Origin of the sequence: Cellulophaga sp. RHA_52 (genome assembly GCF_007827205.1) — a bacterium.
GTDB lineage: Bacteria > Bacteroidota > Bacteroidia > Flavobacteriales > Flavobacteriaceae > Cellulophaga > Cellulophaga lytica.
On sequence record NZ_VIRZ01000001.1, the window covers coordinates 3,470,172 to 3,527,842 of the forward strand.

Sequence of the window (57,671 nt, forward strand, 5' to 3'; positions counted from 1 at the left end):
TCTCTTTTTAGGTTGATTTCTGCTTGCTCTAAACTAATAAAAGACGATGCTACTTTTGCTGTAACTTGTTCCCCATCTTTTGTTGAAAAACTAATAGCTGCACCAACGTGATACCCTTCTGCAGTTTTACTTTCTGATGTATGCTCTATACCTTCTTTTTCCTTTTTCCAAGTTAAAACCTCATCAAAATCTTTATCAAAAACTAAAACAAAATAATTGTGAAAATTACCCGGTACGCCACCACTATTATTTCTACAATACCCAATAATTTTGCGCTCTTCTGGTATTATTTTTACCATAGAACCTTTAAAAAAACCATCTACAAGAATATGAGATTTTTTAGACTCAGGAAACGTAAACCTAAATTGGGCGCCTCTTTCTGTTGGTGTAATTTCTGTAGTTACATCATAGTCTGCCAAGTAAGCACTGTAGTAATGTGGTTTACTAATTTCTGCTTTGTGTGAATACCAAGAAGCTCTCTCGTCCTCATTAATTTTTAATTTTCCTATTTCTGGAAATAATGAAAATGCTGCATAATCATTAATCCACGGACTTGGTTGGTGGGTTTGTTTAAAACCTCTAAGTTTTAAAGCATCGTAGGTATATCCCCAGCCGTCTCCCATTTTACCAGTTTGGGGCGTCCAAAAGTTCATTCCCCACGGTGTAGCTATTGCAGGGTAAGTATTACCGTTAGACAATGCAAACTCTGAGTCTGAACCTACCAATGGGTTTACATAATCTACATAAGAAACTCCCGTGTTAGATTGTGCTACTACTGCAGTTGTTACAAGTACAATTAGGGGAAAAAGTATTTTTATTAATTTCATTTTTTGAGATTGTTTACACTATTTTTTATGGATAATATTTTACTAATTTAAGGTTATTTGTGCCGTATTTTAACTAAAAAAAGAGGAGGAATAATTTTCCTCCCCTTAAAAAACTAAATAATTACACTAAAAAACTATTTATCCCACCATACTCTTGTGGTAAGTACATCTGGACCTTGAGATGCAATTGCCGCAGCATAGTTGTCTGGGTTATTACTTTGCTCGCTTGTAGAGTATGTTAACCTTCTTGGTATTGTACCTCCTGTTTCATTACCAGGATAATTTGTTGGTGTTAGGTTAGGGAAACCTGTTCTCCTCCAATTAGCAAAAGCTTCATACTCATTTAAAAAAGTTGCAGCCCAATATTGGGTGTTAATTTGCTCTAATGCATTTGCTGCATCAAACGGGTTTGCTGTTAAATAAGCATCTATATCTGCATCATCTATAATAGCGGCATCACCATAAATTGCTAACATTTTCATTGCTGCTCTTACTCCTGCATTGTAGTGTGCTTCTGCATTACCACCTGCTAACCCCCAACGCTCTGCTGCTTCTGCAAGCATAAACTCTACCTCAGCATAAGTCTGAAAAAACATTGGCGCACCTTCACCAGTAATAATACTTCTGTTAGGTTCTGCATATAAATCTGTATCTTTTTCTCCTGTAGACTCCTCTAATAACTGGCTATCTAATCCGTTTGGCAAACCTTTTAAATCTGCAACATTAGTACTACCATCACTTTTACGAGCTGCTAAAATTGGCAGTCTAGGATCTCCCTGTAAAAAGTCTATAAACGTTTTACTCATTCTAGGGTTGCTATCTGCTGTAAAAACTTCTCCGTTACCGTTTTTATTTATTCCCTCTGGGCCAGCAGTATGTTGTATGTATGCAATATCCTCATTAGATTCCATTACGCCACCTGCTATTGCTTTAGTTGCCCAAGCCTCAGCCGCAGCAGGATCTACTTTTATTAAGCGTAGACCTAACCTTAGCATCATAGAATTTCCAAATTTTTTCCATTGAGATTGATCTCCTTGAAACATTAAATCTGCATCTCCAAAACCAGAAACTCCGGTACCTAATACTGCAACAGACTCTTCTAACTCTTTTAGCATATCTGCATAAATATCACTCTGCTTGTCATATTTAGGAGTTAGGTTTCCTGTTAGTACCGCTTTACCAGCTTCAGAGTAAGGAACATCACCATACAAATCTGTTAATCTGTGGTAAATAAAAACTCTCATTATTCTAGTAATAGCTTTCATTTCTTCTGGCTGTTCTTCTTCATCTAATTGAACAAGCATATCCTCTACGGTTTTTATAGCATTACCGTAAATACGATCTATCATAGAAGATGCATAGCCTTTGTTCCATGTATATTTATCTCCAGACCAATAGCCTGCTGTTGTAGATAAATGCTGCATCATTGTAGAAGAGTATATTAAATTTGCTCTCCAGTTCTCATAACGTTCACCTGATGTGTATAGTTGAGCAGCACTAAGCTTAGTGGTAGCCGGCACCTGATTTGGTGCTGTTGGGTTAACGTTTAGCTCTTCAAAACCTTTATCACAGGCTCCAAGAACTAATACAAATGATAATATAAATAATATTTTTCTCATGTTCTTAAAATTTTACATTTAGACTAAAACCATAGTTTCTAGTTGATGGTACACCAAAATATTCTAAACCTTGTGAGTTACCTGAGTTGTATGTACTTTCTGGATCTACATTATCTATACTTCTTGAAATGTAGAATAAGTTTCTTGCTATTACTGATACATTTACACTACTTATAAATGTTTTTTCTAGCATTTTTTCTGGTAATGAATACCCTAAACTAAACTCTCTAAACTTTATGTAATCAGAATCTTCTACAAATTCCTCTGCAATACGACTAATTCTTCCATAGTATGTTTGTAAATCTTCTGGTGCAACAGTAGTTGTAAATTCTTGACCAGTGTCACCGTCTATACCAGTAACTACTAATCCGTTTTCTCTGCCTTTTAAAGTTTCTTTGTGTAAACCTGTACTGTAACCTAAAGCATTAGTACCAGACAATAATTGTCCGCCAAATTTACCGTCAATTAAAAAGCCTAAGCTAAAATCTTTATATCTAAAGGTATTACTCCAACCTAAAGTTAATGGTGGTACACCTTCTCCTAATATTTTACGCTCTCCTTCTTGTGCAATTGGCACACCTTCTGAGTTTATATCATAAATAATGTTACCAGCATCATCTCTATTATAAGATACACCTACTATAGAACCATAAGGCTCACCTACAACGTGTGTAATTCTTGCGTTTTGTGTTCTTGGCTCATCTAAGCTAATTGGTGTACCCTCATCATTAGTAGCAGTAACTTCACTTTTATTATAAGACCCGTTAAAGCTTGTGTTCCAGCTAAAATTATCTGTTTGTATTGGTGTACCAGAAATTAAAAACTCTATACCTTTATTTTCTAACTTACCAATGTTAGCCGTTGCACTTTCATAACCAGAAAATACAGATGTAGATATATTTACAATATCCTTAGAAGTTTCATTTTGGTAATAAGCAATATCAAAAGAAAGTCTGTTTCCAAAAAGTCTAAGATCTAAACCAATTTCTGTTTCGTCTTTTTCCCAAGGAACTAAATTTGGGTTAGGAACAGAGTTTCCGTTAATTCTACCTAAAGTTTGCCCTTGGTGACCTTGTCCAAAAATTTGGTATGTTGGTGCTAATTGATAAGCAATGTCTCCACCACCAGCTACACCAGAATAACCTCCTCTAATTTTTAAAAAGTCTATAAAGTTAGGTAGTTCTAATAAATCTGATAAAATAACACTTGTATTTACAGAGAAGTAAAACTCGTCATTAGGTGTAGTTTTGCCTGGGTAAGATAATGTAGAAAACCAATCGTTTCTTCCTGTAAAAGTTAAGTAAGCCCATTTATCATATGAAAATCCTAAAGATCCATAAATACCAGAAATTTTTCTTTCTTGAAATTCTCTACTTCTACTTTGGTCTCTAAGGTTAGATATATCTTCAAAACCAGGAACAACAAAATTGTCTCCTCCTAAAATTAAAGTTTCTGACTTAACGTGGTTTGTATTTGCACCAACCAACCCATCAACAGCAAACTTATCTGTTATACTTTTTTCTATACCTAGCATTACATCAGCATCTATTTGTGTATATCTACCTTCAGTCTCGTTCATACCTCCTAAAAGTTTGTATGCTGTTCCCCAAGGCTCTATAGATGTAGATTTTCTTGTGTAATGATCCACACCAACACGTGTAGATGCATACAACCAATCTAAAATATCATAACGTAAAGATGTAGATGCTATAATTCTGTTTTTTAAATCTTCATTACTAAAATTGTATGCAGAAAAATAAGGGTTTTGCGAGTAAATGTTTGCAGAGTATCCTCTTTCTGACCCATCTGGGTTTGCACCCGGATTCATATCACGTACATCTACGTTTGGAGACAATAATGCAACAGTATAGTTTGCATTTCCAGGAGCATCAGACAATCTTGGTCTGTTGTTCACATTTTCTACAATATATTTTACATTAACCTGACTTGTTAACTTGTCTGCTAATACAGCACTTGTATTTAAAGAAAATGATTTTCTGTTAATACCTGAGTTAGGCACAATATCTTCATTATCTAAGTCAGATACAGAAAGCCTGTAACTCATTTTTTCAGAACCACTTGTAATTGCTATTGTGTTTATAAACGTAGTACCTGTTCTGTAAAAGTGATCTCTGTTATCGCCTACATAAGAATAAGGTCTTTCTTGCCCATCCCATTGTACAACGCTAGAACCATCTAATTTTGGACCCCAAGAAGACAATCCTAAATCAAAAGCTTCAGACTGGTTAGCAGGTACTCTACCCCTTGTACCTTGTCCATATGATGTTTGAAAATCTGTTAAAGAAGTATCTACCTCATCAAAAGTAACAGAGCTACTAATTTCTACACCCAATCCTTTTTTCTGGGTACCTTTTTTTGTTGTAATAATAATTACACCATTACCTGCTCTAGAACCATAAAGAGCTGCAGCTGCACCACCTTTTAGTACACTTACAGATGCTATATCGTCTGGATTTATACTAGAGATACCGTCACCTCCGTCACTACCACCATACAAATCTGCAGATCCACTATTTTCATTACCAATAGGAATACCATCTACAACATACAAAGGTTGGTTGTTACCTGTTAATGTACTGTTACCACGAATAATAACTCTACTAGAACCAGCAGCACCGGTTGAGTTTTGGGTAATATTTACACCTGCAACCTTACCTTGTAATGAGTTAATTGCACTAACTTGTTTTACATTAGATAGCTCGTCTCCTCCAACTTCTGTTAAAGAATACCCTAATGCCTTTGCTTCTTTTTTAATACCTAAAGCTGTTACAACTACTTCGCCTAATTGCTCTGCATCTTCAACCAAAGAAACGTTAAGTGTAGTTTTCCCTGCTACTGCAACACTTTTTGCAGTATAACCTATAGAAGTAAACTCTAATATTGAAGAGTTACTTGCTACAGTTATTGTGTATTTACCATCAAAATCTGTAGATGTACCATTAGATGTTCCTTTTTCTAAAACATTAACCCCTAGTAAAGGTACTCCTGCTTCATCTGTAACCGTACCAGTCACAGTTTTGTTTTGCGCTACCATACCACTAGTAAGGAGAAATAGCACAAACAACAATAAGTAATGTGTTTGTTTTTGCATACTTAAATGAGTTTTAATTGTTAAGTTAGTTATTAGTTAATTTAACTTTAAATTTTACGTATTAATGTTAAAAGCAGAAATTAATTCGACTAACAACTTTGTGGAAAAGCTAAGCGACAATATAAGGAGGTGTTAAAAATACAGAGGCTTAATTATTAATTCCTCAGTTTTATCTTAAACAAATGCGCATTTAAAAATAACTACAGCAAAAACCTACAAACACTACAGAATAAGACACTTACAAATAAGAAAACTTGTTAAACAATAGCTATTACTCTAGTCTTACTTCTAAAACAGTGCCATTAAGTAAGTTTTTATGAGACATAAAATACCCTTTAAGGTCTTTATTATCTAAACGGATACTGTTAATTTTTCCATTAACATTTCCTGTTCGTTTAATTGTTAACGTTTTGTTTTTGTAGTATGTAGTATTTAAATGAATTGTGACTGATGAAAACCTGGGTGTAGTTATGGTATAAACTGGTGTAGCCGGACTAACAGGATATATACCCATCATTGCATATACCACCCAAGCAGACATTGTACCTGTATCATCATTACCTGGTAAGCCAGATGGTGTATTTGTAAAATATGTATTTATTAATTGCTGCACACGCTTTTGAGTTTTCCATTCATCTCCTTTGCTGTAGTTATATAAAAAAGGGTAAGCAATATCTGGCTCATTAGCCATATCAAACTGGTTATTATCAAAAATATAATCTAGGTGAGATACAAATTGTTTTTTACCGCCCATTAGCTTCATTAAGCCTTTAATATCGTGGGGAACCATAAAGGCATATTGCCAAGCATTACCTTCTATATAACCCACATTTTTTTCAAAATTTGCACCTTTATACGGATCAAAAGGTGTGTACCAACTACCATCACTATTTTTAGGTCTTAGTAGTTTTAACTTACTATCAAATAATTTTTTATAGGATAAAGATTGATTATAAAACTTTTTATAGTCTGCCTTTTTACCCAATTCTTTTGCTAGTTGAGAAATGGCAAAATCTGCTATATTATATTCTTCAGTTGTAGAAACAGGACCTTCAGCTCCTCCGTTTACACTTAAATATCCATTTTTCCAATACTCATTATTACCTGGTCGTAACGGATTATTGTCTAATTCTGTAGCTCCTTTTACCATTGCTGCATAAGCCTCCTCTACATTAAAATCTCTAATACCGCGCAAATATGTATCTGCTATTACAACTGGCGCAGGATCACCTACCATTGTAAAAGTTTCTGTAGAATTTAACTCCCATTTGGGCAACCAACCATTTTCTTTGTACATAGATAACATACTATTTACCATATTAGATTGTTGCTCTGGGTACAATGTACTCATTAAAGGATGGTAATTTCTGTAGGTATCCCAAAGCGAAAAAACGGTGTATCTAGTGCCTTTGGTATTTCCTATTTTACCTGTTGCAATCTCAGGATAATCTCCATTATAATCATTTAAAGTATTTGGATGTATTTGTGTGTGGTATAAAGCTGTATAAAATATTGTTTTATCATCTGCAGAACCTCCTTTTACCTCTACAGTAGACAAAGTCTTGTTCCATGCCGCTTTTGTGGTGGCATATACATCATCAAAATTTTTATTAGCTGTTTCTTTTTCTAAATTTTCCCTAGCATTTTCTATACTTACGTAAGACACACCAATTTTTACCTCAACAGTGGTTTTCTTTTTAAAATTGTAACGCATATAAGCACCAATACTATCACCTACAACTTCTCTTGTAAAGCCTTTCATTAGTCTAGTTTTACCATTGTACCCCATCCATTGTGCTTCTACTCCATTATATTTGTATGGTTTTTTCCAAGCTCCAAACTCATCTGCTGGACTAGAAAATTTAGCAACAAAATATACTGGATAAGCCTGTTCTGGACTATTGTAACAGAAAGAGCCAACTGTGCGTATTCCTTCAATTTCTGTATTAGATACCACTTTTACCGTTGCGCCTTGCTCATTAGTTAAGCCAAGTCCTAAATTTAAAAGTATGTTAGATTCTCCTGCTGGAAATGTATACCTAGACACTCCTACTCTTGTTGTTGCAGTTAGTTCTGTTTTTATATTGTATTTAGATAAGTTAACTGAGTAATAGCCTGCTTTAGAAACCTCATCTGTGTAAGTGGTTCCGTATTGCATATGGTTTGTTTTTAAATCTCCTGTAGTTGGCATAGTTAAAATAACTCCCAAATCTGGACAACCAACTCCACTTAAGTTTACGTGCGTAAATCCTGTTAAAAAATTGTATTGTTTAACATAAGGGTTAGACAGCCAACCAGCATCTTTTTGTACTGTTACATTAAAAGGAGATACACTTGCCATACCTCTTGGCGCAATTGCTCCAGGATTTGTTGCTCCAAAATTAGAGGTTCCTATAAATGGATTTACGTAGTCTACAGGTTGTTGACCAAAGGCAAAACTTACTACAACTAAAACAATACTTAAAATTTTAAATTTTATACTCATAATTCTATTCTACAATAATTTCATCTACAAACAACCAGGCACCACCGCCATTAGGCGGACTTTTTAAATTAGTTACCACCACCTTTATGTACCTGGCTTTAGTTGGTTTAAAATTGATTTTAAAATCTTTTAATTCTGATGCATTGCTTACTTTAAATGGTCTAGTAACCTCTGCAACTTTGGTAAACTTTTTTCTATGTTCTGATGTAAAGACTTCTATTTTTAAAGGAAAATAAATTCCTGAACTTTGATTTTCTAGTGTACCAACTGTTACTGCAGAAAACGCTGTTTCTACATCAAAATCTATTACCACATCCATATTATTACCCAACCAACCTTGCCACTGTCCGTCGTGAAAATTTTTAGATCCTCTTAATACATTTACCAAACCAAGCTGTTGCTCTCCTTGGTAATTTTTATGATACTTAGTGTTATAAACCACATATTTACCAACCGCATTATGGTAATTAAACTCTTTAGTTAAGGTTGGCCCTACTTGTTTATTATTTTTAAACATTGCAGCCTTTAACGTAGCTGTTTTATTTAGTTGAATTGGATTTTGATATTGTGAAGATGACTGTGAAAGCAAAGAACCATCTACGGAGTATCTAATATCTGAATCTGGAAATTCATTTTTTAATAAGATTGATAATTCACCTTTTTCTATATCAACTTTAGTATCTGTAGTTACCTGATAAGCACTTTTAGCATAGTTAACACCCATAACATCATAACGCTTAAACAGCTCTTTTACTCTACCTGAAAAATTAGCCCAGTTTTTATGTGTCGTTGGTGTCCACAGAGCCTCAGACATAGCAGCCAGTCTAGGAAATATCATATACTCAGACTGTTGTTCTGTTGGTATATACTCTGCCCACAAATTTGCTTGTCCGCCTAACACGTGTTTTTCCTGCTCTGGAGTCATTTTATCTACCACTGGGTTAAACTCATATACTTTGCTAAGCGGAGTATAACCACCAAATGCTAAAGGTTCTTGATCTTGATTTCCTTGGTAATGATCAAAATAACAATGCGTACCAGGTGTCATTACAACATTATGCCCCTCTGCAGATGCCTCTAGACCGCCCTTTACACCACGCCAACTCATAACGGTTGCTCCTGGAGCCAAACCGCCCTCTAAAATTTCATCCCAACCAATTAAAACCCTATTTTTAGAACTTATAAAACGTTCTATTCTTTTAATAAAATAGCTCTGCAATTCATCTACATTTGCTAAGTCTTCTGTTTGTAATCTAGAGGTACAATGTGTACAAGTTTTCCAATTGGTTTTTGTAGCTTCATCTCCGCCAATGTGTATATATTTAGACGGAAACAACTCCATAACCTCTGTTAATACATCTTCTAAAAAAGTAAATGTTTCTTCCTTACCAGCACAGTAAATATCTGTAATTGGCCAAACACCACCAGACGGAACCATAATTTGCTCTCCTAAACAAGAAAACTCTGGGTATGCAGCTATTGCACTACTAACGTGTGCTGGCATCTCTATTTCTGGCACTACAGTTATACCTCTTTCTTTTGCATAGGCTACTACTTCTTTTATTTGCTCTTGCGTATAAAAACCTCCGTAAGTAGCTTTTGTTCCTAAAGGTGCATTTGGTCTAGCGTTCCATCCTTTATCCTCTTGGTTTACCCTATAACCACCAACAGACGTTAGTTTTGGATATTTTTTAATTTCTATTCTCCATCCTTGATCATCTACCAAATGCCAATGAAATGTATTCATTTTTAGCATTGCCATACGGTCTAACGTTTTTTTTATATAATCTACCTCAAAAAAATGTCTAGACACATCTAACATTAGTCCGCGCCATTTAAAACGAGGATTATCTTTAATTTCTATTGCTGGAACTACCCACTCTTTTTGCACAAAGCTTGCACTCTCTATACTAGCAGGAAGTAACTGTTTTATAGTTTCTAATCCATATACAAAACCAGAATACGTTTTTGCAGATACGGTTATATGATTAGAATTAATTACTAAATTATAGCCTTCATAAGGTAATGAATCTACAATTTTAAACTGTAAAAAATTAGAAGAAGGAGCACTAGCTACCACAGCTAATTTTACACCTGAGACTTGTTTAAACTTTTGAGAAAAAGACGCTAATAATTTTTGTTCATTTTTTGTGCTTGCAACCAATTTTGTATTTCCATTAAAACTAAAACTACCTTTATGTAACTCTGTAAATACAGGCTTAGGAATAATATTAATTTCTTCTTCTGTAATTTTTTTTTCTTTTTTAGTTGTACAACCAAACATTAATAACAGTAGAAAAATGGTTATGTGGTAGTTAAGTTTTTTCAAAATGAAATACGTTTAATTAAATTTCTTACTTAGTTTTTTTATTACCGCATATTGCTCATCTGTAAGTGCATTACCATCAAAGATAGAGACTCCTTTTGCTCCATTATCTTTTGCTAATAGAATTGCTTTTTCTAAATCTGAAACAGACATATTTGGCACATAAATACCAGTATGCAGCTCTGTATTAGAATTTTTAAGGTCTTTTACACCTTGTCCTGTTGCATAACCAATCCAATCTATTTCTTCATTGTAAAAGTTATGATAAATCATTGGTAGTACTTTATCTACATTCCATTTATCCCAACGTTGGCGAACCATATGGTCTGCCATTTCTGGGTAAGGAAATACTGCTGCGGTTAATATTTTATTGTTATTATGCGCTATGGTATAAGCTTCATCTACAATAGCTTTTACTTTATTTAACCTAAATTGTTTCCACTCCATATCTATAGCTGGATTTTTAGACTCCTTAGGGTTTTTATGGTGCTCCTTTTCAAACTCTGCTACGCATACGTCACAGTAACAAAAATCAAACTCAGGTAACTCTACTTCTTGTTCTAAATTGTATTTTGGTAGTAACCCAATTGGTAAAAAAATATCTGAATAACGAATATAATCTAAATGTACACTTGCTACATCTTCAACCTTTGCCAAACCTTCTACCAAACTTAATATATGTGCTTTAGACTCTTTTCTTGTTGGGCACAACCATTTGTAATACCCTACATATGGTGGCTCATCAAAACAAGACTTACCATTTCTACTAACCGCGTACCACTCTGGGTGTTGTTCTGCAATAGCATCTCCTGGCCTGTTTACAGTAAACATCCAAGCGTGTACATTTAACCCTTCTTTTTTTGCAAAAGGAACTATTCTTTTTAACAACTCTGGATCTGTACCTGTATTAATTAGCACATCTGTAATTCCGTTTGCGCTATATTTAGCAAATTCTTCTTGGTAAGCAGTATCTCCTTTTTCCTCGCTTGCAGATGTCCAAGTCCAAAATGTAAAACTATCTGTTACAGTATCTTGCTTTTCTACTACATTCTTATCTTGTTTTTTCTCTTCACAAGAAAAAAATAAAGAGCAAAGTAAAAGAACACTCATTACCCTTAAAAATACCTTATTCTGCTTCATTACTATTAAATTTACCATCTTCTTTAATTACTAATATTTTGTTTGTAAAAGGACTTTTTACCCAGATGTTAAATCCGGTTTTATGCTTCTCTAATTTTGGACTCACTAAAGTTCCTAATATAGATTTGTCTTGTATCTCTTTTTCATTATTATTTTCTACATAATTTAAAAACACTTTATACAAATACCATTTTATATGCTCATCCTTTGGAATGCTCCAATTTATATTTTCCTTAGTTTTATCAGAAAAATAAACATACCCCCATGTGTTAGGTTTATGCATATTAATTACGCCTTGTGGAGACCAAACCCAATTATACTCTGGTAAAGCTTTGCCATTAGCATCTTTCTTTTTAACATACTTACCATCTATTAAACTATGTTGCCATTGTACTCTAGAAAAATTTATACGCCAAAAATTATTCACTGGTATTTCTGCTATTTTAGAGGGTTCAAAAAGTGATTTCCAAGGAATAGCAATTTCTGTAGACCAGCTTTTATCTGTATCATTAGCGTTGTTTAAAGTTCCGTTAATATGCACGGCAGTTTTTAATCCGTTTATATCCCAATTATTAATGGCAGCACCACCTTGACTATAGGTTTTTGTTAACAACAAATCCCATACTGTATTTAGTGCGTTTATCTCTAACTCCATATAATTATGGGTAGTACCAGGCGGATCTATAAAAATTTCAAAGTCATTATTATGAAAAATAACTGCATCCCTTTTTGTAATATCGCCCCATACATGAGGCTCATCTAACAAAGCAAAGAAATACAAATAAGTATCATCCCAAAGCATTTTTACTCTAGTTTTATACGTTGCTTTTTTATCACCTTCAATATCTATAAATTCGGTTGTCCATTTAGCATTTTCCCAAGACTCCTCATTAGCTAAACCATCTATTTCTAAACTATTTAATGCCTTGTGTGCTATATATTTTTTAGGTGTATTTTGCGCTAATAATGACGCGCAACATAAATACGTTAGGAAAAGAAAAATAGCTATAATTCTCTTAATTTTTATAGAAGGTTCTATATTCATACTCTTTATTATTAGTAACTTTTTTTTAACGTTAATATAATTTAGTTGCTAATTAAATTATTTTTTATAATTTTCAGACGTTCTATTTTGCCTGTTTGGTAAAATGCTATATCTAGTTTTTAAACTGCATAGCAACACTTTATAAATATTCCTTTTTTTATTTGTAATAGAAATAATTTTAGACCAATAACGATAGCTAAATGCTAAACGCTTTAATAGTACCGACAAAAAAACAGCCAAACTTAACCAATGAGTATAAACACAGATGTAGATTCTTTTTTAAACAAGAATTCTTCTAAAAGCTTTGAAATAAACTACAAACACCATATAATTTTTTGGGTTATATACTTTATTTTTAACAGCTTAAGGTATAGTAACATTCACCAAGATTTTATGCTCTCATTGCGTATGAATCTTATAGGTTTTCCTATACATATGGCTATTGCCTATTTTAATGTGTATTACTTAATGCCCAAATTTGTTTTTAAGAAAAAATACATTAGTTACACGTTTTTAGTTATTGCAACACTATTTTTAATGTTATTGGTTAAATACTCTTTAACCTATTATTTTATAGGTCCAAATGTATGGCCAGAGGGACCAGAGGAACTAAAAGGCCTAACACTTAATTACGCCACTACAATGATGGTTGGTGAGCTATATGTTTCCTCTTTTGTAGCAGCCATAAAACTTACTATAGATTGGCTTAAAGAACACAGCAAGCTACACGAATTAGAAAAAAGACAACTTAGTACAGAATTGCGTTTTTTACGTTCACAGGTTTCTCCGCATTTCTTTTTTAATACACTAAACAATATATATTCATTAACTTTAGAAAAGTCTGATAAAGCTCCTGAGGTTATATTAAAACTATCTGAACTAATGCGCTACTTGTTGTACGCTACCAAAAAAAACAAACAAGACCTAAAAAGTGAGCTAGACTGTATACAAAACTATTTAGACCTAGAACGTTTACGTTTTGATGAGTCTTTAAATATAAACATTAGTATTTCTGGTGATTTAGAAGGCAAACGTATTTCTCCTATGTTATTAATTCCTGTAATAGAAAATTGTTTTAAGCACGGAGCCAGTAAAAACATAGGAGATATGGTAATAGATATAGATGTAAAGGTTAGTGAAGATTTACTTCATTTTAAGGTATCTAATACCATACCCGAACAAAGTGCAGACAGTTTTATACCTATTAGAAGTGGTGGTATTGGACTAAGCAATTTAAAAAAACGCTTAGAGCTAGGGTATAAAAAAGAAGATTACCACCTCTCTATTTATGAAAAGGATAATATGTTTAATGTAATTCTAAAACTTAAAGTATGATTAAATTAAGAACCATAATTGTTGATGATGAACCGTTGGCTATAAATGTTTTAAAAAATTATGTTTCACAAATACAAGAATTAGAGTTAGTAGAAACATTCTCTAATGCAGTTGCTGCAACTACTTTTGTTCAAAATAACGAAATTGATATTATTTTTTTAGATATTAATATGCCCATATTAGATGGGTTAGATTTTCTAAAAAGTTTGCAATCTATGCCAATGGTAGTAATGACAACCGCACATGAAGAGTATGCACTTACTAGTTATGAACTACAAGCTATAGATTATTTGGTTAAACCTATACCGTTTCCTAGGTTTTTACAAGCAGTACAGCGTATTATAAAATTAAAACAAGGTAACACTACAAAAACCACAACTACCAATACAGTTGCAGAAAACCCTAGTATTTTTATTAAGGTAGATAAAAAGAAGTTGCAAAAAATAGTGTTAGATGACATTATGGTAATTGAAAGTTTAAAGGATTATATACGCATAAAAACAAAATCAGATAAATACATTATACACAGAACTTTAAGCAGTTTTACAGACGAATTACCTAGTGATAAATTTATAAGAATACATAGGTCTTATACCATATCTATCTCTAAAGTAGACACTATAGAAGGTAATAGTTTAGAAATTGGCGGCATACGCTACACAATTGGGCGTAGTTACATTAATGATGTAAAAGAAACACTTTTAGGACGCGCATAAATTTCAATTTTTAAGAAAAAGCTGTTAGGTTTTCATTTTGTATTTATTAAGCTATTGTTACAAGTTACTGGTCGATTTTTATTGCTAATAATTTAAAGAATAACAATATTTAAGAACAATAAACTAGCTGATTCTTAAAAATTATGATATTATCTAATTGGTTTTTATATCAAAAAAATAATGTAGCAAAAATAGCTCTTGCCGCATTTATTACTATTGGTGCCACTAGTTGCAAAACAGAAAACAAATATTCTGAGGTTGCTATAGCAGAAAATGGCACTGCAGCAATACCTGATGTAATAGACTTTACATTTCACGTAAAACCTATTATATCTGATAGATGTTTTATTTGCCACGGGCCAGATAAAAATGCTGTAGAAGGTAATTTTTCTATGGTTTCACCAGAGGAGGCTTATAAAGCTTTGGGAGAAAACTTAGACCATTATGCTATTGTGCCAGGAGACACAGAAAAAAGTGGAATGCTAGACCGTATTTACTCTAAAGACCCAGGGAGTATAATGCCACCTCCAGAATCTAATTTGACACTTACCGAGTATGAAAAAACTATTTTAAAAAAATGGGTAGAACAAGGTGCAGAATATAAAGATCATTGGGCTTTTACACCTCCTAAAAATAAAAATGTACCTAAAACTAAAGATACTTGGGGAAATAATGAAATAGATAACTTTATTTACCAAAAATTAGAAGAAAACAACTTACAACCTTCTGAGCAAGCCCCAAAAGAAAAATTATTACGTAGGGTTTATTTTGACTTAACTGGCTTGCCACCATCTACAAAAGACATTAATAATTTTTTACAAGATACTTCTGCAAATGCGTATGAAAAAGTGGTAGATAAGCTGCTAGCATCACAAGATTATGCAGAAAATATGGCAGCAGAATGGATGGATATTGCCCGTTATGCAGATACACACGGCTACCAAGATGATTTTGAGCGTATTATGTGGCCTTGGAGAGATTGGGTTATTAATGCTTTTAACAAAAATATGCCATACAATAAATTTGTTACAGACCAACTAGCAGGAGATTTAATTCCGGATGCATCTCTAGAGCAAGTTTTAGCAACAGGTTTTAATCGTAACCATAAAATTACTTATGAGGGCGGAGTAATCCCAGAAGAATACAGAGTAGAATATGTAGAAGACCGTATTACAACTTTTGGTACTGCTTTTTTAGGGTTAACATTAGAGTGTGCCCGTTGTCATGACCATAAATATGATCCTATTAGTCAAAAAGCACATTTCTCATTCTTTAGCTTTTTTAATAATATAGATGAAGACGGATTGGTAAACGGTGGTTCTGGAGTAATTCCTAAACCATACATTACAATTACAGAGAAAGAAAAAAATGAAGTTTTAGATTTTGTACAATTACAAAAATCAGACATAAAAGAAGTTCCTGTAATGGTTATGCAAGAGATGAAAACTCCTAGACAGGCATATATTCTTAACAGAGGCTTGTATGATCAGCACGGAGAAAAAGTATATCCGGATACTCCAGAGACTATTTTAGCTTACCCAGAAGGGTTTGAAAGAAATAGACTTGGATTAGCAAAATGGCTATTTCATAAAGATAATCCTTTAACTGCCAGAGTTGCTGTTAACCGTTTTTGGCAACGTATGTTTGGCACTGGCATTGTGGCTAGTTCTTATGATTTTGGTAACCAAGGAGCATTACCCACACACCCAGAATTGTTAGATTATTTGGCCTTACAATTTAGAGATAGCGGTTGGGACACTAAAAAAATGCTAAAACTTATGGCGCTTTCTAAAACCTACCAGCAAAGTACTGTAATTAGTAAAGAAGCTTTAGAGAAAGATCCAGAAAACAAATTGTTAGCACGCGGACCAAGAATACGTTTGTCAGCAGAAATGATAAGAGACCAAGCCCTTTTTGTAAGCGGACTATTAAATAAAGAAATTGGTGGCCCAAGCGTTAAACCATACCAGCCAGAAGGTATTTGGGAAGAAACCACAGGTGGTGGCGGCGGTAGTACATCTTCTTACGTTTTAAGCGAAGGAAAAGATTTGTACCGTAAAAGTTTGTATACATTTTGGAAACGTACAGTACCTCCACCAAGTATGATAACTTTTGATGCTGCCTCTAGAGATTTATGTTCCGTAAAAAGACAAGAAACCAACACTCCGTTGCAAGCATTGGTGTTATTAAATGACCCACAACTTATTGAGGCTGCACGTGTGTTAGCTGCTAATGCAATTAAAAAAGAGACAAGTATCGAAAAACAAATTTCATACATTTTTCAATCTTCTACATCTAGACTACCAGATGAAACAGAGGTTACAGAACTTACCAACCATTATAATGATATGTTAAACAGAGTAAAAAGTAACGAAATTAATACAGATGAGTATTTAGCTATTGGCTCTTATAAAGTTGATGCTTCTATTACTGCAGATAATTTAGCTGCTTTGTCTTTAACAGCGCATACCATTTTAAATTTAGATGAAACTATAACCAAAGGATAGTTATGAGCGAGAAAAAAATACTAGAAGAAAGATCGTTAATCCTAAACCGTAGAAACTTTTTAGGCAAAGCAGCTTTAGGAGTTGGTGGCACCGCTTTAGCATCATTAATGGGTTGCAGCTTTTTTAATAAAAGTGAAGCTGGAATATTAACACCAGCAAATTCAATAAGCGGGTCCAAAGGCGCTTTAAGTAGTTTGCATCATCCTGCAAAAATAAAAAGAGTTATTTATTTGTTTCAAAGTGGTGGTCCGTCTCAATTAGAGTTGTTTGATTATAAACCACTTTTAAATTTACGCCGAGGTGAAGATTTACCAGAATCTATTAGAAACGGGCAACGTTTAACTGGTATGACATCTGGGCAAGATAAGTTTCCGTTGGTTGGCTCCCAATTTGATTTTAAACAGTACGGTAAAAATGGAACTTGGATTAGTGATTTACTGCCTTACACCGCTAAAATGGTAGATGATTTGTGTTTTATAAAATCTATGCATACTGAAGCAATTAATCATGACCCAGCAGTAACGTTTTTTCAAACAGGATCACAACAACCCGGTAGACCTAGTATTGGCTCTTGGTTAAGTTATGGTATTGGTAGTGAAAATGATAACCTACCTGCTTTTACAGTATTATTATCTAGAGGTAGCGGAAGACCTCAAGGTCAGCCTTTATATACCAGACTGTGGGGCAACGGGTTTTTACACTCGTTACACCAAGGTGTTCAATTTAGGGCAGCCAAAGATCCTGTATTATATTTAAATGACCCTAAAGGAACTACTAAAGACACCAAACGTGCTATTTTAGATAAATTAGCAGCCTTAAATGAAAAGCAATATGAGGAGTTTGGAGATCCTGAAATACAAAGTAGAATTTCTCAATATGAAATGGCATACAGAATGCAAACCTCTGTACCTGATGTTATGAATATTGATGATGAGCCAGATTATATTTATAAAATGTATGGCTCAGATGCAAAAATACCTGGCACTTATGCTGCAAACTGTTTGCTAGCAAGAAAACTAGCCGAAAAAGATGTACGTTTTATACAGTTGTACCACATGGGTTGGGACCAACATGATAATTTACCAGGCGCTATAGAAAAGCAAGCTAAAGATGTAGACCAAGCCTCTGCTGCGCTTGTAGCAGATTTAAAACAACGTGGTTTATTAGAAGATACGCTTATTGTTTGGGGAGGCGAGTTTGGAAGAACCAACTACTCACAAGGAATATTAACAGCAGATAATTACGGAAGAGATCACCACCCAAGAAGTTTTACAATGTGGATGGCCGGTGGCGGTATTAAACCAGGTATTAGTTATGGTGAAACAGATGATTTTGGATATAACATTGTTAAAAACCCGGTTCATGTACACGATTTTCAGGCCACAATGATGCATTTATTAGGTATAGATCATAAAAAGTTAACCTATAAATATCAAGGTCGTAGATTTAGATTAACAGATGTAGAAGGCCACGTTATTAAAGATATTTTATCTTAAACCATAGTACCAACCATCTACTTTAACCAACTTATGAACCGACGAACTTTTATACAAAACTCTAGCTTAGCTAGTGCAGGGCTTTTTTTAAGTACACCTGCTTTACAAGCTATGCAGCCCTATAAAGATGCCATAATTGGTCATGGCAATTTTAAATATAAAATAGACTTAAATTGGGGTGCCCTAAACTCTAATTACTACCCTGTAGAAAACTGCCATGAAATGGTACAAGATTCTAAAGGAAGAATTATTTTACTTACAGACCACACCAAAAACAATGTAATAGTTTATGATAAATCTGGGAATTTAATTGAAGTTTGGGGCACCGAGTTTCCTGGCGCACACGGACTAACATTAAATATAGAAAACGGAGAAGACTTTTTGTACATAGCAGACAATAACCGCCATGAAGTAATAAAAACAACCATTAAAGGTAAAGTTGTACAAATTTTTAAGTTTCCTAAAGGCTATGGTAGTTATAAAGATATAACAGAGTACATTCCTACAGAAACTGCTATTGCTGCTAATGGCGATGTTTATATTACAGATGGCTACGGAGCACAACATATTTTACATTATAATGAAAAAGGTGAGCTATTAAATATTTTTGGAGGTAAAGGAAAAGAAGATCATTTATTTGGTAATGCACACGGTATTACTATAGATACGCGCAACAATGCAGCACCTACATTACTAATTACTGACCGTATGGAAAATAAGTTTAAACGTTTTAATATGCAGGGCGATTACATAAATACAATACACCTACCTGGTGCTTTTGTTTGCAGACCTGTAATACATAAAAACAATATTTACACAGCCACTATTTGGTCTGGAGATGGCGCTATGGATACAGGTTTTGTATCTATCTTAAATAGTGAAAACAAATTAGTTTCTGCTCCTGGTGGCACTAAGCCAAAGTATAACAATGATGGTACTTTGCAGCCAATGCAACAAGCCATAAAGGTATTTAAAAATCCACATGACGTTTGTATAGATGATGATGAAAACCTTTATGTAGCACAATGGAACTCTGGTAAAACATACCCAATAAAATTAACTAGAGTCTAATTAATTCTATGAAAAAAATAATATACATATTAATTTTTATAGTTGGATTTTCTTGTGCTAAAAACAAGAAACCCAACTATGCACAAACTAAAGAAATACAGCTAGTTTCCCCAAACTTTACCGTAGATTCTATATTTTTTAAAAACAATGCTACTATTCATTTTTCTAGTGTTTTAGCAAACACAACACTAAAATATACAGAAGATAATAGTAGCATTACTCAGCAGTCTAAAACACTGAAATCTCCTTTAAGAATAGAAAAATCAACTACAATAGCTGTTAAAGCTTTTCATACAGATTATAAAGAGAGTGAGACTGTTAAGCTTCAGGTAAAAAAAATAAAGCATAACATCTCAAGTGCAGCAATACGTATTTTTCCTGAGCCTAGTAGTACCTATTCTGCCAATGGTGCTGCTAGTCTTACAGATTTAAAAAGTGGTTACCCTCAATTCAAAAAAAATAATGCTTGGTTAGGTTTTAATGCAAAAGAGATTAGTTTTAATATAATTTTAGACAAACCTTTATTGCTCTCTAAAATAACATTACATACATTAACTGCCCAAGGAGACTGGATTTTTGCTCCAGAACATATTAGTATTAAAAACAACAATACAATTATAGGAGAGCTAGTAAATAAAGAAGCTAGCAAACAAAGTTTTAGTGGCGCAAATGTAAACTTTACAGAAGTACCCATTACTCCTAAAATATACAATGCACTTACCATTGTAGTTAAAAGCTTAAATGGCATACCAAATTGGCATTCTGGTGCCAATAATATCCCTTGGTTTTTTATTGACGAAATTATAGTAGAATAATGCAGCAGATACACACACTATACATCCACATAGGAAATTTACACCCTTTATTTGTACACCTTCCAATAGGCATACTAAGTTTTGCTTTTATATTAGAAATTTATTTAAAAATTAAAAAATCTAAGGAAACAGACATTGCTAAACTGGCATTGGGCTTAGCTGCTATTACTGCTCTATTTTCTTTAGGAACAGGATGGCTTTTAGGTGATAATGGCGGCTATGATGAGCAAGCATTATCTAGACATAAATGGATGGCTGTTGCGCTTACTGTTTGTAGTGTGCTGTTATTTATTTTACGCACTTTACATCAAAAATGGAGCTCAAAAATTTTCTTTCCTATATTTATAATTACACTTGCTTTACTTGGTATTACAGGTCATTTAGGAGGAAATATGACTCACGGAGATGATTTTCTTTTTCAAGACAAATCTAGCAAAGAAGTAGCTATTACAGATATTAATAAAGCTAAGGTATATAAAGATGTTGTACAGCCTATTTTAGATACCAAATGCGTTAGCTGCCACAATGCAAACAAAGCAAAAGGAGAACTTATACTTACCAGTAAAACCTTTATATTGGCTGGAGGTGAAAATGGTAGTGTTTTAGATTCTATAAACGGAGAACAAGCCTCACTATTAGGAAGAATACATATGCCAATAGAAGATAAACTGCATATGCCTCCAAAAGGAAAAGTACAGCTAACAGCAGAAGAAATAAACTTATTAGAATGGTGGATGAAAAACAACAATTGTTTTGATTGTACTGTAAATGAAACTAACACCACTGCACAAACAAAAGCTATTTTAAAAACTTTAGAAAAAGACACTACATCTATTGGTATACTTACTGCAAGTTTAGATCCGGTGCCCTTAGAATGGGTAGCTAAAATGAATGCAAACGGATTTAGCATTCTTCCGCTATCAGAAAAAAGTCCCTTATTAATTGTAACCCTTGCTAACAGAAAAGGAATTACTAGTAAGGATATTAAAAAATTAGAAGATTATGCAGATAATATTGTGGAGCTTAATTTAGGTTTTACAGATTTTAATGATGATATGGCAATGCTACTGCCCAACTTTAAAAATATTGTAAAATTACAGCTACAGAAAACAAAAATAACATCTAAAGCTTTAGAGGAGGTTGAAAAATTAGAGTTTTTAGAGTCCTTAAATTTATATGGCACAGCTGTTACTAGTGATATTTTTAAACATTTAAAAAAATTACAAAAGCTAAAAAAAGTATACTTATACCAAACTGCAATACAAAACAGTGAACTAGCTAATTTGCAAAAAGAAAAACCACAGCTTGTTACAAAACATTTATCTGATACTATTTTTAATGACGCAGTACTTAACAATCCGTTTATAGTAAATGCCACAGATTTTTTTAATACTGAAATTGATGTAGAACTTACGCACGTTTTTAAAACTGCAAACATATTTTACACTTTAGACGGTACTGAGCCAGACACTACATCTACTAAGTATACTGCTCCTATTAAACTTACAGACTCCAAAACCATAAAGTTTTATGCCCATAAAAAAGATTGGAAACAAAGTAGCGTTGTAACTGCTAACATAAAAAAAAGTGGCTTAAAATTAGATTCTATTTGGTTAGATAAAAAACCTCATGAAAATTACAAAGGAGATGGGGCAAATTCTTTAAAAGATTTAAAAAGAGGTTCTATAAACTTTCAGGATGGTTTATGGTTAGCATACCAAGGAGAAAACTTAAATGCAACCATTGCTTTTAATGAACCTAAAGAGATAAGTACAGTTTCTGTTGGTTCTTTAACTAAACCTACTAGCTGGATATTTAATCCTATTGGTTACAAAGTATGGACAAGTACTAACAATAAAGATTACACTCTTATAAAAACAGTAAAACTGCCTGTTCCCCAAAAATATGTAGATGATGCCATTTCTTTTTACGATATAACTTTTGATAAAACAGTGGCTAAATATGTAAAAGTTGAAGTAGTCAATATAACAAAAAACCCAGCTTGGCATCCAAATCCTGGAGGCAAAAGCTGGGTTTTTGTTGATGAAATTCTTGTAAACTAAACTATTTCTGCACTTAAACCTGCTTGTAATAGTTTGCTACATCTTGGTTCTAAATCTTTATATGAACCGGTTTTAACGGTACATTTACCTTTGTAATGCACCAAAAAAGCACATTGTTCTGCCTGTATTGGTGTATGGTCGCAAGCATCTACCAGTGTGTCTATTACATGATCAAAAGTATTTACATCATCATTAAACAACACTATTTCATTATTGTTTGCTACCTCTTCTTCAACTAAAAGTTCTTCTAAATATTTTTCCTGATTACTCATAATCTTCTAACATTTATACTAACTAAAATACATATTTTACGGCAACCCAATTATTTTTTTCCAGATTTTTTTCAAACTTTAACCCTACTTCATTACATTTTTCTGTAATTACCGGGATATCTTCTTTATAAAATCCGCTTAAAAATAAAATACCATCTTTAGTTAAACACTTTGCATACGCAGGTATATCTGCTAATAATATATTTCTATTAATATTAGCTATAATAATATTGTACTTCTGGTCTTTAAGCAAGCTAACATCTCCCTCAAAAACATTTATTTGGCTACAATTATTACGCTCTTTATTTTCTAAAGCATTTAAATAACACCAGTTATCTATGTCAATAGCATCTACAGAACCTGCATTTTTCATTGCTGCTAAAATTGCCAAAACACCTGTTCCGCTGCCCATATCTAAAACAGATTTTCCTGTAAAATCATGTTCTAAAATATGTTGCAACATCATATGTGTAGTTTCATGATGTCCCGTACCAAAACTCATTTTTGGTTCTATAACAATATCAAACTTGGTATTTGGTTTTTCATGAAAAGGTGCACGTACAGTACAAACGTCATCTACTACAATTTTTTCAAAGTTTTTTTCCCACTCTGCATTCCAGTTTTGTTGTTCTATTTCTTTAAAGTTAAAGCTAATATCAAAATTTTCATTAGATAATATTTGCACATTTTTCACCTTCTCCTCTGTCCAAAGATCCTTTAAAATATATGCTTGTACTCCTTCTTCATTTTCTACAAAACTATCAAACCCAACTTCGCCCAATTGCGCAATTAATATGTCTGATGCTGGTTGCAATGGTGCAACTGTAAAATTGTATTCTATATAGACTAAATCTGCCATTATGTACGTATTTGTAAACTTTTTTTAGAAGTGCAAAGGTACTTTATATTGCGTCTATAATAGCAATAAAATCGTCTGCTTTTAGTGCTGCTCCACCAATTAAACCACCATCTACATCTGCTTTAGAAAAAATTTCTTTAGCATTTGCAGGTTTTACACTACCACCGTATAAAATAGATACAGCTTCTGCAATTTCTGTAGTATACTCATCTGCTATTGTTTTTCTAATAAATGCGTGCATTTCTTGTGCTTGTTCTGGAGATGCAGTTTCACCTGTACCAATTGCCCATACAGGCTCATAAGCTAAAACAATGTTAGACCAAGCTTCTGGCTTTAAATTAAAAAGAGCATTTTTTAATTGAGACGCCACAATATTAAAGTGGTTGTCTGACTTACGGTCTTCTAACTCTTCACCAAAACAAAAAACAACGCGTAAATTCTTTTCTAACGCTTTAATTACTTTTTTAGCTAAGATTTCATCAGTTTCGCCAAAATAAGCTCTACGTTCAGAGTGACCAATAATTACAGTGTTTATGCCAATATCTAACAACATATCTGCAGAAATTTCTCCTGTATATGCACCATTATCTGCAAAGTGCATATTTTGTGCAATTACTTGTATTGTTGATGATTTTACGTCTTCTACTGCCGCTGCTAAATTTACATACGTTGGTGCTACCATAACCTCTGCATCTGTGTCTGGTAATTTACCAGATAATTCTGCTAACAATGCATTTGTTTCGGTTAGGGTTTTATTCATTTTCCAGTTACCTGCAACTATTTTTGCTCTCATTTTTTATGTGTTTTATGAGTTTACTATCAATTTTAAGTATCAAATATAGTATATAATATTTGTATCACTTAATGATTTTGCATTAGTAACAAATAACTGCCTAATCCTTAAAAAAAAGGACATAAGCTGATAAAAATTTAATGTTTTTTGTTTTTTATTGGAATCCAAATTTCTTCTACAGAATCTGGGTTTGCTGCGCCCAAATATCTATCATCTAAAAACTCAAAATGTGGTCTTTGGTCTAGCTGGTAACCTGTCTTTGGTAACCACTCTGTAAATATGTACTGAAAAGCTGTAGAAAAATCTTTAGCCATACCTTGGTATAAAAAAACTGCATATAAACCACCTTTAAGCTCTAAAACTTGCATACCATTAGGTACTTGTTCTGCATTAGTAACAGCTATTGCTGCCCACTTATTAAATGTAGCTGCTGGGTTAAAGTTAACAAAAGAGTATTCTTTACCATAATCTTGAACCGAATAATACTCGCCTTTTATTGGGTTTACTATTTCATCTTTTCTAGATACAAAATTTTTCCAGTGTGTAACATTATCCATAGTAAGCACAGAAACCTCTTTTTTTATACCTACTAAAATTTTAGGTTCTAATTCTTTTATCTCTGGTGTAACACTTACTAAGTTTCCCATAGCTATGCTTCAATAATTTTTATAGTACTGTTATGCTTTAATATTTCTGTAATAAAGCTATCGTTTGTCTTTGGGCTTATGTAAACCTCATCAAACTTATTGTATTTTATAATTAGTCCTTTGCTTGCTGTTGCTGGTTTTAAACCAACCCAAAGTGTTTTTCCCTTTACGATTTGGTGTATATCTGTAATAGCAATATCGCCTTTAAATGGTCCACTTTTATAACTTAAAGTAGTAGAAGTAAGCTTGTAACTTGTACCATAAAAAACCCATAACAACAAGCACATTACCAAAGCGTTAACTACTATACTAACAATATGGTTTGTAGTTTTAACTTCATCAAAAATACTAAAGAAAAGAATTAAGCATAATAATAGTATTACAACTATTATCACACCTTTAAACAAGTTATCTTTTCTACTTTTAAAAATCATTTTAAAACTTTAAATCGTCTACATCATTGTAATGCACTTTTTGTTTGATTGTACCTTTTTCTAAAACCAAAACAGCCGGATTAGAACGAACTACAGTTTTCAACGCAGTTTCATCAGTAAAATAAAAACTAAAATCTAGATTGTATTTTTTTATAATTTGACTAGTAAAGTCGCCATTAGAAGCTGACATTCCTATAACCTTGTATCCCTTTGCAATTGCTTTGTCTGTAACTGTTTTTATTGCTGTAAAAGCATCATAATTACTTTTAGCCAAATCATATGCAATTACCATTACTAATTTATCTTCTTGTAATAGTGATGATGCAAAATCTTCACCATCTTTTTCAATTGTAAAATTATGTATAGGTGGCTCATACCCTTTTTGTACTTCTGTAGTTTCTACACTTACATACTCGCCATCTACACTTGGGTAATCTCCTTGGGTAACGTATATTTTTTCTTCGCCATTTACATTAAACTTCCACTCATAATCAAAAATTGGCTCTGGCGCACCTTCTGGTACAGACATACCTTCTGTTATATTAGCTCCAATTTTATAAGGTCTAAAATCTTTAACTGGTAAATGGTTTAGCACATAATTTGCAAATAACACACAAGCCAGTAAGCCTAGTAAAACTAGACCTCTTGTAACATTAAAATTAAAAAGAGGTTTTATATGCTTAAGCCCAAAAAATAGAAGTAGAATATAAAATAGAAGTATTACATCTTTAATAAAAGACTGAAAGGGAGTTAGTTTTATAGCGTCTCCAAAGCAACCACAATCTGTTACTTTATTAAAATAGAAAGAATAGAACGTTAAAAAGGTAAAAAAGATAATCATTCCTAGTAAGCTGTAAACAGTTAGCTTTGGTCTGTACCCAACTAAGAGCATAATACCAAGTAATATTTCTACAATTACTACTACTATAGAGATTGATAATGCGTGTGGCTCAAAAAAAGGCATATTTAAAACACCTACGCTAAAATATTCTTCTAGTTTAAATGAAAAACCAACCGGATCATTAAGTTTTATTAATCCGCTTATAATAAATAATATACCTACAAAAACCCTACTAACACCTACTAAAAACTTCATACAATAATTAAATTTGAAAAAATACAACTTAAAAGTACGCCAACGCAACTTTTAACTTTTGCTTATAATTTTTACTCGCTTAAATGAATTAATGCAAAAACAGAGTAATTAATAATATCTTGATAGTTAGCATCTATACCTTCACTAACCAATGTTTTTCCTTTGTTATCTTCTATCTGCTTAACACGTAACAACTTTTGTAAAATAAGATCTGTTAAAGAGCTAACACGCATTTCTCTCCACGCTTCACCATAATCATGGTTCTTATTTTCCATTAATGTTTTAGTAATGGTAATATGCTTATTGTATAATTCTACAGCCTCAGCAACATCTAAATCTGGTTGCTCTACAATGCCTTTTTCTATTTGCACCAATGCCATAATAGCATAATTAATAATGCCAATAAATTCAGATTTTTCACCTTCATCTACCTTTCTAACATCGTTTTCTTGTAAACCACGTATACGTTGTGCCTTAATATAAATCTGATCTGTTAAAGACGGCAAACGTAAAATACGCCAAGCACTACCGTAATCTTTCATTTTTTTTTGAAAAAGCTCACGGCATTCTTTTATAACCGCATCATATTGTTCTGATGTATTCTGCATTTATCTTGTGTAATTTGTGTAAATTTCGCTTAAAATTTTGAACTAATCAAAAGTAAGGGTTTTATCTTAAATCATTTATTTTTTAAAAGTCGATAAAAATCATTTTAACACACAGTATGACAATTAATTGCAACGGAAATTTAATAAACCTATCTACACCTAAAGTAATGGGTATATTAAACCTTACACCAGACTCTTTTTATGACGGAGGAAGCTATAAAAATGAAACCGACATTGTTACCAAAGTTGAAAAAATGCTTGTAGATGGTGCTACTTTTATAGATGTTGGCGCATATAGCTCTAGGCCAAATGCTATTAATATCTCTGTTAATGAAGAAATTAATCGTATTGTACCAGTTGTACAACTACTCGTAAAAAAGTTTCCTGGCATTTTACTTTCTATTGATACCTTTAGGAGTGCAGTAGCAAAAGTTTGTTTAGAGAATGGTGCTGCCTTAATTAACGATATTTCTGCTGGTAGTTTAGACGATAAAATGATAAACGTAATTGCAGAATACAAAGTACCTTATATTATGATGCATATGCGTGGTACTCCGGAAACAATGCAACAACTAACAGAATATACAAATGTGACTTTAGACGTAAAACAGTATTTTGCTAAAAAACTTGCCCAAGCAAGAGCCTTAGGCATTGTAGATTTAGTAATTGATCCTGGTTTTGGATTTGCAAAAACTACAGAACAAAACTTTAACGTATTACAAAACTTAGACCTTTTTAAAACAATGAATGTGCCAATACTTGCGGGCATTAGTAGAAAATCTATGATTTACAAAACCTTAGACACAACTGCTAATAATGCACTAAATGGTACAACGGCATTAAATACCATTGCGTTAACAAAAGGAGCCAATATTTTACGAGTTCATGATGTTAAAGAAGCCGTAGAATGTATTACGCTATTTACTGCTTTAAAGTTAAATGAGGAGTTGTAATTTAATTCTTCATTTTTTTTATAATTTTACAAAAACCCTTTTACTTGGATTTTCTAAATTTTCTTGATTTTAAAATAACAGATATTATAGACATTATATTGGTGGCTGTACTACTGTACTATATTTATAAATTAGTACGTGGCTCTGTAGCTATTAATATTTTTATTGGTATTGTAATTGTTTGGGCACTTTGGAAACTTACCGAATTGCTAGATATGAAAATGATTAGCAGTATGGTTGGCGGGTTTATGAACATTGGTTTAATTGCCTTAATTATTGTTTTTCAGCAGGAATTGCGTAAGTTTTTACTAATGATAGGTTCTACTAATTTTGCCACAAAACGTAATTTTATAAAGCACTTTAAATTTTTAAAACAAGAAGCAATGACTACAGATACCAATGTAGAAGCTATTGTTAACGCTTGTGATAAAATGGGTAAATCTAAAACAGGAGCATTGCTTGTTTTAGAACGCACCAACTCTTTAGACTTTGTAAAAAGTACTGGAGATAAAATGAATATTGAAATTACCCAACCTATATTAGAAAGTATTTTTTACAAAAATAGTCCGTTGCATGATGGTGCTGCCGTTGTTGAAAACAATACCATTGTTGCTACCAGAGTAATACTACCAGTTTCACAAGAGCGTACCATACCTTTACGCTTTGGATTAAGACATAGAGCTGCAGTTGGTATTACAGAAAAAACAGATAGTTTAGCACTTGTTGTTAGTGAAGAAACTGGCACCATATCTTACATAAAAAACGGAGAGTTTGTACTTTACAAAGATTTAGACGAACTTACGAGTCTTATTAAAGAGGACTTAATATCTTAAAATGAATTGTAAAAATTGTGCAAATAGTCTACAAACAGACTATTCTTTTTGTCCAGATTGTGGTGCAAAGGTGATTAGAAATAGGCTTACTATTAAAAACTTACTTAGTGACATTACAGAGCGCTACTTTAATCTAGATAACACTTTTTTACGTACTTTTTTTCATTTATTTACAAAACCAGATGTTGTCATAAATGGTTACGTAAATGGCACAAGAAGAAAATACGTTAACCCTATTAGTTATTTTGGTATTGCCTTAATGTTAGCAGGGTTTTTAATGTTTTTTATGCGCAAGGTTTTTGATTTTGAAATGGATCTTGACGCTTTTGACCAGGGAATGAACCCTGAGTTTACTAAAAAAATGATAGATGTAATATATGATTACTCCTCCTTATCTTTTATAAGTTACATCCCTGTTTTTTTAATTGTAGGCCTCATTACATTAAACAAAAGAAAACACATACTAGCAGAATATACAATTAGTGTAATTTATAGCTTAGCACAATGGAGTATTTTGTCTTTTTTTACAAGTATGCTTATAATTGCCTACTTTCCGGAATCATTCACAAACTACAGCCTTACTGCATTATTATTTATGATTTTATATTTTCTTTATGTTCAGCAAAAATTAAATAAATATTCTGCTTGGCAAATAATTTACAAATCAGTATTGTTTACAGGTATATTTTTTACAATATTTGTGGGGCTAATATTTTTTATAATGATAGTTGCTATGATTACTGGCCATTTTAATCCTGCAGATTTTGTTCCTGCAAAATAATTTAAGCTACTTCATCTGCTACAAACTGTGCTTGATAAAGGTTGTAATAATAACCTCCTTTTTTAAGTAACTCTTTATGTGAACCGCTTTCTATAATATTACCTGCATCCATAACAATAATTTTGTCTGCTTTTTTAATAGTTGCCAAACGGTGTGCAATAACAATAGACGTTCTGCCTTGCGTAATTTTCTCGGTTGCCTTTTGTATTAATTGCTCTGAGTATGTATCTACAGAAGATGTAGCTTCATCTAAAATTAAAATACTTGGGTTACTTACATAAGCACGCAAAAAGGCTAGCAATTGACGTTGCCCACTAGATAGCATAGAACCACGCTCTTTTACATTATACTGGTAATCATTAGGAAGACTTGTAATAAAATCGTGCACAGATATTTCTTGTGCAGCCTGTGTTATAGTGTCTAACGTTATATCTTCATTTTTTAAAGAAATGTTATTCTCAATAGTATCAGCAAATAAAAATACATCTTGCAAAACAACCGCTATTTTATCTCTTAATGACGTTAATTTATAGTCTTTAATATCTACACCATCAACCAAAATTTCACCAGAATTTATTTCATAAAAACGGTTTAGCAAATTTATAATGGTAGATTTTCCTGCTCCGGTAGCACCAACAATAGCTATTGTTTCACCTGCCTTTACATCAAAAGAAATTCCGTGTAAAACCTCTTCACCTTCTACATAACCAAAGTGTACATTTTTAAAAGAAATGTCACCTTTTATTTCTTCTTTTTCAAAAGCGCCCTCATTGGTTATAGTATCTTTTCTGTCTAAAATTGCAAATACTCTATTGGCTGCTACCATACCCATTTGCAGTACATTAAACTTATCTGCTATTTGCCTTAATGGTCTAAATAACATTTGTGACAGTTGTATAAACATAAATATGGTACCAAGCTCATCTATATTATTGTTTAATACAACACGCAAACCACCATACCAAACAATTAAACCAATAGCTACAGAAGAAACAATTTCTGCTATCGGGAAAAAGATGGAGTTATACCAAACTGTTTTTAACCAAGCATTTCTATGCTTTTCATTTATAACTCTAAACTTTTCTTGTTCTACTTTTTCTCTGTTAAAAAACTGAACAATTTTCATTCCTGTTAAACGCTCTTGTACAAACGTATTTAGGTTAGATACTTGCGCTCTAACATCTATAAAAGCAACTTTCATTGCTTTTTGAAAAACTCTAGTAGCATAAATTATAATTGGCATAATAGCAAAAACAATAAGTGCTAATTTCCAACTATAAAAAACCATTACGCCAGCAACTACAACCATTTTTAATAGGTCTGATACTATCATAAAAAAACCTTGACTAAAAATTTCTCCAATACGCTGTATATCTGTTACTGCACGTGTTACCAATAATCCTACAGATGAATTGTCATAATATTTCATTTTAAAGCTAAGCATGTGTTTAAAAAGCTTTATTCTAATATCCTTTATAACAGATTCTCCTAACCAATTAGCATAGTACACAAAAGATAGCTGACTTACCACCTCTAATACTAAAACTATTAACATTAAAACAATAATGTTTAACAATAGTTCCTGGTCTTTATTTTCTAAAGCTGTGTTAACAATTTCTCTTAACAAAATAGGGCTTAAAACCGCAAATGCTGATAAAGATATTGCAGCTATAACAACACCATAAAAAGTAATTTTATAAGGTTTGGTAAATTGTAACAATCGTTTTAACAATGTATAGTCAAACGCTTTTCCTGTTTCTTTTTGTGTTTTAGACATTTTTTACTTTGATAATATTTTTTGGGTACAAAACCTGTGTTAAATATAATGCTTTTGCTGGCACAGAAGTACCTGCCTCTGCCCTACTTTTACTAGCTATTATGGTGTGTATATGGTCTGTAGTAATTTTACCTGTTCCCACATCTAAAAGTGTACCCACAATGGCTCTAACCATATTGCGCAAAAACCTATCTGCGGTAATTGTAAACACAAATTTATCTTCTTTTTGCTCCCAAATAGCTTTTTTAACAGTGCAATAATAGGTTTTAACATCTGTTTTAGATTTAGAAAAACACTCAAAATCTTGTTTACCTAACAGCAATTGCGCTGCCTTATTCATTTTTTCTATATTTAATTTTTGCTTTATATAATGTGTTGTTGCTATAGAGAAAGGGTCTTTTTGTGTGGTAATTAAATACTCGTATGTACGTTCTGTTGCATTAAACCTAGCGTGGGCATCTTCTGGAACTTCATAAATGTTTTGGATAGCAATATCATCTGGCAAAAAAGAATTTAGCCTACGCATTAAATCTACTGTATTAGATATGGGAGTTGTATTAAAATGGGCATACATTTGCTTAGCGTGTACACCTGCATCTGTTCTGCCAGCGCCCATTAAAGAAATTTTTTCTTTTAAAAGCGTACTAAATGCTTTTTCTAACTCTTCTTGTACAGTTATAGCGTTTGGCTGTATTTGCCACCCGTGATACGCTGCTCCAAAGTATGAAAATGCTACAAAATATCTCAAATTGAATTCCTATTTTTGTAAACCACAAAGATACTTAATATAAGTAAGATTTTAGCAGGCTGTAAACCGTATTACTTTAATTTAAGATTAAATTACACCGCTACTTCTTTTAAATGTTATAAAAACCAATTATTTAAAATGACAAAAATTTTATTACTGTCTGATACACACAGCTACATAGATGATAACATACTAAATTATGTTAAACAGGCAGATGAAGTATGGCACGCTGGTGACATTGGCAATTTAGAGGTTACAGACAAAATAAAAGAGCTAAAACCTTTAAGAGCTGTTTATGGTAATATTGATGATGACAAGGCTAGACTAGAATTTCCGCTAGACAATAAGTTTATGTGTGAAAAAGTTGCTGTTTGGATAACACATATTGGTGGTTACCCAGATAAGTACAATGTGCGTATACGCGAAGAAATAAAAAAAGATTCTCCTAAAATATTTATTAGCGGGCACTCTCATATTTTAAAAGTAATGTTTGATAAAAAGTTAAACCTTCTGCATATGAATCCTGGTGCTTGTGGTAAACACGGTTTTCATCAGGTACGTACAATGCTACGTTTTACTATAAATGGTAGTGATATTAAAGATTTAGAAGTTATAGAACTTGGTAAAAAATAATATGCAACCCTAAAAATTAGTTAGTTATGCTTTACTATTAATTTTTACTAGGTATTTTTTGTATCCATTTTTTTATATTTACAATTACATTATGTTTTGCAAACACAAACCAAATTAAATAACAGCAACATATTTTCGCCAATTTATGAGTAATAGCCCCAAAATTACTGTTGTAGATTTAGAAACGTATAAAACAAACCCTAAACTACATAACAACAAAAAATATTATAAAATATGTCTTATTCATCCAAAAAGTATACTACACTACCCAAGTAAATCTATTACTATAAACAACACAGTATTGGTATTTACAAATCCGCTTTTAGTCTACAACTGGGAACCAATTTCTAGAGAACAAGTAGGCTATTCTTGCTTATTTAATCCATCATTTTTAGCAGAAAATACTAATGAGCTAGAAAAACAATGTCCGTTATTTAAGCTTGGAGCAAATAATATTTTTCATTTAAATAAAGAGCAAGAAACTCATATCACATCATTATATAAAAAAATTAAAGAAGAACTAGACAGTGATTATAAAAATAAAGATGCTGTTGTTAGCAATTACATTAGTTTAATAATACATGAAGCATTAAAAATAGAACCAAATGCAGCTAACAAAACACCAAAATGTGCTGCGTCTAGAATTACTTCTTTGTTTTTTGAGCAATTAAACAGACAATTTCCTATTAAAGACCCTAACAAGAGTATTACCTTAAAAACTCCAAAGGACTATTCTGACTTTTTATCTGTACATATAAATCATTTAAACGACTCTGTTAAAACTATAACAGGTAAATCTACATCTACACATATTAAAGAAAAAATTACTGCAGAGGCAGAAAATATGCTTCATAATACCGATTTAAACATTACAGAAATTGCTTATTGTTTAGGTTTTAAGTATCCAAATAACTTTAGTAAGTTCTTTAAAAGCAATACAGGTAAATCTCCTTTAGAGCACAGGAGTGTTTTTCTTTGATTTAGATATACTATAGTTTGATTTGTATACTTTTCTAAAAGAATCTATAAATATATTTATAATCCCAAACCTAAATATATTTATAGATGATAAATGAAAATGAACTAAAAGGCAAAACCAAAACTGAAGTTTTAAAATTATTAGGAACTCCTTTTAAAGGAGCCATAACTAATGTATGGACGTATAAGAAAGGTTCTAGTAACGAATTAGAAACCGAAATAACCGTTTATTTTGATCCTGAAAATGGCAAAGTACTTTTAACAGATTGCGAAACAGTATAAAAAACTATGTTATAAAAATAAAAAAACCCAGGAACAACCCTGGGTTTTACGCACTAATATAACTAAGATGTTAGGTTTAACGCAAACGATCAACAGATTTTACAAGATCTTCATCCTTTTTAATGAACCTATTGGCTAGCACTAAAAATACGATAGAAAATAGTGGAATCAACATCCCAATACCCTTCTCAGAAACAACAGTTTCTCCGGATAAGTTTAGTGATCGGGAAACGAAAAATCCTAGTATAAAAAGATTACATATCATATTCAACCTGTTTACAACAAATTGATTTTTTCTATTTTTAAATAACAAAATGGCAATAAAAGCCAAAATAGCAGACACATAAAAGGCTATAGAAATATACATTTCATCTTTAGCAAAAATAACAGTACCGTTATCTAATGTCCATAAACTAGCAAAAAAAGGAAGCACAGCTGCCAAAACAACTACTATTAATAAAAAAACAGTTTGTACTCTTTGTATCATTTATCTTTCTTTGAAAAAACAAAAATAGCGTCTTTTTAAGATTTATCAATGAAATATTAAAAATAATTTGTAATATTGCTACAGAATATTAGTAATATCGCTTACCGACAGGGACTTTCAAGTCCAAATAAGTACCCAAATTACACACTTCAAGATTTCATATTTTTCAACAAAGTATAACTTATTCAACATTACATGTTTGAGATTTCCGATTTAAAAGCAAAAAAGCTTCCTGAATTACAGGATATTGCAAAAGGTTTAAATGTTCCTAAGTTTAAAACATTAAAAAAACTAGATTTGGTATACCAAATACTAGATGTACAAGCAGCAAACCCTAAAGCGGTAGAAGAAGTTGTTGTTAAAGAACCTAAACCAACCAAAGCGCCAGCTTCTGCAAAAGCAAAACCTGCAGAAAAGCCTAAACCACGACCGGTAAAAAGAGAGCGTGTTTTAAGAGAAAAGCCAAAACCTAAGGCAAAAGAAGAAACAACTACAGAAGAAACAAAAGAGCCTGTTGCAAAAAAAGCGCCAGCTCCTAAAAAAGCTCCTGTAGCTAAAAACACAAAACCTTCTGCTGCTACTGAAAAAAAACCAGTACACAGAAACAACCAAGGCCAGCAAAAAAATAATGGTCAGCATAAAAATCAAAACAAAAAACCACAGCACCAAAAAAATTCTAGAGACAAAAGTAATTTTGACAAGGATTTAAAAAATAGATACAGAGAGCCAGAGTTTGAGTTTGATAGTATTATTGCTAGTGAAGGTGTTTTAGATATTATGCAAGACGGTTATGGTTTTTTAAGATCGTCTGATTACAACTACCTTTCTTCTCCTGATGATATTTATGTTTCACAATCTCAAATTAGATTATTTGGATTAAAAACAGGAGATACAGTTTTAGGAAATGTGCGCCCACCAAAGGAAGGCGAAAAGTACTTTCCGCTAATTAAAGTAAATAAAATTAATGGTATAGATCCACAGGTTGTACGTGACCGTGTTTCTTTTGAACACTTAACACCATTATTTCCTCAAGAAAAATTTAACCTTGCTGAAAAGCAGAGTAATATTTCCAACAGAATTATAGATTTGTTTTCACCAATTGGTAAAGGACAACGTGGTATGATCGTTGCCCAGCCAAAAACTGGTAAAACAATGCTTTTAAAAGACATTGCTAACGGTATTGCGGCAAACCATCCAGAGGTTTATCAAATTGTATTACTAATAGATGAACGTCCGGAAGAAGTTACAGATATGCAACGTAATGTTCAAGGAGAAGTAATTGCCTCTACTTTTGACAAGGAACCATCTGAACACGTACGTGTGGCTAATATTGTACTAGAAAAAGCCAAGAGATTGGTAGAATGTGGCCACGATGTGGTTATTTTATTAGATTCTATTACACGTTTAGCAAGAGCATACAACACGGTACAACCAGCGTCTGGTAAAGTATTAAGTGGTGGTGTAGATGCAAACGCATTAAACAAACCAAAACGTTTCTTTGGAGCTGCTCGTAATATAGAAAACGGAGGTTCTTTATCTATTATAGCTACTGCACTTACAGAAACTGGCTCTAAAATGGACGAAGTTATCTTTGAAGAATTTAAAGGAACTGGTAATATGGAGCTTCAGTTAGACCGTAAAATATCTAACAGAAGAATATTCCCTGCAATTGACCTTACTTCTTCAAGCACACGTAGAGATGATCTTTTACTAGATGAAAACACAATTCAACGTATGTGGATTTTACGTAAATACCTTGCAGATATGAACCCTGTAGAAGCTATGGAGTTTATAGAACAACGCATTAAACAAACTAAAAACAATGAAGAGTTTTTATTGACAATGAATCAATAACAAAAACCTTTATTCTATAATAAAAAAATCCTACTAATTAATTTTAGTAGGATTTTTTATTAGTTGATTTTCAGAATACTATAAAAAAGTGACTATATTTATGCGACCGTAAAATCCAATAGTTATGATGACCAACAAAAAAAAAGCATTTTATTTTATTTTACCCTTAGCATTATTTATTGTTAGCAGCTGCAATAATCCTAAAGAGCAAAAGAAAGAACATCCAGAGCCTGTTAAAGAAGTAAAACCACCTACACAAATAATTACCACCAAAAAGGCTCAAACTCTTTTTGATGACTACTCTAAAAGAAGAGCTACTCTCATTAAAGATTTTGAAGACAATGAAGTAGACCCTAACTCCTCTTTTGATGTTGCCAGATATGGCTATTACGATCTTAAAACCTTAAAAAACTACATTGCTTTTATAGAACAAGAAGCCAAAAAAGCAAATGTAGAAATTACCAACGTACGTTTTTATTTTGGAAATTACCCTAAGGATAGCAAATATAAACACCCAAGGCAAAACACATTTTTTATAACACCTACTACTACCGTAGATGGTAAAGATTATCCATTTTCTGTAATTACAGATGGTAAAACATACAAGCCTAAAATTTTAAAAGATAATTTTTTATTACAGCCATCTAAACAATCAACAACTGAAGAAGCATCTATTTTTCCAAAGATTTCATTTTTTAATGACGATGAAGAACAAAGTTTAATTCTTAATCATTCTAATATGGTTCCTCCTCCGTACGAGGATTAGCAAGCATACTTTAGCTTCCAACAAAAAAATGACATTAATAGATAGTTTACTAGAAAATATAGCAGAGCCATTTTATGCAATAACACTAGTTATTGCATTGTGGCGCTATCCAAATTACTATAATACATATTTAAAATATTTTCCAATACTAATTGCCTACACTCTTTTAAACGAGGTTTTAGGATTTTTAATTAGCTCCTATCCAGATTTATTTAATATATCAATCAATAAATTCTATACTAAAAACAATATTTTACTTTACAATATTTACGACATAATTTATTTTCTTTATTTTCTATACATCTACAAACTATACTTAAAAAAAAAGATTTTAAAAATAGTAACCACAACAGTTATTATTCTCTTCTGCTGTATTAGTCTTTTAAATATTTTTTATCAAGATATACAACTAGAAAGCCATGTACTCACCCATTCATTTGGATGTTTTTTTCTAATATTAATTACCTTAGTCTACCTAAATCAAATAGATTGGCATCAAAATAAAAAAGACCCAACAAAAAATTTCTTATTTTGGTTAAGCTGGGGGTTACTTTTGTTCCACGCAGGGTTTCTTCCTATAAGACTATCTTATTATTTTAGAATAATACAAAACCAAGAAAGCTATATTTGGATTAGAAGATTGCATTTATTTTTAATACCATTAATGTATTGTTGCTTTATTATTGGCTTTATTAAAATGAGGCGTAAATTAATAAAAGAATAAAGTATAACAACAAATACTATATGTTATTTTACTCAACATACTTTTAAATCTTTAGATAAACTAAAAAAGCGCTCTTTAAAAAAGAGCGCTTTTAATATTATTACTAATAAGGTATAACTTATAAAGCTGCTACCTGCTTAGTTAATTTGCTTTTAAGGTTAGATGCCTTGTTAGCGTGTATAATGTTACGCTTAGCTAACTTATCTAACATACTAATGACTGTAGGCAACATAGTTTCGGCAGATTTCTTATCCTCCTCAGCACGTAACTTTCTCAATGCATTACGCATTGTTTTATGTTGGTACTTGTTACGTACACGCGCTGCTTCGTTTCTTCTTATTCTTTTTAATGCTGACTTGTGATTTGCCATTTTATTTTTGTTATTATGTTTTTAACGGGCTTCCACCCAAAAATTGTAGTCCGTAGGGGAATCGAACCCCTGTTACCAGGATGAAAACCTGGCGTCCTAACCCCTAGACGAACGGACCATTATTACTATTTGTATAGTGGTGTGCAAAATAAAGAAAACTTTATTTAATTTCAAAACTATACTTCATTAAAGAACTTGTAGTCCGTAGGGGAATCGAACCCCTGTTACCAGGATGAAAACCTGGCGTCCTAACCCCTAGACGAACGGACCATTAACTTTTTGCGTATTGCGGATGCAAAAATACAACTATTTTTAATTATTGCAACACCTAAGTCAATTTTTTTTTAAAAATTAATATGCTTTTGCAAATAACACCCTGTTTTTAGAGGGTTTACCTGTTATAATACAACTACCATTTTCTTCTTTAGCATCCATAGGAATACATCTAATAGTTGCTTTTGTTTCATTCTTAATCTTTTCTTCGGTTTCTTCAGTACCGTCCCAATGTGCAGATATAAATCCGCCTTTATTTTCTAAAACATCTTTAAACTCATCATAAGAGTTTACTTCTGTAATATGATTGGCTCTGTAGTCTGCAGCTTTTTTGTAAATGTTTTTCTGAATATCATCCAATAAAAACTCAATTTTACCAATAACATCATCTGCATTTACAATTTCTTTTTCTAAAGTATCTCTACGTGCTACCTCATAGGTGCCATTTTCCAAATCTCTTTTACCTATTGCAATACGTACAGGAACCCCTTTAAGCTCGTACTCGTTAAATTTAAATCCTGGCTTATGTGTATCTCTATTATCAAATTTAACAGAAATACCTTTAGCTCTTAGCTCTTTAACTAACGGGTTTACTTTTTCAGAAATAGCATCTAATTGCTCATCTCCTTTATATATAGGAACAATTACAACCTGTATTGGCGCTAATTTAGGAGGCAAAACCAATCCGTTATCATCACTATGAGTCATAATTAATGCTCCCATTAAGCGTGTAGACACTCCCCAAGAAGTTGCCCAAACGTGTTCTTGCTTTCCTTCTTTAGAAGCAAATTTAACATCAAAAGCTTTAGCAAAGTTCTGACCTAAAAAGTGAGATGTACCTGCTTGTAATGCTTTACCATCTTGCATTAAAGCCTCTATACAATAAGTTTCTACTGCTCCTGCAAAACGCTCACTTGGTGTTTTTAATCCTTTTACAACAGGTACTGCCATAAAGTCTTCTGCAAAATCTGCATACACATCCATCATTTGTTCTGCTTCTGCTATAGCTTCATTTTCTGTAGCGTGTGCCGTATGGCCCTCTTGCCATAAAAATTCTGCAGTACGTAAAAATAATCTTGTTCTCATTTCCCAACGTACAACATTGGCCCATTGGTTTATTAATAATGGTAAATCTCTGTAAGACTGTATCCAACCTTTATAAGTATTCCAAATAATAGCTTCACTAGTTGGGCGCACTACTAACTCCTCCTCTAACTTAGCATTAGGGTCTACTCTTAATTTACCTGGTTTATCAGGATCATTTTGCAATCTGTAGTGTGTAACAACAGCGCATTCTTTAGCAAAACCTTCTGCATTTTTTTCTTCGGCTTCAAACAAACTCTTAGGAACAAATAAAGGAAAGTATGCATTTTCATGACCTGTTTCTTTAAACATTCTATCTAGCTCTGCTTGCATTTTTTCCCATATAGCATATCCGTATGGTTTAATAACCATACATCCACGAACTGCAGAGTTTTCAGCAAGATCTGCTTTTACAACTAGTTCATTATACCATTTGGAATAATCTTCGGCTCTTTTAGTTAACTTCTTGCTCATTATTAGTAGTTTGGCACAAATATTGTGTTTTTATCAATAAATAAATTATAGTTCGACAAAACTAACTATTTTTACATTGTACAACAATTAAATTTAATATGATGATACATTCCCAATCCATCCAGAAAATAAAAAAAGTTGCTTTTGGCATCGTAGTTGGCTCATTAATTGTTTCTTGTGGTTCTTACCAAGAAGCTTCTTATTATGACAATGACGGCATATACTCCTCTAACACAACACAAACGGTAGAGCAAGCTCCTGACAATAACAATAGTGAATACCAAGACTTTTTTGGACAACAAGCCAATGAGTATAGCGCTATTTTAGACGGAGAGGTTTTTACTGATGTTGATGAGTATTACAGTGATGTGCAAGATGATGAAATAGCAAATAACTACAACGGAAACCCAGGTTGGGGAGACAATGCAACACAGGTTAGCATTAATATTCATGACAACGGATGGGCAAACTACGGAGGTTTTTATGATCCTTGGGGATACGGATATGGCGGATTTGGCTTTTATAACAGCTGGGGAAGTCCATATTGGGGATGGAACAATTGGAGATATAGAGGTTACAACAGCTTTGGATGGGGCTGGGGTGGATTTGGTTATGGCTACGGATGGGGAAATCCTTACTATAACAGAAGATTTAACAATCCTTACTACAACAGATACTATAATAATTACGGAAGAAACTCTTATGCTTACAATAACAGCAGAAGAGGACGTTATGACAATGTTATATATGCCAACAATAGAAATGCATATTCACGTTCTAGCAGGTCTAATCTAAACACAGGTGTATCTAGATCTAATTTAAATTACAGATCTGGGAAATCTGCAACATCATACAGAAGCAACAACAGCTACAGGTCTAATAGTGTTAATGTAGATGGAGTAAACCGCAATAGAACATACAGAACAAGTCGTACCACAAGAACACAACCTAGGTACAGTACATCTAGAAGCAATACATACAATAGAGGTAATACATACAGTAGAAGCAGCAATAGTAGTTCTAGCAGACCTACAACTACTAGAACCACAAGGTCTTCTAAATCTAGCTCTACATACACAAGACCATCTTCTTCATCAAGAAGTTCTGGAACATACAGAAGTTCTGGAAGCAGCTCTAGAAGCTCCGGAACAACCACAAGAAGTAGTAGTTCTTCTAGATCATCTTCTGCAAGAAGCTCTTCTAGCAGTAGGTCTTCATCTAGCGGAAGGTCCTCTTCAGGTGGCGGTAGATCATCTAGCAGTAGATCTTCAGGCAGAGGTAGATAATCACATACATTTTTAAACAAAAACTAATTATAAAACTCAAAGGATGAAAAATTATATCGCCTTAGCGTTTGGCTTGGTATGTACTATTGCTAGTGCACAAAATATAAACGATGTACTACAATACAACCAACAAAACCTTATTGGTACAGCACGCTACCAAGGTATGAGTGGTGCTTTTGGAGCTTTAGGTGGAGATTTATCTGCTCTAAACACAAATCCTGCTGGTGCCGCAGTTTTTAACAATCATTTATTTTCTGCAACGCTATCTAATTACAATAAAAGTAATGATGCAAATTATTTTAGAACCAACAGAGAGGCTACAAGAAACGACCTAGAAATTAATCAAATTGGTGGTGTATTAGTTTTTAAGTCTAACAACTCTGATTGGAAAAAAATTGCCATTGCTGCAAATTATGATTTGGTTCAGAATTTTGATAATAATTTTTCTATATCTGGTGTTAGCAACCAAGGTATAGATCAGTATTTTTTAAGCTACGCTAATGGTGTGCCCTTTGGACCTTTACTTAAAAGAGACGGAGAATACCTAGAAGAAGCTTATTTAGATATTGGAAGAAACTTAGGTTTTGTAGATCAGCAAGCATTTTTAGGTTACTACGGAGGTATTATAGACCCTGTAGATGAGGCTAACGACAATAACATAGACTATGTAAGCAATGCAACTTACAATACTGTTAATCAAGACTATTTTGAAAATACTACAGGATATAACAGTAAATTTATTTTAGATTTTGCCACCCAATACCAAGACAATTTATATTTAGGTGCATCTTTAAATTTTCATAGCATAAACTATGACAAGTACACAGAGTTTACAGAAACTGGTTACACTGTAGGTACAGACATAACCAGAGCTACTTTTGACAATTATTTACATACAGAAGGTAATGGATTTTCATTTGCATTGGGCGCTATTGCTAAGTTAAACGATATGGTAAGAGTTGGTGCCAGTTATGAGTCTCCTACTTGGTACAGATTAACAGATGATACATCACAAAGAATTTCTTCTGATTTGGCTGATGATGACATAAACTATATAAATTTTGACATTATAAATGTATATGAAAGATACACTATAAAAACACCTAGTAAAGTTACTGGTAGTTTAGCTGTGGTATTTGGAAAAGATGGTTTATTGAGTTTAGACTACGGCTTTCAAGATATGAGTCAGGCTGAAATTAAACCTACTAACGATCCTGGTTTTGCCGCTGCTAATGATGAGATATCTAATGAGTTAGGAACTGTTTCTACAGTTAGACTTGGTGGTGAGTACAGAATTAAAGATATTAGTTTAAGAGCTGGTTACAGGTATGAACAAAGTCCGTATGAAGATGAATATACTATTGGTGATTTAAACGGATTTTCTTTAGGTTTTGGCTACTCTTTTGGCCCTAACAGGCTAGATATTGCTTATAATAGAACAGAGCAAGATGTAAACAAACAACTATTTAATGCAGGCTTAACAACACCAGCCTTAGTAAATGTAGCAAACACAAATGTAACTATAGGTTACACTGTAAACTTTTAAAGTTTACCACAATTATATAACTAAAAAAGCAGCCTATTTGGCTGCTTTTTTAGTTATATAATTTATTTATTTTTTATCACCTTTTTAAAGTAAAATGGTTTTGCAGAGTTTTAGCTACAATTACACCTTCCTCTGGCTCTGCATATTCCATACGAAACCAATAATCAGATTCTGGCATTTTTTTACCATTAAACATACCATTCCAAGTTACTCCAGGCCCTAGTTGTTTTAAAAGTTTACCATACCTATCGTAAATATAAACTTTGGCGTCTACTAACTCTTCAATACCTAAAACATTCCAGCCATCATGTACTCCATCTCCATTTGGAGTAAAAAACTTTGGATAGCCAATTACTAAAAACGGAATTTCTTCAGATTGACCACATCCATATTTATCATTTACAATTAAAGTATTTTGTCCGGGTGGCACATCATGAAAAAGTGTTTCATCTTGAAACTCTCCACCATTAATAGCATATTCATACTCACTAGTACCATTAACAAGAACTTCTATTTTATTTCTATCTACCAAATAATCTAGAACTGTAATTTCTATATCAGCAGGATTTGGAGGTGCGTGAAAATTTATTAAAATATCATCTGTAACTGTAGGCGGAGCTCCAGAAGCTGTAGTAATCTCTACAAAATACCTACCTGTATTTGGGCTAGTAACCGTATATTCTGTTCCTGTTGCTAAATTTGGATTATCAATAGTACCATCATCATCATAATCTACAGACCACCTAACACTTGCAACATCTGGCCCTACCGGAGACCTAAAAGCATTTAAAACCACATCTGGATCTCCCTCACAAGCATTTACATCTAACCCTAAAAACTCATCTCTAAACGTACAATCTAACGCATCTACATCTTCTGTAAAAGTTAAGGTAAAAGGTTCTGGATCTCCATCAAAATTAGTATTGTAGTTATTTATTAAAATATAATAAATTTCACCTTCTGCTATATCTAACAATTCATCGTATGTGTTTTTACTTCCTTTAACAAAAGAAAAACCTTCTTGACCAGATTCTGGGTTGGTACCTAAACCTGTAAAAGCTGTATTGTTAGCTTCATAATTGCAACGTACTGGCTGCGCAGTACCGTTACTTATGCTAGCACAATCTGTATCTGGGCCATATACGGCAAAATCCCATTCTGCTGTATCTGTATCCGCAGAAATATCAAACCCAATAGTGCCATCTTTTAAAGCTCTAAAAACATACCAAGATGTGTTGTTTTCTATATTTGCAGAACTATTACTACCCTTTTCTAAACAACCTGTTTGGCGTATAACATCTGGATCAAAATCATCTATATCTCCACGGCCATCTGCTATACCGCTAATTGGTGCATCACCGCACACTGGTATAGACGACCTACAATCTGGGGTAAATTGCGCATTGCTAATTAGTGTAAAAAAAAGAAATCCTACTACTAGTTTGTATTGTGCTCGCATAAAAAATATTGCATTGGTTGGGATGTTACATAACCATATTATAAGCGGCAAATAATAAAATTTATTGCATTACGTCGAATATTTTTTTGCATAATCGACGAAATACCATTTTTACTTCAAGTTAAAATTTAACGTTTTAAAGTAAAATGACTACTAATATGTTTTGCAGTAACCCTATCCCCTACTGTGTTTATGTAGTTAAGTTTAAACCAATAGTCAGACTCTGGTAGTAATCTTCCTCCGTAAGTACCATTCCAAGTATCACTACCTTTTAATTCTTTTAATAACTTCCCATATCTATCAAAAATATGTACAACTGGCTGCTGTAAAGATTCCATTCCGGTTATTTTCCAAGTATCGTTTATACCATCTCCGTTAGGCGTAAAATAATTATCAAAACCAACAACTACAATATCTTCTGTAGCGTAGCCGCAACCATTTTTATCTATAATGGTAACCGTATGAGCACCAGCAGAAACATTTGTAAAAACATTACTATCCTGCACTGGTAAAGTATCAATTTGATATTCAAAATTTCCATCAATATCAGTTTCTACAGTTACGGTATTATTAGCATTAAAATCTTCAATTAGCACATTAGATATAGATGGTGTTTGCCCAACAACAACTTCAACAACTATTGTATTTACACAAGTTACACCAAAAGCTACACTACTAATATCTAAAACATAAGTTCCTGCAGAAAACACTTGTATCGTAGGTGTTGTTTCTCCGCTTTGCCAATTGTAACTGTAATTTACATTTGGATTTGTTTCTCCTATAGTTTCTGAAGTTGCACCTTCACACAAAAAAACTTCTGTATTTATTGTACTAATAGGTGTTTCTACCACTGTAAACTCAAATTCCTCTGAAACATCAAAACATTTAGGATTTTTTACAGATGTAGTTCTAACATAAACAGTAATTGCACCAACAGCAGGACTGTATTGCATTGGTAAACTCAAAGAATTATTAATAGCATCTGCAGGGGTTGCGTGGTAGCTAATAATAAAATCTGATGCCGACTGACCACCCAATGCTTCACTACTTTTAGTAGTTAAATTAAAGGGTAAATCCTCTTGGCACAAAGTAACATCCGTAATTGGGTTTGTAGTTGGCGCTGTAGAAAAAGCCACTTGTACATCACTAATAATAACATCTGCAGTATTTAAAACTACTTCTACTCTATACAATGCATCTGTGGTTACATCTAAAAACGCATTTGTTTCTCCTAAAATTTCTGTAAACCCTAAACCAATATCTCTATACCAAGTGTATGATGCTGTATTTGGTGTTGTAGCATCTAACCTAACAATATCCCCATCACAAGCAGCAATTGGCGAGCCCAATAAGTTGTTAATAATAGAACAATCTAATGCGGTATTTGGGTAATCTATAAATATTTGCCCAGAAAACTGAATTGAAAAACCTGAATTTACATTGCTAAAATTATTAATTAATAAGTAGTATTCTTCACCAGCTTCAACTGTTAACCAATCTTCATACTGTACATTTGTTGCTCCTGTTGGGTCTTCTCCCACTCCGGTAAATGAATTTCCATCTCCATTATCAAAAAAATTACATCTTACAGGGTCTTCCAAATTAGCACAATCACTTGCTTTGTACAATGCATAATCCCAATCTTCTGCACTATCAAAACTAATATTAAAACCCAACTGCCCAGCTTCACCAGTTTTAAATCTATACCAAGCAGAGTTAGACTCTATAGCGCCAGACAAAGTACGCTCTAAACAACCAGTTTCTGCAGCACCACCAAAATCATCTACGCCATAACCGTCTGTACCTCCATTGGTTGGCGTATTATTACAAATAGGTATAGCATTGCTACAATCTGCAGACACTTGCGCACCAGCAGAAAGCAACCCTAACGTAAAGAAAAAAAACGCTATTGCATAAAACCTTTTCATAAATTGATAAAAGTTTGAGATATGTAAAACTAAACCTTAACAAACTTTAGCACTAATTAATGTTGTCAAACACCTTAAACTATAACATTAAATGCCATAATATGTATATCTTTGCATTTCTAAAAAATTTTAGGCTGATGAAAATAGAAAGCACCATAGAAGGGTTTGATGAAGAAATGGATAACGACCATTTATCTGCAGCTGAAGACACCCCTTTAAGAGAAGACGCTTTTGATCTTAATGACGACCAAAAGATAGAAAAAATACAAGCCAGCGTTAGAGATATATTAACGACTTTAGGAATGGACTTAACAGACGACAGTTTAAATGACACTCCTAAACGTGTTGCTAAAATGTTTGTTAAAGATATTTTTGGTGGATTAAACCCTGAAAGAAAACCAAAATCTTCTTCGTTTGATAATAAATACAAGTACGGAGAAATGCTGGTAGAAAAAAACATAACTCTTTACTCTACTTGTGAACATCACCTGTTACCAATAGTAGGTATTGCACACGTTGCCTACATCTCTAATGGTACTGTTGTTGGTTTATCTAAAATGAACCGTATTGTAGATTATTATGCAAAAAGGCCACAAGTACAAGAAAGACTAAACATACAAATTGTTAGAGAATTACAAGAGGTTTTAGGAACTGAAGATGTAGCTTGCGTTATAGATGCAAAACACCTTTGCGTAAACTCTAGAGGTATTAGAGATATACAAAGTAGCACTGTTACTGCAGAGTATGGCGGTAAATTTAAAGAACAAGCTACCCGTAAAGAATTTTTAGATTATATAAAGCTAGACACCAACTTTTAATTCCTTTTAGCCATAATGCAACTATATAAAAATCAGACAATAAAAGTTTACAATTCCCTTTCTGGAAAAAAAGAAGAGTTTAAACCTATAAACGATGGGCACATTGGTATGTACGTGTGTGGGCCAACAGTTTACAGCAATGTACACTTAGGTAATTGCCGTACATTTATGTCTTTTGATATGATTTTTAGATACTTTAAGCATTTAGGGTATAAAGTACGCTATGTACGTAATATAACAGATGCTGGGCATTTAGTTGATGATGCAGACGAAGGAGAAGATAAAATTGCAAAAAAAGCACGCTTAGAGCAAATAGAGCCTATGGAGGTAGTACAACGCTACACCGTAGATTTTCACAATACATTACAAAAATTTAATTTTTTACCTCCTAGTATAGAACCTACTGCAACCGGACACATTATAGAGCAAATAGAAATTATTAAAGAAATTATTGAAAAAGGATTTGCTTATGAGGTTAATGGCTCTGTATATTTTGATGTTGTTGAATTTAATAAAACAAACGACTACGGAATTTTAAGCGGTAGAAAACTAGAAGATATGATTGCCAATACAAGAGAATTGGCAGCGCAAAGTGATAAGAAAAATCCACAAGATTTTGCCCTTTGGAAAAAAGCAGAACCAGAACATATTATGCGCTGGCCTTCTCCATGGGGAGATGGTTTTCCTGGTTGGCACTTAGAGTGTACAGCAATGAGCACAAAATATTTAGGTGAAACTTTTGATATTCACGGTGGTGGTATGGATTTAAAATTTCCGCATCATGAGTGCGAAATTGCACAAGCACAAGCTAGTAACGGATCTGCTCCAGTAAACTATTGGTTACACGCAAATATGCTTACGCTTAACGGTAAAAAAATGTCTAAGTCTACAGACAATAACATTTATCCGAACGAGATATTTAGTGGAGACAATAATATTTTAAGCAAAGCTTTTTCTCCATCTGCGGTTCGCTTTTTTATGATGCAAGCACATTACACTAGCATTTTAGACCTTAGCAATGATGCCTTGTTGGCTTCTGAAAAAGGATACCTAAAACTAATGGAGGCTATTACATCTTTAAAAGCAGTAGAGACTGGTAGTAAAACTGAATTTGATGTAGCTGCTTGGCAACAGAAATGTTATGATGCAATGAATGACGATTTTAACTCGCCAATTTTAATTGCACATTTATTTGAAGCAGTAAAACACATTAACCTTATAAAAGACGGTAAAGAAACTATCACCAAAGAAGACAAAGAGTTATTAGAAAATACACTAAACACTTTTGCTTTTGATATTTTAGGACTTACTGGCGTTAATGAAGACGCTAATGGCAACTCAGAAAAACTAGAAGAAGTAGTAAACTTGCTAATACAATTACGTAATGATGCACGTAGCAATAAAGATTTTGCTTTATCAGACCAAATACGTGACCAATTATTAGCTATAGGTATACAATTAAAAGATGGTAAAGACGGTACTACGTTTAGTGCATCATAAAACAAACTAAAATGATAAAAAAAATACTGATAGCACCTTTTCTTCTATTAGTAAAAATATATCAAACTGTTATATCACCTTTAACTCCTGCTAGTTGCAGGTATTCACCAACGTGCTCACAATACACTGTAGAAGCCTTAAAAAAGCACGGATTATTTAAAGGAGGTTGGCTAGCAACTAAACGTATTTTTAGCTGTCATCCTTGGGGCGGTAGCGGATATGACCCCGTTCCTTAGTTCGTAAAAAAGAATAAGACAAAATTAACTTATAATCACATTTTCTTTTTTAACCCCTTATTCAAAATACGTATCTTAGCCATTCACAAAAAGAAAAATAGATGCATTTTTTAAGTATATTATGGAACCCTAACGAAACTTTATTCAACATTGGGGAAATACAAATAAAATACTATAACCTATTATGGATTACCTCTTTTGCCTTAGGATGGGTAATTATAAAAAAGATTTTTACTAACGAGAAAAAACCAATAGAGCAATTAGACTCTCTATTTTTATACACAGTTATTGCTACTATGCTGGGGGCTCGTTTAGGTCACGTATTCTTTTATGACTGGGCATACTACCAAAATCACCTAATAGAGATTTTACTTCCAATTAGAGAAAACCCTAGCGGAAGACTATTTGGAATAATAACTGGCTATGAGTTTACAGGCTTTGCTGGTCTTGCTAGTCACGGTGCTGCGTTAGGTGTTATTATTGGTATGTATTTATACAGCAGAAAGTACCCAGACTATAAAATTTTATGGCTTTTAGATAGGTTAGTTGTACCTGTTTCAATTGGCGCATTTTTTGTAAGACTAGGAAACTTTTTTAATTCTGAGATTAATGGTAAAATCACAGAAAAAACATTTGTTTTTGCTACAAAATTTATACGAGATTCTGATGATATGCCTGCCTCAAGAGCATTAGCACTAACTAAAGAAAGAACAGTTAATGCTGCATACAACGCCATTGAAAACAACCCAAAATTTGCTTCAATTTTAGAAAGTATACCATTTAGACACCCTGCACAATTGTATGAAGGTGTTTGCTATATTTTTGTATTTATTATTTTATCATACTTTTACTGGAAAACAGATAAAAAAGACAAATCAGGCTTTTTATTTGGTTTATTTTTAATGCTATTGTGGACTATACGTTTCTTTGTAGAGTTTGTAAAGAAAAGTCAAGGTGGTTTTGAAGAGTCTTTAGGCACATTATCTACAGGGCAATGGCTAAGTATTCCTTTTATACTAATAGGCGCTTATTTTGTATTTAGACCTAAAAAAGCTTAATATGAAAACCTTAAAATACTATACTTTTTTAGTTCTAATATGCTGCAGCTTAATTACAAGTTGTAAAGATGGAAAAACCGAGGTTATAAAAACTCCAGAACCAACTTTTACAAAAGAAGGAACATTAACTATTACAAAAAGTACCAACAACAGTAAAGCACTTACACTAGACATAGAAATTGCTGAAACTGATTATGAAACACAAACTGGTTTAATGGAAAGAACTAGCATGAAGGAAAACCAAGGAATGTTATTTATTTTTCCTGACTCTAGAATGCATTCTTTTTATATGAAAAATACTAAAATAGCTTTAGACATTATTTATATAGATGAAAACCTGCGTATTGCCAGTTTTCAAGAAAATGCAAAACCACTAGATGAAACTGGCTTATCTAGCAAAGTTCCTGTTATGTATGTCTTAGAAATTAATGCAGGCTTATCTGAAAAATACATGTTAGAGGTAGGTGACAAAATAGATTTTACAAGACTATAAGCATTATGAAATATCTTCTAAATGGCGAATCTTCTGAAAGGTTATTATTTAGAAAATTAGAGCAAAACCATTTTAATGATTGGCTTCCTTTTCATAAAGACCCTAGATCATCTGAGTTTTGGGACGGCTTACCTACAGACCCCATTGTTGCGTGCAAGCAGCAATTTAACAGAGCTTTTGAACGCTACCAATATAATCTTGGTGGTATGAATGCGCTTATTTCAAAAAAAACTAACAAACTTATTGGATTATGCGGTTTATTAGTACAAACTGTAGATGATACTGATGAGTTAGAGATAGGATATTCTATTTTGCCAAAATACTGGAGAAAAGGTTATGCTACAGAAGCTGCTGTAAAATGTAAAGAATATGCTTTTAAGCATAATTTTACAGATTCATTAATCTCTATTATTCATACAGATAATATACCGTCACAAAAAGTTGCTATTGCTAACGGTATGCACTTAAGCAAAACAACAAGTTATTGCAATAACCCAGTTCATATTTATAGAGTTTCTAAATAAAAGCAGTAAAATGCAACATCACATTACCATATTTACAAGCAACCAATCTAACACTAAATTGTTTATTGATAGCTTATCTAAAAAAAATAATGCTGATTTTAATTTCCTTAGCAACAAAAAAGTACTGTTCTTTTCTATAGCTGAAATACATAAGTTTATTAAAGAAGAAGAAATACACGATATAAAAACAATTACCAAACACACTAAACAAAGCCTAAAATCTATGTCTAGTGGCGAACAAAAAAAAGCGTTACTTAATTATATACTTACCCAAAAACCAGAATACATTGTTTTAGATAACCCTTATGATAATTTAGACATTGCCTACCAAACAATACTAAAAAAACTACTAATTGACATTTCTAAAAATGTAAACCTTATTTTAATTATTAGCAGACAAGAAGATGTTTTACCTGTAAAAAGTAACATATACAAACTACATAAAAACAGGCTTACTGCCTACTCTTCTTTACAAGCATACAAAGCTTCAAGACAAAAAAATACGCCATTAAAAACGCTTACAATACCTAAAAATAATAACGTAGTTAATTATAAAGACAATGAACTTATTAGGTTTAAAAATGTATCGGTAGCTTATAACAACAAACAAATACTAAACAATATTAGTTGGAGTATTTGTAAAGGTGATTTTTGGCAACTTATAGGTAAAAATGGCAGTGGTAAAACTACATTATTATCTATGATTACCGGAGAAAACAGTAAAGGCTACGGACAAGAACTATACTTGTTTGGCAACAAAAAAGGAACAGGAGAAAGTATTTGGGATATAAAAAAGAAGATTGGTTACTTTACACCGTCATTAGTAGATAGTTTTAAAGGAAACCACAGCTTACTACATATGGTTATTGGTGGTTTTACAGATGCTATTGGCCTTTATACTAAACCTACAGAAACACAAAAAAGCGAAGCAGAAAAATGGTTAAAAATTGCACAGCTATCTACTTTAAAAAATAAATTATTTAATGAGGCTACTGTTGGCCAACAAAGGTTAGCTATGTTATTAAGAGCAATAGTAAAGCAACCTTTACTTTTAATTTTAGATGAGCCAACCGCTGGTTTAGATGATGAGAGTGCCACATTATTTATAAGCTTAGTTAACCAAATAGCTAGCAATAAGCAAACAGCAATTGTTTTTGTATCACACCGAAAAGAACCAAATTTAGAGCCTAGATCTATTTTAGAGTTACAAATTACCCCAAACGGATCTAACGCCAAAAGACTAAAATAAAAAAGCTGCTTACATATTGTAAGCAGCTTTTTATATATTTTACAGATTAAAGAATTACTCTTTGTCTTTTACAACAACATCTTCTTTACCTGATTGTATTCTTTTCTTTAATGTATCAAACATAACAGGTGTTGCAATAAATAAAGATGAATATGTACCTACAATAACACCAATTATCATAGCAAACATAAATCCTCTTAAAGATTCACCACCAAAAATAAAGATAGCTAGTAATACTACTAACGTAGTTAAAGAAGTATTTAATGTTCTACTTAATGTACTGTTTAATGCTAAACCTACATTATCACCAGAACTCCATCCTCTTTCTTTTACTATTTCTCTAATACGGTCAAAAACAACAACGGTATCATTTAATGAGTAACCAATAACTGTTAATATTGCCGCAATAAATGCTTGATCTATTTCCATATTAAAAGGCATAACCTTACCTAATAAAGAGAAAACACCTAGTACAACTAATACATCATGGAATACCGCCACAACAGCTCCTAAAGAGAATTGCCATTTACGGAAACGGAATAAGATATATAAGAACACTACAAATAACGAACCTAAAATTGCCCAAACAGCATTCTTTTTGATATCATCTGCAATAGTTGGTCCTACTTTTTTAGATTTTAATATACCTATAGATACATCTTCTGTACCTCCATTATTAAATTCCTCTAATGTTAAACCACTAGGCAATAAGTTTTGTAATGACGTAAATAATTTTTCTTGAATTTCTTCATCAACAGCAATATCTTCTGCATCTACTTTGTATGATGTAGTAATCATTATTTGATTATCCTCACCAAAAGTTTTTACGTTAGTACCGCTACCAAAAATCTCAGTTAAGTTTGATGAAATTTCTGAAGTATTTACACTTTGATCAAAACGAACTTGATATGTTCTACCTCCAACAAAATCTACACCTTGTTGTAAACCAGTAGTAAGTAAAGAAAATAATGCAATAACTATTAAAGCTCCAGAAAAAATGTATGCAATTTTTCTTTTCTTTAAAAAGTTAATACTTAAATTTTTGAAAAGGTTTCTAGTTAAACCTGTACAAAACTCTAATACTTTTCCTTTAGCTCCAGTATAACCCTCAATAAATAATCTAGTAACAAATATTGCAGTAAATAAAGACGTAGCAATACCAATTAATAAAGTAGTAGCAAAACCTTTAATTGGTCCAGAACCAAATATAAACAAGATAATTGCAGTTAAACCAGTTGTAATGTTTGCATCTAAAATAGAAGATAGTGCATTACCAAAACCATCAGAAATTGCTAATGACTGTCCTTTTCCTTTTGCTAGTTCTTCTTTTATACGTTCAAAAATAAGAACGTTTGCATCTACAGACATACCAATTGTTAAAACAATACCAGCAATACCTGGCAATGTTAACACAGCATCTAAACTTACTAGAACTCCAAATATTAACAATATGTTTAATAACAATGCAATATCTGCAGCTACACCAGCTTTACCATAATAAAAAATCATCCAAACAAGTACTAATGCCATTGCAATTAAGAAAGACATTAAACCACTGTTTATAGATTCATGACCTAATGATGGTCCAACTACTTCTGACTGAATGATGTCTGCTCTTGCAGGTAACTTACCAGCTCTAAGAACATTTGCAATATCCTTAGTTTCTGTAATAGTAAAATCTCCAGAGATTTCTGTACTACCACCAGATATACCACCAACTACAGAACAACCTGGAGCAGTGTATACTCTATTATCTAAAACTACAGCAATACCAGTTTGGTTTAAGTTAACCTCACTTGTAAACTTTTGCCATTGCTTAGCTCCTTTAACGTTCATATCCATACCAACAGCTGGTCTGTTAAACTGATCGAACTGAGCACGTGCAGCACTAACTACATCCCCACTCATTTTAGGAGTATTATCTCTATTACCTTTTAATGCAAAAAGACCAACAACTTCAGAACCCTTAGAAGGACGCTCCCAAGCAAATTTAACATGTTGTATTGCATTTGGAATTAATCTTTTAATTTCTGGCATATTAAGGTACTCATTAACCTTAGCCGTATCTTTAATTGCAAATTCCGCAACAGCAAAACTATTAGGAATACCTTTTATTAAATCTCCTAAAGGGTTTATTTGACTAGCTACATCTAAAGAATCCTGAGTAACATCAGATAATAAAGAATCAATTTCAGATTCTGGTTTAGACTCAGTATCTTCTGCAGTAGCAGTTTTTGTATCTACTAAAGATCTTAATTTTTCATTAGCAGCGTTTATAAACTGCATAACGTTAGGATCGTTTTTAGGATACGTTTCCCAAAACTCTAATTGAGCTGTACTAGAAAGTAACTCTTGCGCTCTTGCCTTATCTTTAGCTCCTGGTAACTCTACCAAAATACGCCCAGAAGTACCTTCTCTTTGTATGTTTGGTTGCGTTACACCAAAACCATCAATACGTTCTCTTAATACCTCAAAAGCAGATTCTACAGACTCATCAATCTTTTTACGGATTATAGATTTTACCTGTTCATCAGAAGCATCCATAGTTTTTATTTCTTCACTTAATGATTTTGTGAAGAAAATATCTGGAGAAGCTAACTTAGTATCACCTTTATTTGCATCAAAAGCTTCAAAAAACAAGTCTACATATGTTTTATCACTGCTTTTAGACGCCTCATCTGCATCTTCTAAAGATTTAAGAAAAACAGGGTTTTTAGTGTTATTTGCTAAACCAGATAAGATATCTTTTATCTTAATTTGAAGCGTTACATTAATACCACCTTTAAGATCAAGACCCTTGTTTAATTCTTTCTTCTTAGCTTCATTGTAAGATGTAAATCCAAAAACAGATTCGCTCCCAATTGAGTCTAAGTATTTAATTTCCAATGCCTCTCTCTTGCTTGCAAAATCTTTATCAGATTCAGAAATTTTGCTCGCTGCATAAGTTGCTGCTTCATTTTCAATCTTACTACTTATAAAAGTATAGGATAATTGATAGATACTTACGATCCCAAATAAAAAAGCAAACAGCTTTATAAGTCCTTTATTATACATTAGTTTTTGTTTATTATTGGTAATTTTATATAGCGTGCAAATATATCATTTAAGATATGAAATGCCAATATATTTATAATATTATATAAAATAAGGGTGAACAAATAAATTTGTCACCCTTATTAAGCCCTTTTTCTTATAAATATTATAATTCTAAAAGTCCGTTTGTTTTAGAAACACCAGCAGCACTTTCTTGCATTTTTGCCTTTTCAGCGTCGCTAAGTTCAATTTCTACTATTTTCTCTATACCATCTTTACCTAAAATAACAGGTACACCAATACAAAGGTCATTTAAACCATACTCACCTTCTAATAAAGTAGAGCAAGGGAACATTTTCTTTTGGTCACAAGCAATGGCTTGTACTAAACCAGAAACTGCAGCACCAGGAGCATACCAAGCACTAGTTCCTAACAACTTAGTTAATGTAGCACCACCTACTTTAGTATCTGCAGCAACTTGCTCCAATCTTTCTTCAGATAAAAACTCAGATACTTTAACGCTATTTCTAGTTGCGTGTGCTGTTAATGGCACCATACCAGTATCACTATGTCCACCTATAACCATACCGTCTACATCAGAAATAGGAGCCTCTAAAGCCTCTGCTAATCTATATTTAAAACGTGCGCTATCTAAAGCACCACCCATACCTATAATTCTGTTTTTTGGTAAGCCAGTAGTTTTATGTACTAAATAAGTCATAGTATCCATTGGGTTACTTACAACTATTAAAATTACATTAGGAGAATGTTTAATTAAGTTTTCTGATACAGTTTTAACAATACCTGCATTAATACCAATTAACTCTTCTCTTGTCATTCCTGGTTTACGAGGAATACCTGAAGTAATAACAGCAATATCAGAACCTGCAGTCTTAGAGTAATCATTAGTAGAACCAACAATTTTAGTGTCAAAACCGTTTAAAGATGCTGTTTGCATTAAATCCATTGCCTTACCTTCTGCAAAACCTTCTTTAATATCTAACACAACAACTTCCGATGCAAAATTTTTAATTGCAATGTATTCTGCACAACTAGCGCCTACTGCACCTGCACCTACTACCGTTACTTTCATAAGTAAATATATTTAATTTTTTAATGATTTGTTTATTGACTGTAAAAATAAAGAATTTAAACAAAAAAATAGTGCATATACCAACTTTAATATTTATTGAATCTACTAAAAAGAAGTTTAAACACAACTTAATGTTAAAGAAAGATGTATTTAAACGAAAAACCACAAAAAAACGTGTTATACATCGATTATAATGAAATACACAACAAAATTGAGCGTTGTATACAATAACCCGAATTAATTAAAATACCTACTTATGAAAAAACCCCTACTTTTTTTCATAGCAACCATTGTATGCTTTACAATTTACTGTTGCTCTGAAATTCCAGAAAACAACGACCCTATTCTTGGGATATGGGCAAAAACCACAACATCAGAATCTGGCGTAGATTCTAAACAAGAATGGATTTTTAACGATGCCTACAAAGGACGATACCATAGTTATACTAATGACAACGTGGCTTTTTTAACAGATTTTAGATGGACTATAGAGGGTGACACCTATACTATTACATATCCTGAGACAAATATGCCAAGTGATCAAGTAAAAATTAAAACAACACAAATAAATAATAGTACTGAAAAAACTTCTGAAAATACCTCTGCTACTGTTATACTAGAAGAAACAAATGGTGAAACTTTAGCTATTAGAGAATAATAGTAAAGAAAGTAACACCACAACAAAAGCCCTAGTAATTATAATTACTAGGGCTTTTTTATGTATATATCTTAATAATTGTTACTATTATCTAAAACCAAAATTAATACCTACAGAAAGGTTATTGTATTTAGCCATAGAATAATCTGCGTGTAATCTAAAAAATCCTAATTTAAGTTTAGCACCTATATTACCGGTAACACCACTAGCATCTGTTTTTACAGAAAAAGGATCTGTATATGTATCTCCAATAAATGGTCCGGATTGTACTCTATACGTTCCTAAAACATCTACAGTAGAATTACCTGTTAAGTAACCCAGTCCTCCATAAAAATTAATAATTGGCATTTTTGTAGATACTACTGCCTGAAAAACCCACGTATTCATTTTCATATCTAATCGTTGGTTTTCTCCTGCAATTACATCTTGGTCTGTAAAATCATAAACACCTGTTAAGTGCGTATAACCAATAACACCAGAAATTGCCACTGGTAAAATTTTATCTGCA

The 57,671-nt window shown here is 32.6% G+C and carries 49 protein-coding genes and 2 tRNA genes (2 of these 51 cut by a window edge); 25 read left to right on the forward strand and 26 right to left on the reverse strand.

Features of this window, described 5'->3' with window-relative positions:
- The 7 genes from JM80_RS15120 to JM80_RS15150 form a co-directional block, all read right to left on the reverse strand.
- On the reverse strand, positions 1-827 hold the 5' portion of the coding sequence (locus JM80_RS15120; RefSeq protein WP_144710887.1) for a GH92 family glycosyl hydrolase. 1,477 nt of this gene lie to the left of the window's left edge; the window shows 827 of its 2,304 coding nt (coding positions 1-827); the start codon lies at positions 825-827; its stop codon lies beyond the left edge, outside the window.
- 134 nt (positions 828-961) lie between these two features.
- Positions 962-2,446, reverse strand: a complete 1,485-nt coding sequence (locus tag JM80_RS15125; protein ID WP_075695281.1) for a SusD/RagB family nutrient-binding outer membrane lipoprotein — start codon at positions 2,444-2,446, stop codon at positions 962-964.
- A 4-nt stretch (positions 2,447-2,450) separates the two neighbouring features.
- Positions 2,451-5,558, reverse strand: a complete 3,108-nt coding sequence (locus JM80_RS15130) for a SusC/RagA family TonB-linked outer membrane protein (RefSeq protein ID WP_144710888.1) — start codon at positions 5,556-5,558, stop codon at positions 2,451-2,453.
- 271 nt (positions 5,559-5,829) lie between these two features.
- Positions 5,830-8,043, reverse strand: a complete 2,214-nt coding sequence (locus JM80_RS15135; RefSeq protein WP_144710890.1) for a GH92 family glycosyl hydrolase — start codon at positions 8,041-8,043, stop codon at positions 5,830-5,832.
- Positions 8,044-8,047: 4 nt separating this feature from the next.
- Positions 8,048-10,372 (reverse strand): family 20 glycosylhydrolase, encoded by a 2,325-nt coding sequence (locus JM80_RS15140; RefSeq protein ID WP_370511830.1) that lies wholly within the window; start codon positions 10,370-10,372, stop codon positions 8,048-8,050.
- A gap of 12 nt (positions 10,373-10,384) precedes the next feature.
- Positions 10,385-11,509, reverse strand: a complete 1,125-nt coding sequence (locus tag JM80_RS15145; RefSeq protein ID WP_255436828.1) for a family 10 glycosylhydrolase — start codon at positions 11,507-11,509, stop codon at positions 10,385-10,387.
- On the reverse strand, positions 11,496-12,554 hold the full coding sequence (locus JM80_RS15150) for a carbohydrate-binding family 9-like protein (protein ID WP_144710894.1): 1,059 nt from the start codon (positions 12,552-12,554) through the stop codon (positions 11,496-11,498). The genes JM80_RS15145 and JM80_RS15150 overlap by 14 nt, the downstream gene beginning before the upstream one ends.
- 249 nt (positions 12,555-12,803) lie before the next feature.
- On the opposite strand from JM80_RS15150, the gene JM80_RS15155 reads away from it, so the two are divergent.
- The 7 genes from JM80_RS15155 to JM80_RS15185 all read left to right on the forward strand — a co-directional run bounded on the left by JM80_RS15155 (position 12,804) and on the right by JM80_RS15185 (position 22,557).
- Positions 12,804-13,889 (forward strand): sensor histidine kinase, encoded by a 1,086-nt coding sequence (locus tag JM80_RS15155; protein WP_144710895.1) that lies wholly within the window; start codon positions 12,804-12,806, stop codon positions 13,887-13,889.
- Positions 13,889-14,605 (forward strand): LytTR family DNA-binding domain-containing protein, encoded by a 717-nt coding sequence (locus tag JM80_RS15160; protein ID WP_034645020.1) that lies wholly within the window; start codon positions 13,889-13,891, stop codon positions 14,603-14,605. Before JM80_RS15155 ends, JM80_RS15160 begins: the two co-directional genes overlap by 1 nt.
- A 143-nt stretch (positions 14,606-14,748) precedes the next feature.
- The gene (locus tag JM80_RS15165) at positions 14,749-17,112 is read left to right on the forward strand and encodes a PSD1 and planctomycete cytochrome C domain-containing protein (RefSeq protein WP_144710897.1); all 2,364 of its coding nucleotides are present in this window, start codon (positions 14,749-14,751) and stop codon (positions 17,110-17,112) included.
- 2 nt (positions 17,113-17,114) lie between these two features.
- Positions 17,115-18,608 (forward strand): DUF1501 domain-containing protein, encoded by a 1,494-nt coding sequence (locus JM80_RS15170; protein WP_144710899.1) that lies wholly within the window; start codon positions 17,115-17,117, stop codon positions 18,606-18,608.
- Between the two features lie 33 nt (positions 18,609-18,641).
- A complete protein-coding gene (locus JM80_RS15175) occupies positions 18,642-19,679 on the forward strand; it encodes a 6-bladed beta-propeller (protein WP_144710901.1) in 1,038 nt (345 codons plus the stop codon).
- Between the two features lie 8 nt (positions 19,680-19,687).
- A complete protein-coding gene (locus JM80_RS15180) occupies positions 19,688-20,494 on the forward strand; it encodes a chitobiase/beta-hexosaminidase C-terminal domain-containing protein (protein WP_089118753.1) in 807 nt (268 codons plus the stop codon).
- Complete coding sequence (locus JM80_RS15185; protein ID WP_144710903.1) at positions 20,494-22,557, forward strand: chitobiase/beta-hexosaminidase C-terminal domain-containing protein; 2,064 nt, start codon at positions 20,494-20,496, stop codon at positions 22,555-22,557. The genes JM80_RS15180 and JM80_RS15185 overlap by 1 nt, the downstream gene beginning before the upstream one ends.
- On the opposite strand, the gene JM80_RS15190 is transcribed toward JM80_RS15185, so the two are convergent.
- From JM80_RS15190 to JM80_RS15220, 7 genes are all read right to left on the reverse strand, one after another.
- Entirely contained in the window at positions 22,554-22,829 is a 276-nt protein-coding gene (locus JM80_RS15190) for an ATP-dependent Clp protease adaptor ClpS (RefSeq protein ID WP_013621890.1), read from the reverse strand. The genes JM80_RS15185 and JM80_RS15190 overlap by 4 nt on opposite strands.
- 22 nt (positions 22,830-22,851) lie before the next feature.
- A complete protein-coding gene (gene prmA, locus JM80_RS15195; RefSeq protein ID WP_013621889.1) occupies positions 22,852-23,688 on the reverse strand; it encodes a 50S ribosomal protein L11 methyltransferase in 837 nt (278 codons plus the stop codon).
- Between the two features lie 43 nt (positions 23,689-23,731).
- On the reverse strand, positions 23,732-24,481 hold the full coding sequence (tpiA, locus tag JM80_RS15200; protein ID WP_034644958.1) for a triose-phosphate isomerase: 750 nt from the start codon (positions 24,479-24,481) through the stop codon (positions 23,732-23,734).
- A 137-nt stretch (positions 24,482-24,618) separates the two neighbouring features.
- Complete coding sequence (locus tag JM80_RS15205; protein ID WP_038506270.1) at positions 24,619-25,128, reverse strand: GyrI-like domain-containing protein; 510 nt, start codon at positions 25,126-25,128, stop codon at positions 24,619-24,621.
- Between the two features lie 2 nt (positions 25,129-25,130).
- Positions 25,131-25,562: a PH domain-containing protein gene (locus tag JM80_RS15210; protein ID WP_144710905.1), complete on the reverse strand. Its 432-nt coding sequence runs from the start codon at positions 25,560-25,562 to the stop codon at positions 25,131-25,133.
- 1 nt (position 25,563) lies between these two features.
- Positions 25,564-26,658, reverse strand: coding sequence for a BT_3928 family protein (locus JM80_RS15215; RefSeq protein ID WP_144710907.1), 1,095 nt, complete (start codon positions 26,656-26,658; stop codon positions 25,564-25,566).
- Between the two features lie 71 nt (positions 26,659-26,729).
- Positions 26,730-27,266: a DUF1599 domain-containing protein gene (locus JM80_RS15220; protein WP_013621884.1), complete on the reverse strand. Its 537-nt coding sequence runs from the start codon at positions 27,264-27,266 to the stop codon at positions 26,730-26,732.
- 116 nt (positions 27,267-27,382) lie between these two features.
- On the opposite strand from JM80_RS15220, the gene folP reads away from it, so the two are divergent.
- From folP to JM80_RS15235, 3 genes are read left to right on the forward strand one after another with little or no spacing between them, the layout of a single operon-like run.
- Entirely contained in the window at positions 27,383-28,219 is an 837-nt protein-coding gene (folP, locus tag JM80_RS15225) for a dihydropteroate synthase (protein WP_144710909.1), read from the forward strand.
- A gap of 44 nt (positions 28,220-28,263) precedes the next feature.
- Complete coding sequence (gene cdaA / locus JM80_RS15230) at positions 28,264-29,052, forward strand: diadenylate cyclase CdaA (protein ID WP_013621882.1); 789 nt, start codon at positions 28,264-28,266, stop codon at positions 29,050-29,052.
- Between the two features lies 1 nt (position 29,053).
- Positions 29,054-29,833: a DUF3667 domain-containing protein gene (locus tag JM80_RS15235; RefSeq protein ID WP_144710911.1), complete on the forward strand. Its 780-nt coding sequence runs from the start codon at positions 29,054-29,056 to the stop codon at positions 29,831-29,833.
- A 1-nt stretch (position 29,834) separates the two neighbouring features.
- On the opposite strand, the gene JM80_RS15240 is transcribed toward JM80_RS15235, so the two are convergent.
- Positions 29,835-31,610 (reverse strand): ABC transporter ATP-binding protein, encoded by a 1,776-nt coding sequence (locus tag JM80_RS15240; RefSeq protein WP_013621880.1) that lies wholly within the window; start codon positions 31,608-31,610, stop codon positions 29,835-29,837.
- The gene (gene truA, locus JM80_RS15245; RefSeq protein ID WP_144710913.1) at positions 31,603-32,358 is read right to left on the reverse strand and encodes a tRNA pseudouridine(38-40) synthase TruA; all 756 of its coding nucleotides are present in this window, start codon (positions 32,356-32,358) and stop codon (positions 31,603-31,605) included. Before truA ends, JM80_RS15240 begins: the two co-directional genes overlap by 8 nt.
- Before the next feature lie 138 nt (positions 32,359-32,496).
- Between truA and JM80_RS15250 the strand changes: the two genes are divergently transcribed.
- The 3 genes from JM80_RS15250 (at position 32,497) to JM80_RS15260 (ending at position 34,251) form a co-directional block, all read left to right on the forward strand.
- Positions 32,497-32,991: a metallophosphoesterase gene (locus JM80_RS15250; RefSeq protein ID WP_013621878.1), complete on the forward strand. Its 495-nt coding sequence runs from the start codon at positions 32,497-32,499 to the stop codon at positions 32,989-32,991.
- Positions 32,992-33,136: 145 nt separating this feature from the next.
- The gene (locus JM80_RS15255; RefSeq protein WP_013621877.1) at positions 33,137-33,970 is read left to right on the forward strand and encodes an AraC family transcriptional regulator; all 834 of its coding nucleotides are present in this window, start codon (positions 33,137-33,139) and stop codon (positions 33,968-33,970) included.
- An 86-nt stretch (positions 33,971-34,056) separates the two neighbouring features.
- Positions 34,057-34,251, forward strand: a complete 195-nt coding sequence (locus JM80_RS15260; RefSeq protein WP_034644943.1) for a hypothetical protein — start codon at positions 34,057-34,059, stop codon at positions 34,249-34,251.
- A gap of 76 nt (positions 34,252-34,327) precedes the next feature.
- Here JM80_RS15260 and JM80_RS15265 read toward each other — a convergent pair whose 3' ends face one another.
- A complete protein-coding gene (locus tag JM80_RS15265; protein ID WP_013621875.1) occupies positions 34,328-34,738 on the reverse strand; it encodes a DUF4293 domain-containing protein in 411 nt (136 codons plus the stop codon).
- A gap of 195 nt (positions 34,739-34,933) precedes the next feature.
- Here JM80_RS15265 and rho point away from each other — a divergent pair, with 195 nt between their 5' ends.
- Together rho and JM80_RS15275 are read left to right on the forward strand one after the other, a co-directional pair.
- A complete protein-coding gene (gene rho, locus JM80_RS15270) occupies positions 34,934-36,592 on the forward strand; it encodes a transcription termination factor Rho (RefSeq protein ID WP_038506252.1) in 1,659 nt (552 codons plus the stop codon).
- Positions 36,593-36,716: 124 nt separating this feature from the next.
- Entirely contained in the window at positions 36,717-37,358 is a 642-nt protein-coding gene (locus tag JM80_RS15275; protein ID WP_013621873.1) for a hypothetical protein, read from the forward strand.
- An 842-nt stretch (positions 37,359-38,200) separates the two neighbouring features.
- Here JM80_RS15275 and rpsT read toward each other — a convergent pair.
- The 4 genes from rpsT to proS form a co-directional block, all read right to left on the reverse strand.
- Positions 38,201-38,452: a 30S ribosomal protein S20 gene (gene rpsT, locus JM80_RS15280; RefSeq protein WP_013621871.1), complete on the reverse strand. Its 252-nt coding sequence runs from the start codon at positions 38,450-38,452 to the stop codon at positions 38,201-38,203.
- A gap of 46 nt (positions 38,453-38,498) precedes the next feature.
- Positions 38,499-38,570, reverse strand: a tRNA-Glu gene (locus tag JM80_RS15285).
- Positions 38,571-38,650: 80 nt separating this feature from the next.
- A tRNA-Glu gene (locus JM80_RS15290) sits at positions 38,651-38,722 on the reverse strand.
- A gap of 81 nt (positions 38,723-38,803) precedes the next feature.
- A complete protein-coding gene (gene proS / locus JM80_RS15295; RefSeq protein ID WP_013621870.1) occupies positions 38,804-40,282 on the reverse strand; it encodes a proline--tRNA ligase in 1,479 nt (492 codons plus the stop codon).
- Positions 40,283-40,380: 98 nt separating this feature from the next.
- Here proS and JM80_RS15300 point away from each other — a divergent pair, with 98 nt between their 5' ends.
- Positions 40,381-41,568 carry a hypothetical protein gene (locus tag JM80_RS15300; RefSeq protein ID WP_255436831.1) on the forward strand — a complete coding sequence of 396 codons (1,188 nt, stop codon included), beginning with the start codon at positions 40,381-40,383 and terminating at the stop codon, positions 41,566-41,568.
- A 43-nt stretch (positions 41,569-41,611) separates the two neighbouring features.
- Complete coding sequence (locus JM80_RS15305) at positions 41,612-43,114, forward strand: OmpP1/FadL family transporter (protein WP_144710915.1); 1,503 nt, start codon at positions 41,612-41,614, stop codon at positions 43,112-43,114.
- A 76-nt stretch (positions 43,115-43,190) separates the two neighbouring features.
- Here JM80_RS15305 and JM80_RS15310 read toward each other — a convergent pair whose 3' ends face one another.
- Positions 43,191-44,573 (reverse strand): T9SS type B sorting domain-containing protein, encoded by a 1,383-nt coding sequence (locus JM80_RS15310; RefSeq protein WP_144710917.1) that lies wholly within the window; start codon positions 44,571-44,573, stop codon positions 43,191-43,193.
- 128 nt (positions 44,574-44,701) lie between these two features.
- The gene (locus tag JM80_RS15315; protein ID WP_144710919.1) at positions 44,702-46,501 is read right to left on the reverse strand and encodes a T9SS type B sorting domain-containing protein; all 1,800 of its coding nucleotides are present in this window, start codon (positions 46,499-46,501) and stop codon (positions 44,702-44,704) included.
- 137 nt (positions 46,502-46,638) lie between these two features.
- On the opposite strand from JM80_RS15315, the gene folE reads away from it, so the two are divergent.
- The 7 genes from folE to JM80_RS15350 all read left to right on the forward strand — a co-directional run bounded on the left by folE (position 46,639) and on the right by JM80_RS15350 (position 52,379).
- On the forward strand, positions 46,639-47,319 hold the full coding sequence (folE, locus tag JM80_RS15320; protein WP_013621865.1) for a GTP cyclohydrolase I FolE: 681 nt from the start codon (positions 46,639-46,641) through the stop codon (positions 47,317-47,319).
- 15 nt (positions 47,320-47,334) lie between these two features.
- Positions 47,335-48,819, forward strand: a complete 1,485-nt coding sequence (gene cysS / locus JM80_RS15325; protein WP_144710921.1) for a cysteine--tRNA ligase — start codon at positions 47,335-47,337, stop codon at positions 48,817-48,819.
- 11 nt (positions 48,820-48,830) lie between these two features.
- Positions 48,831-49,055 carry a membrane protein insertion efficiency factor YidD gene (gene yidD, locus JM80_RS15330; protein ID WP_013621863.1) on the forward strand — a complete coding sequence of 75 codons (225 nt, stop codon included), beginning with the start codon at positions 48,831-48,833 and terminating at the stop codon, positions 49,053-49,055.
- Between the two features lie 101 nt (positions 49,056-49,156).
- Positions 49,157-50,113 (forward strand): prolipoprotein diacylglyceryl transferase, encoded by a 957-nt coding sequence (gene lgt, locus JM80_RS15335; RefSeq protein ID WP_013621862.1) that lies wholly within the window; start codon positions 49,157-49,159, stop codon positions 50,111-50,113.
- A gap of 1 nt (position 50,114) precedes the next feature.
- A complete protein-coding gene (locus JM80_RS15340) occupies positions 50,115-50,606 on the forward strand; it encodes a DUF192 domain-containing protein (RefSeq protein ID WP_144710923.1) in 492 nt (163 codons plus the stop codon).
- 5 nt (positions 50,607-50,611) lie between these two features.
- Complete coding sequence (locus JM80_RS15345) at positions 50,612-51,130, forward strand: GNAT family N-acetyltransferase (RefSeq protein ID WP_144710925.1); 519 nt, start codon at positions 50,612-50,614, stop codon at positions 51,128-51,130.
- Between the two features lie 10 nt (positions 51,131-51,140).
- Positions 51,141-52,379 (forward strand): ATP-binding cassette domain-containing protein, encoded by a 1,239-nt coding sequence (locus JM80_RS15350; protein ID WP_013621859.1) that lies wholly within the window; start codon positions 51,141-51,143, stop codon positions 52,377-52,379.
- 54 nt (positions 52,380-52,433) lie between these two features.
- Here the strand turns inward: JM80_RS15350 and secDF are convergent, their stop codons facing one another.
- Entirely contained in the window at positions 52,434-55,433 is a 3,000-nt protein-coding gene (secDF, locus tag JM80_RS15355; RefSeq protein ID WP_144710927.1) for a protein translocase subunit SecDF, read from the reverse strand.
- 145 nt (positions 55,434-55,578) lie between these two features.
- On the reverse strand, positions 55,579-56,505 hold the full coding sequence (locus JM80_RS15360) for a malate dehydrogenase (RefSeq protein ID WP_013621857.1): 927 nt from the start codon (positions 56,503-56,505) through the stop codon (positions 55,579-55,581).
- A gap of 256 nt (positions 56,506-56,761) precedes the next feature.
- On the opposite strand from JM80_RS15360, the gene JM80_RS15365 reads away from it, so the two are divergent.
- On the forward strand, positions 56,762-57,163 hold the full coding sequence (locus tag JM80_RS15365; protein WP_144710929.1) for a hypothetical protein: 402 nt from the start codon (positions 56,762-56,764) through the stop codon (positions 57,161-57,163).
- 87 nt (positions 57,164-57,250) lie between these two features.
- Here the strand turns inward: JM80_RS15365 and JM80_RS15370 are convergent, their stop codons facing one another.
- Positions 57,251-57,671: the 3' end of a DUF6588 family protein gene (locus JM80_RS15370; protein ID WP_034644927.1), read on the reverse strand. It continues 581 nt past the right edge of the window; 421 of the gene's 1,002 nt are visible here — the last part of the coding sequence; its start codon lies beyond the right edge, outside the window — the gene reads right to left on this strand; the stop codon is at positions 57,251-57,253.

Coding starts and splice junctions, on each gene's coding strand:
- JM80_RS15125 (WP_075695281.1), bottom strand. CDS start 2,446: ATGAGAAAAATATTATTTATATTATCATTTGTATTAGTTCTTGGAGCC.
- JM80_RS15130 (WP_144710888.1), bottom strand. CDS start 5,558: ATGCAAAAACAAACACATTACTTATTGTTGTTTGTGCTATTTCTCCTT.
- JM80_RS15135 (WP_144710890.1), bottom strand. CDS start 8,043: ATGAGTATAAAATTTAAAATTTTAAGTATTGTTTTAGTTGTAGTAAGT.
- JM80_RS15145 (WP_255436828.1), bottom strand. CDS start 11,509: ATGAAGCAGAATAAGGTATTTTTAAGGGTAATGAGTGTTCTTTTACTT.
- JM80_RS15150 (WP_144710894.1), bottom strand. CDS start 12,554: ATGAATATAGAACCTTCTATAAAAATTAAGAGAATTATAGCTATTTTT.
- JM80_RS15155 (WP_144710895.1), top strand. CDS start 12,804: ATGAGTATAAACACAGATGTAGATTCTTTTTTAAACAAGAATTCTTCT.
- JM80_RS15165 (WP_144710897.1), top strand. CDS start 14,749: ATGATATTATCTAATTGGTTTTTATATCAAAAAAATAATGTAGCAAAA.
- JM80_RS15170 (WP_144710899.1), top strand. CDS start 17,115: ATGAGCGAGAAAAAAATACTAGAAGAAAGATCGTTAATCCTAAACCGT.
- JM80_RS15175 (WP_144710901.1), top strand. CDS start 18,642: ATGAACCGACGAACTTTTATACAAAACTCTAGCTTAGCTAGTGCAGGG.
- JM80_RS15180 (WP_089118753.1), top strand. CDS start 19,688: ATGAAAAAAATAATATACATATTAATTTTTATAGTTGGATTTTCTTGT.
- JM80_RS15185 (WP_144710903.1), top strand. CDS start 20,494: ATGCAGCAGATACACACACTATACATCCACATAGGAAATTTACACCCT.
- JM80_RS15190 (WP_013621890.1), bottom strand. CDS start 22,829: ATGAGTAATCAGGAAAAATATTTAGAAGAACTTTTAGTTGAAGAAGAG.
- prmA (WP_013621889.1), bottom strand. CDS start 23,688: ATGGCAGATTTAGTCTATATAGAATACAATTTTACAGTTGCACCATTG.
- tpiA (WP_034644958.1), bottom strand. CDS start 24,481: ATGAGAGCAAAAATAGTTGCAGGTAACTGGAAAATGAATAAAACCCTA.
- JM80_RS15205 (WP_038506270.1), bottom strand. CDS start 25,128: ATGGGAAACTTAGTAAGTGTTACACCAGAGATAAAAGAATTAGAACCT.
- JM80_RS15210 (WP_144710905.1), bottom strand. CDS start 25,562: ATGATTTTTAAAAGTAGAAAAGATAACTTGTTTAAAGGTGTGATAATA.
- JM80_RS15215 (WP_144710907.1), bottom strand. CDS start 26,658: ATGAAGTTTTTAGTAGGTGTTAGTAGGGTTTTTGTAGGTATATTATTT.
- JM80_RS15220 (WP_013621884.1), bottom strand. CDS start 27,266: ATGCAGAATACATCAGAACAATATGATGCGGTTATAAAAGAATGCCGT.
- folP (WP_144710909.1), top strand. CDS start 27,383: ATGACAATTAATTGCAACGGAAATTTAATAAACCTATCTACACCTAAA.
- JM80_RS15235 (WP_144710911.1), top strand. CDS start 29,054: ATGAATTGTAAAAATTGTGCAAATAGTCTACAAACAGACTATTCTTTT.
- JM80_RS15240 (WP_013621880.1), bottom strand. CDS start 31,610: ATGTCTAAAACACAAAAAGAAACAGGAAAAGCGTTTGACTATACATTG.
- JM80_RS15250 (WP_013621878.1), top strand. CDS start 32,497: ATGACAAAAATTTTATTACTGTCTGATACACACAGCTACATAGATGAT.
- JM80_RS15255 (WP_013621877.1), top strand. CDS start 33,137: ATGAGTAATAGCCCCAAAATTACTGTTGTAGATTTAGAAACGTATAAA.
- JM80_RS15260 (WP_034644943.1), top strand. CDS start 34,057: ATGATAAATGAAAATGAACTAAAAGGCAAAACCAAAACTGAAGTTTTA.
- JM80_RS15265 (WP_013621875.1), bottom strand. CDS start 34,738: ATGATACAAAGAGTACAAACTGTTTTTTTATTAATAGTAGTTGTTTTG.
- rho (WP_038506252.1), top strand. CDS start 34,934: ATGTTTGAGATTTCCGATTTAAAAGCAAAAAAGCTTCCTGAATTACAG.
- JM80_RS15275 (WP_013621873.1), top strand. CDS start 36,717: ATGATGACCAACAAAAAAAAAGCATTTTATTTTATTTTACCCTTAGCA.
- rpsT (WP_013621871.1), bottom strand. CDS start 38,452: ATGGCAAATCACAAGTCAGCATTAAAAAGAATAAGAAGAAACGAAGCA.
- proS (WP_013621870.1), bottom strand. CDS start 40,282: ATGAGCAAGAAGTTAACTAAAAGAGCCGAAGATTATTCCAAATGGTAT.
- JM80_RS15300 (WP_255436831.1), top strand. CDS start 40,381: ATGATGATACATTCCCAATCCATCCAGAAAATAAAAAAAGTTGCTTTT.
- JM80_RS15305 (WP_144710915.1), top strand. CDS start 41,612: ATGAAAAATTATATCGCCTTAGCGTTTGGCTTGGTATGTACTATTGCT.
- JM80_RS15310 (WP_144710917.1), bottom strand. CDS start 44,573: ATGCGAGCACAATACAAACTAGTAGTAGGATTTCTTTTTTTTACACTA.
- JM80_RS15315 (WP_144710919.1), bottom strand. CDS start 46,501: ATGAAAAGGTTTTATGCAATAGCGTTTTTTTTCTTTACGTTAGGGTTG.
- folE (WP_013621865.1), top strand. CDS start 46,639: ATGAAAATAGAAAGCACCATAGAAGGGTTTGATGAAGAAATGGATAAC.
- cysS (WP_144710921.1), top strand. CDS start 47,335: ATGCAACTATATAAAAATCAGACAATAAAAGTTTACAATTCCCTTTCT.
- yidD (WP_013621863.1), top strand. CDS start 48,831: ATGATAAAAAAAATACTGATAGCACCTTTTCTTCTATTAGTAAAAATA.
- lgt (WP_013621862.1), top strand. CDS start 49,157: ATGCATTTTTTAAGTATATTATGGAACCCTAACGAAACTTTATTCAAC.
- JM80_RS15340 (WP_144710923.1), top strand. CDS start 50,115: ATGAAAACCTTAAAATACTATACTTTTTTAGTTCTAATATGCTGCAGC.
- JM80_RS15345 (WP_144710925.1), top strand. CDS start 50,612: ATGAAATATCTTCTAAATGGCGAATCTTCTGAAAGGTTATTATTTAGA.
- JM80_RS15350 (WP_013621859.1), top strand. CDS start 51,141: ATGCAACATCACATTACCATATTTACAAGCAACCAATCTAACACTAAA.
- secDF (WP_144710927.1), bottom strand. CDS start 55,433: ATGTATAATAAAGGACTTATAAAGCTGTTTGCTTTTTTATTTGGGATC.
- JM80_RS15360 (WP_013621857.1), bottom strand. CDS start 56,505: ATGAAAGTAACGGTAGTAGGTGCAGGTGCAGTAGGCGCTAGTTGTGCA.
- JM80_RS15365 (WP_144710929.1), top strand. CDS start 56,762: ATGAAAAAACCCCTACTTTTTTTCATAGCAACCATTGTATGCTTTACA.